This window comes from Mesorhizobium sp. B3-1-7 (assembly GCF_006439385.1).
Lineage (GTDB): Bacteria > Pseudomonadota > Alphaproteobacteria > Rhizobiales > Rhizobiaceae > Mesorhizobium.
The window spans coordinates 1-55,728 of the sequence record NZ_VFTL01000025.1; the positions used below are offsets into that span (position 1 = coordinate 1).

57 protein-coding genes and 1 tRNA gene (1 of these 58 only partly in view) are annotated in these 55,728 nt (G+C 63.7%); 44 read left to right on the forward strand and 14 right to left on the reverse strand.

Going from position 1 to position 55,728, the window contains the following annotated elements; all coding sequences use genetic code 11:
• On the reverse strand, window positions 1–925 hold a 925-nt coding region (locus FJ417_RS20435; RefSeq protein WP_140784708.1), incomplete at its 3' end, for a crosslink repair DNA glycosylase YcaQ family protein.
• Window positions 926–1,257: 332 nt separating this feature from the next.
• On the opposite strand from FJ417_RS20435, the gene FJ417_RS20440 reads away from it, so the two are divergent.
• The 25 genes from FJ417_RS20440 to FJ417_RS20560 all read left to right on the forward strand — a co-directional run bounded on the left by FJ417_RS20440 (window position 1,258) and on the right by FJ417_RS20560 (window position 26,939).
• Window positions 1,258–1,623, forward strand: a complete 366-nt coding sequence (locus tag FJ417_RS20440) for an NADH-quinone oxidoreductase subunit A (RefSeq protein WP_140644309.1) — start codon at window positions 1,258–1,260, stop codon at window positions 1,621–1,623.
• Window positions 1,614–2,195, forward strand: coding sequence for an NADH-quinone oxidoreductase subunit B (locus tag FJ417_RS20445; protein ID WP_015317338.1), 582 nt, complete (start codon window positions 1,614–1,616; stop codon window positions 2,193–2,195). Before FJ417_RS20440 ends, FJ417_RS20445 begins: the two co-directional genes overlap by 10 nt.
• A 4-nt stretch (window positions 2,196–2,199) precedes the next feature.
• A complete protein-coding gene (locus FJ417_RS20450; RefSeq protein ID WP_140644311.1) occupies window positions 2,200–2,802 on the forward strand; it encodes an NADH-quinone oxidoreductase subunit C in 603 nt (200 codons plus the stop codon).
• A 34-nt stretch (window positions 2,803–2,836) separates the two neighbouring features.
• Window positions 2,837–3,214: a four helix bundle protein gene (locus tag FJ417_RS20455; RefSeq protein ID WP_140653640.1), complete on the forward strand. Its 378-nt coding sequence runs from the start codon at window positions 2,837–2,839 to the stop codon at window positions 3,212–3,214.
• Between the two features lie 66 nt (window positions 3,215–3,280).
• Window positions 3,281–4,471, forward strand: a complete 1,191-nt coding sequence (locus FJ417_RS20460; protein ID WP_140644315.1) for an NADH-quinone oxidoreductase subunit D — start codon at window positions 3,281–3,283, stop codon at window positions 4,469–4,471.
• The gene (locus tag FJ417_RS20465) at window positions 4,472–5,815 is read left to right on the forward strand and encodes an NADH-quinone oxidoreductase subunit E (RefSeq protein WP_140784709.1); all 1,344 of its coding nucleotides are present in this window, start codon (window positions 4,472–4,474) and stop codon (window positions 5,813–5,815) included.
• Window positions 5,816–5,825: 10 nt separating this feature from the next.
• The gene (nuoF, locus tag FJ417_RS20470) at window positions 5,826–7,130 is read left to right on the forward strand and encodes an NADH-quinone oxidoreductase subunit NuoF (RefSeq protein WP_140784710.1); all 1,305 of its coding nucleotides are present in this window, start codon (window positions 5,826–5,828) and stop codon (window positions 7,128–7,130) included.
• Between the two features lie 75 nt (window positions 7,131–7,205).
• The gene (locus FJ417_RS20475; protein WP_140784711.1) at window positions 7,206–7,886 is read left to right on the forward strand and encodes an NADH-ubiquinone dehydrogenase; all 681 of its coding nucleotides are present in this window, start codon (window positions 7,206–7,208) and stop codon (window positions 7,884–7,886) included.
• 73 nt (window positions 7,887–7,959) lie between these two features.
• Window positions 7,960–10,041 carry an NADH-quinone oxidoreductase subunit NuoG gene (gene nuoG, locus FJ417_RS20480; RefSeq protein WP_140784712.1) on the forward strand — a complete coding sequence of 694 codons (2,082 nt, stop codon included), beginning with the start codon at window positions 7,960–7,962 and terminating at the stop codon, window positions 10,039–10,041.
• Between the two features lie 2 nt (window positions 10,042–10,043).
• Window positions 10,044–11,087, forward strand: coding sequence for an NADH-quinone oxidoreductase subunit NuoH (gene nuoH / locus FJ417_RS20485; protein ID WP_140784713.1), 1,044 nt, complete (start codon window positions 10,044–10,046; stop codon window positions 11,085–11,087).
• Window positions 11,087–11,344 (forward strand): hypothetical protein, encoded by a 258-nt coding sequence (locus FJ417_RS20490; RefSeq protein WP_140653627.1) that lies wholly within the window; start codon window positions 11,087–11,089, stop codon window positions 11,342–11,344. Before nuoH ends, FJ417_RS20490 begins: the two co-directional genes overlap by 1 nt.
• Window positions 11,341–11,832 (forward strand): NADH-quinone oxidoreductase subunit NuoI, encoded by a 492-nt coding sequence (gene nuoI / locus FJ417_RS20495; RefSeq protein ID WP_042643165.1) that lies wholly within the window; start codon window positions 11,341–11,343, stop codon window positions 11,830–11,832. Before FJ417_RS20490 ends, nuoI begins: the two co-directional genes overlap by 4 nt.
• A gap of 127 nt (window positions 11,833–11,959) precedes the next feature.
• On the forward strand, window positions 11,960–12,580 hold the full coding sequence (locus FJ417_RS20500; RefSeq protein ID WP_140683782.1) for an NADH-quinone oxidoreductase subunit J: 621 nt from the start codon (window positions 11,960–11,962) through the stop codon (window positions 12,578–12,580).
• A 1-nt stretch (window position 12,581) separates the two neighbouring features.
• Window positions 12,582–12,890, forward strand: coding sequence for an NADH-quinone oxidoreductase subunit NuoK (nuoK, locus tag FJ417_RS20505; RefSeq protein ID WP_027168992.1), 309 nt, complete (start codon window positions 12,582–12,584; stop codon window positions 12,888–12,890).
• 11 nt (window positions 12,891–12,901) lie between these two features.
• Window positions 12,902–14,875 carry an NADH-quinone oxidoreductase subunit L gene (nuoL, locus tag FJ417_RS20510; RefSeq protein ID WP_140784714.1) on the forward strand — a complete coding sequence of 658 codons (1,974 nt, stop codon included), beginning with the start codon at window positions 12,902–12,904 and terminating at the stop codon, window positions 14,873–14,875.
• Window positions 14,875–16,380, forward strand: coding sequence for an NADH-quinone oxidoreductase subunit M (locus tag FJ417_RS20515; RefSeq protein ID WP_140784715.1), 1,506 nt, complete (start codon window positions 14,875–14,877; stop codon window positions 16,378–16,380). Before nuoL ends, FJ417_RS20515 begins: the two co-directional genes overlap by 1 nt.
• Window positions 16,381–16,394: 14 nt before the next feature.
• Entirely contained in the window at window positions 16,395–17,831 is a 1,437-nt protein-coding gene (gene nuoN, locus FJ417_RS20520; protein WP_140784716.1) for an NADH-quinone oxidoreductase subunit NuoN, read from the forward strand.
• A 4-nt stretch (window positions 17,832–17,835) separates the two neighbouring features.
• Window positions 17,836–18,657: a biotin--[acetyl-CoA-carboxylase] ligase gene (locus FJ417_RS20525; protein WP_140784717.1), complete on the forward strand. Its 822-nt coding sequence runs from the start codon at window positions 17,836–17,838 to the stop codon at window positions 18,655–18,657.
• Between the two features lie 96 nt (window positions 18,658–18,753).
• Window positions 18,754–20,424: a ribonuclease J gene (locus tag FJ417_RS20530; RefSeq protein WP_140784718.1), complete on the forward strand. Its 1,671-nt coding sequence runs from the start codon at window positions 18,754–18,756 to the stop codon at window positions 20,422–20,424.
• 133 nt (window positions 20,425–20,557) lie between these two features.
• On the forward strand, window positions 20,558–20,962 hold the full coding sequence (gene mce / locus FJ417_RS20535) for a methylmalonyl-CoA epimerase (RefSeq protein WP_140784719.1): 405 nt from the start codon (window positions 20,558–20,560) through the stop codon (window positions 20,960–20,962).
• A complete protein-coding gene (locus tag FJ417_RS20540) occupies window positions 20,959–21,243 on the forward strand; it encodes a DUF1467 family protein (protein ID WP_140784720.1) in 285 nt (94 codons plus the stop codon). The genes mce and FJ417_RS20540 overlap by 4 nt, the downstream gene beginning before the upstream one ends.
• 573 nt (window positions 21,244–21,816) lie before the next feature.
• On the forward strand, window positions 21,817–23,145 hold the full coding sequence (proS, locus tag FJ417_RS20545; protein WP_140784721.1) for a proline--tRNA ligase: 1,329 nt from the start codon (window positions 21,817–21,819) through the stop codon (window positions 23,143–23,145).
• Entirely contained in the window at window positions 23,142–24,428 is a 1,287-nt protein-coding gene (locus FJ417_RS20550; protein WP_140653614.1) for a lipoprotein-releasing ABC transporter permease subunit, read from the forward strand. The genes proS and FJ417_RS20550 overlap by 4 nt, the downstream gene beginning before the upstream one ends.
• Entirely contained in the window at window positions 24,428–25,108 is a 681-nt protein-coding gene (locus tag FJ417_RS20555; protein WP_140646673.1) for an ABC transporter ATP-binding protein, read from the forward strand. The genes FJ417_RS20550 and FJ417_RS20555 overlap by 1 nt, the downstream gene beginning before the upstream one ends.
• 580 nt (window positions 25,109–25,688) lie before the next feature.
• Complete coding sequence (locus FJ417_RS20560; protein WP_140784722.1) at window positions 25,689–26,939, forward strand: SRPBCC family protein; 1,251 nt, start codon at window positions 25,689–25,691, stop codon at window positions 26,937–26,939.
• 155 nt (window positions 26,940–27,094) lie between these two features.
• Here FJ417_RS20560 and lipB read toward each other — a convergent pair whose 3' ends face one another.
• Window positions 27,095–27,838, reverse strand: coding sequence for a lipoyl(octanoyl) transferase LipB (gene lipB / locus FJ417_RS20565; RefSeq protein ID WP_140784723.1), 744 nt, complete (start codon window positions 27,836–27,838; stop codon window positions 27,095–27,097).
• 227 nt (window positions 27,839–28,065) lie between these two features.
• Between lipB and FJ417_RS20570 the strand changes: the two genes are divergently transcribed.
• A tRNA-Leu gene (locus tag FJ417_RS20570) sits at window positions 28,066–28,150 on the forward strand.
• 153 nt (window positions 28,151–28,303) lie between these two features.
• Here the strand turns inward: FJ417_RS20570 and sucD are convergent.
• From sucD to FJ417_RS20595, 5 genes are all read right to left on the reverse strand, one after another.
• A complete protein-coding gene (gene sucD / locus FJ417_RS20575; RefSeq protein ID WP_140784724.1) occupies window positions 28,304–29,203 on the reverse strand; it encodes a succinate--CoA ligase subunit alpha in 900 nt (299 codons plus the stop codon).
• Window positions 29,204–29,216: 13 nt separating this feature from the next.
• Complete coding sequence (locus FJ417_RS20580; protein ID WP_140784725.1) at window positions 29,217–30,404, reverse strand: malate--CoA ligase subunit beta; 1,188 nt, start codon at window positions 30,402–30,404, stop codon at window positions 29,217–29,219.
• A gap of 19 nt (window positions 30,405–30,423) precedes the next feature.
• Window positions 30,424–31,386: a CoA ester lyase gene (locus FJ417_RS20585; protein ID WP_140784726.1), complete on the reverse strand. Its 963-nt coding sequence runs from the start codon at window positions 31,384–31,386 to the stop codon at window positions 30,424–30,426.
• Window positions 31,387–31,396: 10 nt separating this feature from the next.
• On the reverse strand, window positions 31,397–32,587 hold the full coding sequence (locus tag FJ417_RS20590; protein WP_140784727.1) for an aminotransferase class V-fold PLP-dependent enzyme: 1,191 nt from the start codon (window positions 32,585–32,587) through the stop codon (window positions 31,397–31,399).
• Between the two features lie 135 nt (window positions 32,588–32,722).
• Window positions 32,723–33,394, reverse strand: a complete 672-nt coding sequence (locus FJ417_RS20595; RefSeq protein ID WP_140784728.1) for a response regulator transcription factor — start codon at window positions 33,392–33,394, stop codon at window positions 32,723–32,725.
• A 362-nt stretch (window positions 33,395–33,756) separates the two neighbouring features.
• On the opposite strand from FJ417_RS20595, the gene mgtE reads away from it, so the two are divergent.
• Entirely contained in the window at window positions 33,757–35,175 is a 1,419-nt protein-coding gene (gene mgtE, locus FJ417_RS20600) for a magnesium transporter (protein ID WP_140784729.1), read from the forward strand.
• A 144-nt stretch (window positions 35,176–35,319) separates the two neighbouring features.
• The gene (locus tag FJ417_RS20605; protein WP_027168973.1) at window positions 35,320–35,706 is read left to right on the forward strand and encodes a MerR family DNA-binding transcriptional regulator; all 387 of its coding nucleotides are present in this window, start codon (window positions 35,320–35,322) and stop codon (window positions 35,704–35,706) included.
• A 6-nt stretch (window positions 35,707–35,712) separates the two neighbouring features.
• Here the strand turns inward: FJ417_RS20605 and FJ417_RS20610 are convergent, their stop codons facing one another.
• Both FJ417_RS20610 and FJ417_RS20615 read right to left on the reverse strand, forming a co-directional pair.
• A complete protein-coding gene (locus FJ417_RS20610; RefSeq protein WP_140784730.1) occupies window positions 35,713–36,192 on the reverse strand; it encodes an isoprenylcysteine carboxylmethyltransferase family protein in 480 nt (159 codons plus the stop codon).
• Window positions 36,189–37,190, reverse strand: coding sequence for a DUF1624 domain-containing protein (locus FJ417_RS20615; protein ID WP_140784731.1), 1,002 nt, complete (start codon window positions 37,188–37,190; stop codon window positions 36,189–36,191). Before FJ417_RS20615 ends, FJ417_RS20610 begins: the two co-directional genes overlap by 4 nt.
• Between FJ417_RS20615 and FJ417_RS20620 the strand changes: the two genes are divergently transcribed.
• The gene (locus FJ417_RS20620) at window positions 37,190–37,393 is read left to right on the forward strand and encodes a hypothetical protein (protein WP_140784732.1); all 204 of its coding nucleotides are present in this window, start codon (window positions 37,190–37,192) and stop codon (window positions 37,391–37,393) included. The genes FJ417_RS20615 and FJ417_RS20620 overlap by 1 nt on opposite strands.
• 26 nt (window positions 37,394–37,419) lie before the next feature.
• Window positions 37,420–38,619 (forward strand): MFS transporter, encoded by a 1,200-nt coding sequence (locus FJ417_RS20625; RefSeq protein ID WP_140784733.1) that lies wholly within the window; start codon window positions 37,420–37,422, stop codon window positions 38,617–38,619.
• Here the strand turns inward: FJ417_RS20625 and FJ417_RS20630 are convergent.
• Complete coding sequence (locus FJ417_RS20630) at window positions 38,588–39,778, reverse strand: aromatic ring-hydroxylating dioxygenase subunit alpha (protein WP_140784734.1); 1,191 nt, start codon at window positions 39,776–39,778, stop codon at window positions 38,588–38,590. The genes FJ417_RS20625 and FJ417_RS20630 overlap by 32 nt on opposite strands.
• Window positions 39,779–39,975: 197 nt before the next feature.
• Here FJ417_RS20630 and FJ417_RS20635 point away from each other — a divergent pair, with 197 nt between their 5' ends.
• The 3 genes from FJ417_RS20635 (at window position 39,976) to cobO (ending at window position 41,964) form a co-directional block, all read left to right on the forward strand.
• Complete coding sequence (locus FJ417_RS20635; RefSeq protein WP_140653664.1) at window positions 39,976–40,662, forward strand: gamma-glutamylcyclotransferase; 687 nt, start codon at window positions 39,976–39,978, stop codon at window positions 40,660–40,662.
• A gap of 131 nt (window positions 40,663–40,793) precedes the next feature.
• On the forward strand, window positions 40,794–41,333 hold the full coding sequence (gene cobU / locus FJ417_RS20640) for a bifunctional adenosylcobinamide kinase/adenosylcobinamide-phosphate guanylyltransferase (protein WP_140784735.1): 540 nt from the start codon (window positions 40,794–40,796) through the stop codon (window positions 41,331–41,333).
• 1 nt (window position 41,334) lies between these two features.
• Complete coding sequence (cobO, locus tag FJ417_RS20645; protein WP_140653594.1) at window positions 41,335–41,964, forward strand: cob(I)yrinic acid a,c-diamide adenosyltransferase; 630 nt, start codon at window positions 41,335–41,337, stop codon at window positions 41,962–41,964.
• Here the strand turns inward: cobO and cbiB are convergent.
• Window positions 41,961–42,968, reverse strand: a complete 1,008-nt coding sequence (gene cbiB / locus FJ417_RS20650; RefSeq protein WP_140784736.1) for an adenosylcobinamide-phosphate synthase CbiB — start codon at window positions 42,966–42,968, stop codon at window positions 41,961–41,963. The two genes, cobO and cbiB, sit on opposite strands and share 4 nt — an antisense overlap.
• On the opposite strand from cbiB, the gene cobD reads away from it, so the two are divergent.
• Window positions 42,967–44,022, forward strand: coding sequence for a threonine-phosphate decarboxylase CobD (gene cobD / locus FJ417_RS20655; protein WP_140784737.1), 1,056 nt, complete (start codon window positions 42,967–42,969; stop codon window positions 44,020–44,022). The genes cbiB and cobD overlap by 2 nt on opposite strands.
• On the forward strand, window positions 44,019–44,528 hold the full coding sequence (locus FJ417_RS20660; protein WP_140784738.1) for a tyrosine phosphatase family protein: 510 nt from the start codon (window positions 44,019–44,021) through the stop codon (window positions 44,526–44,528). Before cobD ends, FJ417_RS20660 begins: the two co-directional genes overlap by 4 nt.
• A 13-nt stretch (window positions 44,529–44,541) precedes the next feature.
• Here FJ417_RS20660 and FJ417_RS20665 read toward each other — a convergent pair whose 3' ends face one another.
• The gene (locus FJ417_RS20665) at window positions 44,542–45,339 is read right to left on the reverse strand and encodes a creatininase family protein (protein ID WP_140784739.1); all 798 of its coding nucleotides are present in this window, start codon (window positions 45,337–45,339) and stop codon (window positions 44,542–44,544) included.
• Window positions 45,340–45,400: 61 nt separating this feature from the next.
• Window positions 45,401–45,784, reverse strand: a complete 384-nt coding sequence (locus FJ417_RS20670) for a RidA family protein (RefSeq protein WP_140784740.1) — start codon at window positions 45,782–45,784, stop codon at window positions 45,401–45,403.
• Window positions 45,785–46,037: 253 nt separating this feature from the next.
• Here FJ417_RS20670 and FJ417_RS20675 point away from each other — a divergent pair, with 253 nt between their 5' ends.
• The 9 genes from FJ417_RS20675 to FJ417_RS20715 all read left to right on the forward strand — a co-directional run bounded on the left by FJ417_RS20675 (window position 46,038) and on the right by FJ417_RS20715 (window position 53,463).
• On the forward strand, window positions 46,038–47,042 hold the full coding sequence (locus FJ417_RS20675; RefSeq protein ID WP_140646651.1) for an ABC transporter substrate-binding protein: 1,005 nt from the start codon (window positions 46,038–46,040) through the stop codon (window positions 47,040–47,042).
• A 15-nt stretch (window positions 47,043–47,057) separates the two neighbouring features.
• Complete coding sequence (locus FJ417_RS20680) at window positions 47,058–47,879, forward strand: ABC transporter ATP-binding protein (protein WP_140784741.1); 822 nt, start codon at window positions 47,058–47,060, stop codon at window positions 47,877–47,879.
• Window positions 47,866–48,717 (forward strand): ABC transporter permease, encoded by an 852-nt coding sequence (locus tag FJ417_RS20685; protein WP_140784742.1) that lies wholly within the window; start codon window positions 47,866–47,868, stop codon window positions 48,715–48,717. Before FJ417_RS20680 ends, FJ417_RS20685 begins: the two co-directional genes overlap by 14 nt.
• A gap of 33 nt (window positions 48,718–48,750) precedes the next feature.
• On the forward strand, window positions 48,751–50,052 hold the full coding sequence (locus FJ417_RS20690) for a cytosine deaminase (protein WP_140784743.1): 1,302 nt from the start codon (window positions 48,751–48,753) through the stop codon (window positions 50,050–50,052).
• On the forward strand, window positions 50,052–51,449 hold the full coding sequence (locus tag FJ417_RS20695) for an FAD-binding oxidoreductase (protein WP_140784776.1): 1,398 nt from the start codon (window positions 50,052–50,054) through the stop codon (window positions 51,447–51,449). Before FJ417_RS20690 ends, FJ417_RS20695 begins: the two co-directional genes overlap by 1 nt.
• A 205-nt stretch (window positions 51,450–51,654) precedes the next feature.
• Window positions 51,655–52,236 carry an NAD(P)H-dependent oxidoreductase gene (locus FJ417_RS20700; RefSeq protein WP_181183265.1) on the forward strand — a complete coding sequence of 194 codons (582 nt, stop codon included), beginning with the start codon at window positions 51,655–51,657 and terminating at the stop codon, window positions 52,234–52,236.
• Window positions 52,236–52,823 carry an NAD(P)H-dependent oxidoreductase gene (locus FJ417_RS20705; protein WP_140784745.1) on the forward strand — a complete coding sequence of 196 codons (588 nt, stop codon included), beginning with the start codon at window positions 52,236–52,238 and terminating at the stop codon, window positions 52,821–52,823. The genes FJ417_RS20700 and FJ417_RS20705 overlap by 1 nt, the downstream gene beginning before the upstream one ends.
• Window positions 52,824–52,900: 77 nt before the next feature.
• Window positions 52,901–53,134: a hypothetical protein gene (locus FJ417_RS20710; protein WP_140784746.1), complete on the forward strand. Its 234-nt coding sequence runs from the start codon at window positions 52,901–52,903 to the stop codon at window positions 53,132–53,134.
• On the forward strand, window positions 53,131–53,463 hold the full coding sequence (locus tag FJ417_RS20715; RefSeq protein WP_246687504.1) for a type II toxin-antitoxin system RelE/ParE family toxin: 333 nt from the start codon (window positions 53,131–53,133) through the stop codon (window positions 53,461–53,463). Before FJ417_RS20710 ends, FJ417_RS20715 begins: the two co-directional genes overlap by 4 nt.
• 12 nt (window positions 53,464–53,475) lie before the next feature.
• Here FJ417_RS20715 and FJ417_RS20720 read toward each other — a convergent pair whose 3' ends face one another.
• Window positions 53,476–55,728, reverse strand: partial view of an FAD-dependent oxidoreductase gene (locus FJ417_RS20720; protein WP_140784747.1) — the 3' portion only. It continues 195 nt past the right edge of the window; 2,253 of the gene's 2,448 nt are visible here — the last part of the coding sequence; its start codon lies beyond the right edge, outside the window; its stop codon occupies window positions 53,476–53,478.

The window sequence follows — 55,728 nt, forward strand, 5'->3', positions numbered from 1 at the left end:
TCTCGATGCGGTAGCGGAAGCCGAAGAGTTTTTCCGTCCGGGTGCGCTCGAAGACGACGGGATCGAAGGGGGCGAGCAGGGCGCGGGCCTCTATCCGGCGTGGAAAGCGGGCGTCCTTGTGGAGATAGGCGGTCTTGTCCCAGCTCTCGACCTTCACAGGCAGCAGTTCGCCCGCTTCGACCAGTTCCTCGATGCGGTCTTTCGTATCGCCCGGCGCGAGACGAAAATAGTCGCGAAGGTCGCCATAGGTGGCGATGCCATGGGCGCGGGCCGAGATGCGCAGCAATTCGCGATGCGCGTCCTCGACCGAGGGTACCGGCAGGTCGAGTACGGCCTGCGGCAAAACGCGCTCGGGCAGGTCGTAATAGCGTTCGAAGCCGCGCCGGTAGGCGGTGGTGATACGTCCGGCCCAGAACAGCCATTCGAAAGCGTGCTTGGCCTCGCTCCAGCCCCACCAGCCGCCGTTGCCCTTGTGGCCTTCGATGTCGGACGCGGCGATCGGGCCGCGTTCGGCGACCTGCGCATAGATCTCGTCGATCATCGCCTTGCGCTCCCGGCCCCATTTCGCCAGGCCGAGATACATCTCGTCGCCCTGCTCGGCGCGCAGCATGCGCCAGCGCATCAAAGGGTAGGTTTCGACAGGCAGGAACGACGCCTCATGCGCCCAATACTCAAAGACCGCGCGCTTGCGGGTGACCGCGGCGTTGTCGAGCAGCGCAAGCGGGTAGGGGCCGAGGCGAGAATAGAGCGGCATATAATGAGCGCGCACCACAGCGCTGACGGAATCGATCTGCAACAGGCCGGTTCGTGAAAGCACGCGCGCAAGGTGGCGGCGATCCGGAACGCCGCCGGGCCTAGGGTCGTTGAACCCCTGTGCTCCGAGCGCAATGCGCCTCGCCATGGCCAGCGAAATCTTGTCCTTCATCGAGGCGCCTTGCCCTGATCATTTGCCGGATTTTTAGCCGGTGATTCCGGCCATGCTAGCAGGCAAATGGCGGGAGATATGTCAGGAGAGAAAAGTGGAGTAAAAAGCGAAGGAAATCAAACAGGAGCGGATCGGACCAGTTTCTTCCGATAAGGCGTCCAGGGCCGCGAATTGAACAAGGTTTGACTTGCGTCACCGAAACCGCTGCGCTAACCCTCGCCGCGTTGCAGCATGGGCCTCTTAAAACGGTTCAGCGGTTAAACTGTCACGCTTCCGCATTAGAGTTCGTTGCTGTAATCAAAGTGAACTGCCCGCCTAAGGAAAGCCGCCGCATGAGCGCACTCCTGAGTTCATATCTGCCGATCGTCCTGTTCATCGCCGTGGCGCTGGTCGTCGGCCTTGCGCTGCTCATAGCGCCGTTCCTGGTGGCCTACCGCAATCCCGACCCGGAGAAGCTTTCCGCCTATGAATGCGGCTTCAACTCGTTTGACGACGCCCGTATGAAATTCGACATCCGCTTCTACCTGGTGTCGATTCTGTTCATCATCTTCGATCTCGAGGTCGCCTTCCTGTTCCCGTGGGCGGTCTCCTTCTCCAAGGTCGGCATGCTCGGCTTCTGGTCGATGATGGTGTTCCTGGCGGTGCTGACCATCGGCTTTGCCTATGAATGGAAAAAAGGAGCGCTGGAATGGGATTGAACGACAGTTCAGGCACCCTCGTCGCGCCGAAGCCCAAGGGCATCATCGACCCCAACACCGGCAGGCCGGTGGGGGAGGACGATCCCTTCTTCCTCGAAATCAACAATGAACTGGCCGACAAGGGTTTCCTTGTCACCTCGACCGAAGCGCTGATCACCTGGGCGCGCAGCGGCTCGCTGATGTTCATGACCTTCGGCCTCGCCTGCTGCGCGGTCGAGATGATACACACCTCGATGCCGCGCTATGACTCGGAGCGCTTCGGCGTCGCGCCGCGCGCGTCGCCGCGCCAGTCCGACATCATGATCGTCGCCGGCACGCTAACCAACAAGATGGCCCCGGCGCTGCGCAAGGTCTACGACCAGATGCCGGAGCCGCGCTACGTCATCTCGATGGGCTCCTGCGCCAATGGCGGCGGCTATTATCACTATTCCTATTCGGTGGTGCGCGGCTGCGACCGGGTCGTGCCGGTCGACATCTATGTGCCCGGCTGCCCGCCGAGCGCGGAAGCGCTGCTCTACGGCATTCTCCTTCTGCAGAAGAAGATCCGCCGCACCGGCACGATCGAACGGTGAGCCGATGACCCAGGCGTTGAACGAACTCTCCACCTATCTCGGCGAGAAGCTCTCCGGCCGCATCGGCGAAGCCGTGCTTGCCTATGGCGAACTGACCGTTTCGGTTGAACCGGGCAATCTGATCGAGGTCGCGACCTTCCTGCGCGACGATCCACGCTGCCAGTTCATCTCGATCATCGACGTCTGCGGAGCGGACTACCCGTCGCGCGCCAGGCGCTTCGACGTCGTCTATCACCTATTGTCGCCGAAGCAGAATGTGCGCATTCGGCTCAAGGTCCAGGCGGACGAGGAGACGCTGGTGCCGTCGCTGACCGGCGTCTATCCCGGTGCCGACTGGTTCGAGCGCGAGACCTACGACCTTTACGGCGTGCTGTTTTCGGGCCATCCGGACCTGCGCCGCATTCTCACCGACTATGGTTTCGAGGGCCATCCGCTGCGCAAGGATTTCCCGCTGACCGGCTTCGTCGAGGTTCGTTACGACGACGAGGCCAAGCGCGTCATCTACGAGCCGGTCGAGCTCAAGCAGGAATTCCGCAATTTTGATTTTCTTTCTCCTTGGGAAGGGACGGACTACGTCCTGCCCGGGGATGAGAAGGCGAAACAGTGAGTGGGGAAGTAGTGAGTAGTCAGTAGGGAAGGAATTGGGAAAAAAGATCGAATCTTATCGCGACTTGGTGGTGTGGCAATCGGCGATGGTCCTTGCCGAGGATTGTTACCGCGTCACCAAAGGTTTTCCGAGAGACGAGATCTATGGAATGACCTCCCAGATGCGCCGCTCGGCGGTATCTATCGCCGCGAATATCGCTGAAGGGTACGGTCGTGAGAATAGAGGTTCTTTCGTTCAATTTCTGCGCATGGCACAGGGTTCGTTGAAGGAACTGGAAACGCACATATTGCTGGCGTGCCGGATCGGTATGCTGGCAAGAGATAACGAGACTGAACTGCTACTGCGGTGCGAAGAGATTGGAAAAATGACGCGATCTCTGATCAGAACCGTGCAGGCCAAGCAGGCGGAATGAAGCAGGCATTGAGATTGATGGTCACTACTCACTACTCACTACTGACTCTTCGCCAGAGGCGCCACAATGGCTGAAACCTCCGTCCGCAATTTCAACATCAATTTCGGTCCGCAGCACCCTGCGGCGCATGGCGTTTTGCGGCTGGTGCTGGAACTGGACGGCGAGGTGGTCGACCGCGTCGATCCGCATATCGGGCTGCTTCACCGCGGCACCGAAAAGCTGATCGAGGCCAAGACCTATCTGCAGGCCGTGCCTTATCTGGACCGGCTCGACTATTGCGCGCCGATGAACCAGGAGCATGCCTTCGCTTTGGCCGCCGAGCGGCTGCTCGGCATCGAGGTGCCGAAGCGCGGTCAGTTGATCCGCGTGCTCTATTCCGAGATGGGCCGTATCATGTCGCACATCCTCAATGTGACGACGCAGGCGATGGACGTCGGCGCGCTGACCCCGCCGCTGTGGGGCTTTGTCGAGCGCGAAAAGCTGATGGTGTTCTACGAGCGCGCCTCCGGCTCGCGCATGCATGCGGCCTATTTCCGGCCGGGCGGCGTGCACCAGGACCTGCCGCAGAAGCTGGTTGAGGATATCGGCAAGTGGATCGATCCGTTCCTGAAGTCGATCGACGATCTCGATGCGCTTTTGACCGGCAACCGCATCTTCAAGCAGCGCAATGTCGATATCGGCATCGTGTCGCTGGCCGACGCCTGGGCCTGGGGCTTTTCGGGCGTGATGGTGCGCGGCTCAGGCGCCGCCTGGGACCTGCGCAAGTCGCAGCCCTATGAATGCTATTCCGAGATGGATTTCGACATCCCGATCGGCAAGAACGGCGATTGCTACGACCGTTACCTGGTGCGCATGGAAGAGATGCGCCAGTCGGCCAGGATCATGCGCCAGTGCGTCGATCTCCTGCTCGGCAAGGAAAGCGCCGGCCCGGTGTCTAACCTCGACGGCAAGGTGGTGCCGCCCAAGCGCCAGGCGATGAAGCGATCGATGGAAGCGCTCATCCATCACTTCAAGCTCTACACCGAGGGCTATCGCGTGCCGGCCGGCGAGGTGTATGCGGCCGTCGAGGCGCCGAAGGGCGAGTTCGGCGTCTACATGGTTTCCGACGGCACCAACAAGCCCTATCGCTGCAAGCTGCGCGCGCCCGGTTTCGCGCATCTGCAGGCCATGGACTTCCTGTGCCGCGGCCACATGCTGGCCGACGTCACCGCCGTGCTTGGCTCCCTCGACATCGTGTTTGGTGAGGTCGATCGCTAAATGTCAGTCCGCCGTCTCGCAGATGCCAGTGTCCAGCCAGCCTCCTTTGCCTTCAACAAGGCGAACGCGGCGGCGGCGCAGCAGTGGATCGCCAAATACCCGAAGGGGCGCGAACAGTCGGCTATCATCCCGTTGCTGATGATCGCGCAGGAGCAGGAAGGCTGGGTCACCAAGGCGGCGATCGAGACGATCTCCGACATGCTCGGCATGCCGCGCATCCGCGGCCTCGAAGTCGCGACCTTCTACACGCAGTACCAGCTCAATCCGGTCGGCACCCGCGCCCATATCCAGGTCTGCGGCACCACGCCCTGCATGCTGCGCGGCTCGGAAGCGCTGATGGATGTGTGCCGGTCAAAAATCCATCACGACCAGTTCCACACCAACGACAAGGGCACGCTGTCGTGGGAGGAGGTCGAATGCCTCGGCGCCTGCGTCAACGCGCCGATGGTCATGATCTTCAAGGACACGTTCGAGGACCTGACGCCCGAGCGGCTGGCCGAAATCATCGATCTCTACGATGCCGGCAAGGGCGCCGAGGTCAAGCCTGGCCCGCAGAACGGCCGCCACGGCTCCGAGCCGGCCGGTGGCTTGAAGACGCTGACCAGCGAAAAGGCAATCCTGAAATCGACGCGTGACAAGGAAGCCAGGGCGGCGGCGAAAGCCGCCAAGGATGCCGCCGCGGCAGCGCCGGCTGCCGCTCCTGCCGCCGTCGTCTCGCAGGCGGCACCTGCCGCAGCCCCGGCATCGGCTGCGCCAGCAGCTTCGGCGCCGGCCGCCTCAGGCCCGGTTGCGCCGTCAAAATCCAGCAAGCCGAAGACCCATGCGGCTGAAACCAGCCCGGCGCTCAACACGCCATCGCCGGTCAAGGTCGCCCCGGCCACCGAGAACGGCGCCAGCGTCAGGGCGCCGCGCCATTCGGCCGCCAACGCCAACCAGGCCGATCCGGAAGTCGAAGCGGTTTCCAAGCCACGCAGCGGGCCGAAAACAAAGGCCGAACCGGCCTCCGCTTTCAAGGCGCCGGAAACCAAGCAACCTGTCGCCAAAACGGCGAAACCTTCGCTCGACGACAAGAACCGGCCCGCCGGCATCGAGCGCCCGGCAACGGTCGACGATCTCAAGCTGATCTCCGGCGTCGGCCCGAAGATCGAAGGCACCCTGCATTCGTTGGGCATCTACACCTTCGTGCAGGTCGCCTCCTGGAAGAAGGCCGAGCGCGAATGGGTCGACGGCTATCTCAGCTTCCACGGCCGCATCGATCGCGACGACTGGGTGAAACAGGCCAAGGCGCTCGCCAAGGGCGGCGTCGCCGAATACATCCGCGTCTTCGGCAAGAAGCCGGTCTGAGGGACGAAAAATGCTTCAGGACAAAGACCGCATCTTCACCAACATCTACGGCCTCTTCGACACGTCGCTGGCTGGCGCGCAGTCGCGCGGCATCTGGGACGATACGCCCGGCCTCATCGCCAAGGGGCGCGACTGGATCGTCAACGAGATGAAGGCGTCCGGCCTGCGCGGCCGTGGCGGCGCCGGCTTCCCGACCGGATTGAAATGGTCGTTCATGCCGAAGCAGAGCGACGGCCGGCCAAGCTATCTCGTCATCAACGCCGATGAATCCGAGCCCGGCACCTGCAAGGACCGCGATATCCTGCGCAACGATCCGCACACGCTGGTCGAGGGCGCGCTGGTCGCCGGCTTCGCCATGGGCGCGATCGCCGCCTACATCTATGTGCGCGGCGAGTTCATCCGCGAGCGCGAGGCGCTGCAGCGCGCCATCGACGAGGCTTACGCGGCCAAGCTGATCGGCAAGAACAACACGTCCGGCTACGACTTCGAAGTCTACATGCATCACGGCGCCGGCGCCTATATCTGCGGCGAGGAGACCGCGCTGCTCGAAAGCCTGGAAGGCAAGAAGGGCCAGCCGAGGCTGAAGCCGCCATTCCCGGCCAATGTCGGCCTCTATGGCTGCCCGACCACCGTCAACAACGTCGAGTCGATCGCGGTGGCGCCGACCATCCTGCGCCGCGGCGCCGCCTGGTTCTCGTCCTTCGGCCGCCCGAACAATGCCGGCACCAAGCTGTTCTGCGTGTCGGGCCATGTCAACAATCCGTGCACTTTCGAAGAGACGATGTCGATCCCGTTCCGCGAGTTGATCGAGGAACATTGCGGTGGCATCCGCGGCGGCTGGGACAATCTGCTCGCGGTCATCCCGGGCGGCGCTTCGGTGCCGCTGGTGCCGGCCGAGCAGATCATGGACGCGCCGATGGATTTCGATGCGCTGCGCGACCTCAAATCCGGCCTCGGCACGGCGGCTGTCATCGTCATGGACAAGTCGACGGATATCGTGAAGGCGATCGCCAGGCTTTCCTACTTCTACAAGCATGAGAGCTGCGGCCAGTGCACGCCGTGCCGCGAAGGCACCGGCTGGATGTGGCGGGTGATGGAGCGTCTGGTGCGCGGCGAGGCTCAGAAGCGCGAGATTGACATGCTGCTCGACGTCACCAAGCAGGTCGAGGGTCACACGATCTGCGCGCTGGGCGACGCGGCCGCCTGGCCGATCCAGGGCCTGATGCGGCATTTCCGCGGCGAGGTGGAACGCCGCATCGACGAGTTTTCGCGCAACGCGCACCGGGCCGAACCGGTGATGGTCGCGGCGGAATAAGACTTCGAAATACGGGCTTGGCCCGAAGACTGAAAAACTGGGGCGGGCACACGAAGAAACGACCAGGAGATTTCTATGGCGCCGTATTCGATACCCTACCCGTTCATGCCTGATTTGGACCAACTCGAGAAGATGAACCAGGACCTGACCAAGATGATGCCGAAGGAGATGGCCAGTGCCGTCAACCTTCTGGCGCATCCGGTCGCGGGTGCCGCGGCGATGTCGGCTCTCAGCATCGGTCTCGCCAACCATGCCGTCGGCATGTGGATGGGCGCCTTCACCGGCGCGCTGGAAGCTTCGCAGCGCATGTTCCAGCCGTTCCTCGACGATCTCGAGGCGCAGAGCGAAGCGGCCGCCAACGCGTCCAAGGCGCGCAAGGCGACCGAGACGCTGATCGCCAAGGCGCAGACCTTCGCCAAGGATGTGACCGACATCGCGGCGAACGCGACCGAGAAGGCGCTCGACGCGACCGGGGCCGATATTGTCGCCCAACCGGCCGCGGCCGGGCTGATGCCCGAGGATTTCAGGCAGCCGAAGGCCGTCGACAAGCCGGCGAAGCCTTCGGACCTGAAGGCGATTTCGGGCATCGGACCGAAGCTGGAGAAGGTGCTCAACGGTCTCGGCATCTGGACCTATGGCCAGATCGCCGCCTGGACGTCGGAAGAGATCGCCTGGGTGGAAGATTATCTGTCGCTCGCCGGCCGCATCGGCCGCGACGACTGGACTGCGCAAGCGGCGGCGCTCGCGGCCAAGTGAATTGAAATACCCGGCGCGGCTCAAGCCGCGCCCGGAAAGATAGATTGCGGACATCCGCAGGGATTTGAGGCGAATGGCAAAGCTAAAGGTCGACGGGAAAGAGATCACGGTACCCGACCATTACACGCTGCTGCAGGCGGCCGAGGACGCCGGCGCGGAAGTGCCGCGCTTCTGCTTCCACGAGCGGCTGTCGATCGCCGGCAATTGCCGCATGTGCCTGATCGAGGTGAAGGGCGGTCCGCCCAAGCCGCAGGCGTCCTGCGCCATGGGCGTGCGCGACCTGCGTCCCGGCCCGAATGGCGAGCCGCCGGAAATCTTCACCAACACGCCGATGGTCAAGAAGGCCCGCGAAGGCGTGATGGAATTCCTGCTGATCAACCATCCGCTCGATTGCCCGATCTGCGACCAGGGCGGCGAGTGCGACCTGCAGGACCAGGCGATGGCGTTCGGCGTCGATTCCTCGCGCTACCACGAGAACAAGCGGGCGGTCGAAGACAAGTATATCGGCCCGCTGGTCAAGACGGTGATGAACCGCTGCATCCATTGCACGCGCTGCGTCCGCTTCACCACCGAGGTCGCAGGCATTTCCGAGCTCGGGCTGATCGGCCGCGGCGAGGATGCCGAGATCACCACCTATCTCGAACAGGCGATGACCTCCGAGCTGCAGGGCAATGTCATCGACCTTTGCCCGGTCGGCGCGCTGACCTCAAAGCCGTTCGCGTTCCAGGCGCGGCCGTGGGAACTGACCAAGACGGAATCGATCGACGTCATGGATGCAGTCGGCTCGGCGATCCGCGTCGACTCCAGAGGTCGCGAGGTGATGCGCATCCTGCCGCGCGTCAACGAGGCGGTGAACGAGGAGTGGATTTCCGACAAGACCCGCTTCATCTGGGACGGCCTGCGCACGCAGCGCCTCGACCGCCCCTATGTGCGCAAGAACGGCAAGCTGGCGCCGGCAAGCTGGGCGGAAGCCTTCGCCGCCATCAAGGACGAGGTGGGCAAGGCGACGCCCGAGCGGATCGGCGCGATCGCCGGCGACCTCGCGGCGGTCGAGGAAATCTACGCGCTCAAGCTTTTGATGGCGGCGCTCGGCTCGAAGAACATCGACTGCCGCCAGGATGGCGCCGCGCTCGATCCGTCGCTCGGCCGCGCCAGCTACATCTTCAACCCGACCATAGAAGGCATCGAGCAGGCCGACGCGGTGCTGATCATCGGCGCCAATCCGCGCTTCGAGGCCTCGGTGCTCAACGCCCGCATCCGCAAGCGCTGGCGCGTCGGCAATCTGCCGGTCGGCGTGATCGGCGAGATCGGCGACACCCGCTACGACTACGACCTCATCGGCGCCGGCCCCGAATCCCTGAAGGGCCTGGCCGACGGCAACGGCAAATTCTTCGAGGTGCTGAGCAAGGCCACGCATCCGCTGATCATCGTCGGCCAGGGCGCGCTGGCGCGCACGGACGGCGCGGCGGTGCTCGGCCAGGCGGCAAAGCTCGCGGCCGCCGTCAACGCGGTCACCGCCGACTGGAACGGTTTTGCGGTGCTGCACAACGCCGCGGCAAGAGTCGGCGGCCTCGATGTCGGCTTCGTGCCGGGCGAGGGCGGCAAGGATGTCGCCGGCATGCTGGGCGATACCGATGTGCTGTTCCTGCTCGGCGCCGACGAGATCGACATGGCCAGGACCGGCGGCGCCTTCGTCGTCTATATCGGCACGCATGGCGATGCCGGCGCGCATCGCGCCAATGTCATCCTGCCGGCCGCCGCCTATACCGAGAAGTCCGGCACCTATGTCAACACGGAAGGCCGCGTGCAGCAGACCAACCGCGCCGGCTTCGCCCCTGGCGAGGCGCGCGAGGACTGGGCGATCCTGCGGGCGCTCTCCGACGTGCTCGGCAAGAAGCTGCCCTTCGATTCGCTGGCGCAATTGCGCGCCAAGCTCTATGGCGAGTTCCCGCATCTCGCCCGCATCGATCAGGTGCAGGCCGGCAGTGCCAATGACGTCGCCAAGGCGGCGAAGCTCGGCGGCCGGCTGAACAAGGGAACCTTCACCTCGCCGGTGAAGGACTTTTATCTGACCAACCCGATCGCGCGGGCGTCGGCCGTGATGGCCGAATGCTCGGCGCTGGCCAAGAGCGGCTTCAAGCAGGCGGCGGAATAAGCATGGACACCTTCCTCTCAATCTATGTGCTGCCGGCGCTGCTGATCCTTCTGAAGTCGGTCGTGCTGATCGTCGTGCTTCTGATCGGCGTCGCCTACCTGCTCTATGCCGACCGCAAGATCTGGGCGGCGGTGCAATTGCGTCGTGGGCCGAACGTCGTCGGTCCGTGGGGAACGCTGCAGGCCTTTGCCGATCTTCTGAAATTCGTCTTCAAGGAGCCGGTGATCCCGTCGGGCGCCAACAAGGGCGTGTTCCTCCTGGCGCCGCTGGTGTCGGCGGTGCTGGCGATCTCGGCCTGGGCGGTCATTCCGGTCAACGAGGGATGGGCGATCGCCAACATCAATGTCGGCATCCTCTATGTCTTCGCCATCTCCTCGCTCGAGGTCTACGGCGTGATCATGGGCGGCTGGGCCTCGAACTCCAAATACCCGTTCCTCGGCGCGCTGCGCTCGGCCGCGCAGATGGTGTCCTACGAAGTCTCGATCGGCTTCGTCATCGTCACCGTGCTGCTCTGTGTCGGCTCGCTCAACCTCTCCGACATCGTCATGTCGCAGCAGGACGGTCTCGGCACGCGGCTCGGCCTGCCCAACACCTTCCTCGACTGGCATTGGCTGTCGCTGCTGCCGATGTTCGTGGTGTTCTTCATCTCGGCGCTGGCCGAGACCAACCGCCCGCCTTTCGATCTGGTGGAGGCGGAATCGGAACTCGTCGCCGGCCATATGGTTGAATATTCGTCGACGCCGTTCCTGCTCTTCTTCCTCGGCGAGTATGTCGCCGTCGTCCTGATGTGCGCGCTGGCGACCATCCTGTTCCTCGGCGGCTGGCTGCCACCGTTCAACTTCGCGCCCTTCACCCTGGTGCCGCACGTGATCTGGTTCGTGCTGAAGATCTGCCTGATGTTCTTCATGTTCTCGATGGTGAAGGCTTTCGTGCCGCGCTACCGCTACGACCAGCTGATGCGGCTGGGCTGGAAAGTATTCCTGCCGATCTCGCTGTTCATGGTCGTGGCCACCGCGGCCTTCCTCAAGATCACAGGGTTTGCGTGATGGGCGATATCTCCGCAGGTTTTGTGGGAGCTGTTGCTGGCTTACTTGTTGCCTTTCTCGGCAATGTTGTTGTGCTGCCTTACGTGTTGCGACAGCAGGGACAGAGGATCTCCGCAAATTATCAAGTTCCCGTATTTGGTTGGGACATGCGGAAAGTGGCGTCGCTCACGCGAGTTGCGTATCGCTTTATGATGCCGATCCTGTTCGGGTTTGTTGGCGCTGTCGCCGCAATTCAATTATTTGGGGGTGCTGAATGAGTGCTCTGGCCCAGGCCGCAAAGTCGCTGCTGCTGAAGGATTTCGTCAGCGCCTTCTTCCTTTCGATGCGCCAGTTCTTCGCGCCGAAGGAAACGATCAACTATCCGCATGAGAAGGGGCCGACCAGCCCGCGCTTCCGTGGCGAGCATGCGCTGCGCCGTTATCCGAACGGCGAGGAACGCTGCATCGCCTGCAAGCTCTGCGAAGCGATCTGCCCGGCGCAGGCCATCACCATCGAAGCCGGGCCGCGCCGCAATGACGGCACGCGCCGCACCGTGCGCTACGACATCGACATGGTGAAATGCATCTATTGCGGCTTCTGCCAGGAAGCCTGCCCGGTCGATGCCATCGTCGAAGGGCCGAATTTCGAATTCGCGACCGAGACGCGCGAGGAGCTTTACTACAACAAGGAAAAGCTGCTCGCGAACGGCGATCGCTGGGAGCGGGAGCTAGCGCGCAACATCGCGCTCGACTCGCCTTATCGCTGACATTTGACGCATGGACGGGGCGAGGGGCCTCGTCTAAGGAACACGCGGCTTCGGTACCGGATGCGGAACCAAGCCAGAGACAACGGAGAGGGCGAATGCCCGATCCGACAGGAACCCGGGGGAACCCATGCTGAGTGGACTAGAGGCGGCCTTTTTCTACCTCTTCGCCTTTATCGCCGTGGCGTCGGCCTTCATGGTCATTTCGTCGCGCAACCCCGTGCATTCCGTGCTGTTCCTGATCCTCACCTTTTTCAACGCCGCCGGCCTGTTCATGCTGACCGGCGCCGAGTTCCTGGCGATGATCCTGCTCGTCGTCTATGTCGGCGCGGTGATGGTGCTGTTCCTGTTCGTCGTCATGATGCTCGACGTCGACTTCGCCGAGATGAAGCAGGGCGCGCTGCAATACGCGCCGATCGGCGCGCTGGTCGGGCTGATCCTGGCGGCGGAGCTGATCGTCGTGCTCGGCGGCTACACATTCGCGCCGCAGCTTGCCTCGACGGTCGCCAAGGCAACGCCGGATCTCGCCACGCGCTCCAACACTGCGGCGCTCGGCGATATCCTCTATACGGACTACCTCTATTATTTCCAGATTTCCGGCCTGGTGCTGCTGGTCGCCATGATCGGTGCCATCGTCTTGACGCTGCGCCACAAGGAAGGCGTCAAGCGGCAGTCGATCGCTGCGCAGGTCGGCCGCACGCCGGCGACGGGCATGGAAATCCGCAAGGTCAAATCGGGCGAGGGCATCTGAGATGGTCGTCGGCATTGCACATTATCTGACCGTATCGGCGATCCTGTTCACGCTCGGCGTGTTCGGCATCTTCCTGAACCGCCGCAACATCATCGTCATCCTGATGTCGATCGAGCTCATCCTGCTTGCGGTCAACATCAACTTCGTCGCTTTCTCGGCGGCGCTGCACGACCTCGTCGGACAGGTCTTTGCCCTGTTCGTGCTGACGGTCGCGGCGGCCGAGGCCGCGATCGGTCTTGCCATTCTTGTCGTCTTCTTCCGCAACCGCGGCTCGATCGCGGTCGAAGACGTGAGCGCGATGAAGGGTTGACGGGAACCACCATGTATCAGGCTATCGTCTTCCTTCCGCTGCTTGGCTTCCTGATTGTCGGCCTGTTCGGCAATTCGCTCGGCGCCAAGGCTTCCGAATACATCACCTCCGGCTTCCTGGTGATCGCGGCTGTGCTGTCGTGGATCGCCTTCTTCAGCGTCGGCTTCGGCCATGGCGAGGTGTTCACCGTGCCGGTGCTGCGCTGGATCCAGTCGGGCGGCATCGACGCTTCCTGGGCGCTCAGGATCGATACGCTGACGGTGGTGATGCTGGTCGTCGTCAACACGGTGTCGGCGCTGGTTCACATCTATTCGATCGGCTACATGCACCACGATCCGAACCGTCCGCGCTTCTTTGCCTATCTGTCGCTGTTCACCTTCGCCATGCTGATGCTGGTGACGGCCGACAACCTCATCCAGATGTTCTTCGGCTGGGAGGGCGTCGGTCTCGCCTCCTATCTCTTGATCGGCTTCTGGTACAAGAAGCCGTCGGCCAATGCGGCGGCGATCAAGGCTTTCGTCGTCAACCGCGTCGGCGACTTCGGCTTCGCGCTCGGCATCTTCGGCGTCTTCGTGCTGTTCGGCTCGGTCAATCTCGGCACCATCTTCGCCAACGCGGCCTCCTTCCTGCCGGCCGAAGGCGCGCCGGCGGGCGCTGCCGTGCTCACTTTCCTCGGCCACGCGCTCGACAAGCAGACGGCGCTGACCGTGGTCTGCCTGTTGCTCTTCATGGGCGCCATGGGCAAGTCGGCGCAGGTGCCGCTGCACACCTGGCTGCCGGACGCCATGGAAGGCCCGACGCCGGTCTCCGCGCTCATCCACGCGGCGACCATGGTGACCGCCGGCGTGTTCATGCTGGCAAGGCTCTCGCCGCTGTTCGAGCTGTCGCATACGGCGCTGACCGTCGTCACCTTCATCGGTGCCTTCACCGCCTTCTTCGCGGCGACGGTCGGCCTGGTCCAGAACGACATCAAGCGCGTCATAGCCTATTCGACCTGCTCGCAGCTCGGCTATATGTTCGTGGCGCTCGGCGTCGGCGCTTATGGCGCGGCGATCTTCCACCTGTTCACGCACGCGTTCTTCAAGGCGCTGCTGTTCCTCGGCTCCGGCTCGGTCATCCACGCTGTCTCCGATGAGCAGGACATGCGCAAGATGGGCGGCCTTCGCAATCTGATCCCGAAGACTTACTGGATGATGGTCATCGGCACGCTGGCGCTGACCGGCGTCGGCATTCCGGCGACGGTGATCGGCACCGCCGGCTTCTTCTCCAAGGACGCCATCATCGAAACCTCCTTCGCCAGCCACAATGCGGTCGCCGGCTTCGCCTTTATCCTGCTGGTGGTCGCCGCCTGCTTCACCAGCTTCTACTCCTGGCGCTTGATCTTCATGACCTTCCACGGCGAGCCGCGCGCCAGCCACGAGGTCATGCACCATGTCCATGAATCGCCGCCTGTGATGCTGGTGCCGCTCTATGTGCTGGCCGCCGGCGCGCTGTTCGCGGGTATCATCTTCCACGGCGCTTTCATCGGCGAAGGCTATGGCGAGTTCTGGAAGGCGTCGTTGTTCACGCTGCCGGACAACCACATCCTGCACGAGATCCACGAATTGCCGTTGTGGGTGGAATTGGCGCCGTTCGTCGCCATGGTGATCGGCCTGCTGGTCGCCTGGCAGTTCTATATCCGCAAGCCGGAGGCGCCGAAGGAACTGGCGGCTAACCATCGCGGCCTTTACGCCTTCCTGCTCAACAAGTGGTATTTCGACGAGCTCTACGACTTCCTGTTCGTGCAGCCGGCCAAGCGCCTCGGCCGCTTCCTGTGGAAGACCGGTGACGGCACGATCATCGACGGTCTCGGCCCGGACGGCATCTCGGCGCGCGTCGTCGACGTCACAAACCGGGTCGTCAAGCTGCAGACCGGCTACCTCTATCACTACGCCTTCGCCATGCTGATCGGCGTGGCCGCTCTCGTCACCTGGATGATGCTCTGATGACCGACTGGCCAATCCTCTCGCTGGTCACCTTCCTGCCGCTGGTTGGTGTTCTGCTCATCCTGTTCATCGACGATGACAATGAGAACGCGCGCCGCAACATCCGCGCCATCGCCTTCATCACGACGGCGTTCACCTTCGTCATCTCGCTGTTCATCTGGACGGGCTTCGACAATTCGCAGGCCGGCTTCCAGTTCGTCGAGAAGCACGCCTGGCTGGATTCGGGCATCTCCTACCACATGGGCGTCGACGGCATTTCGATGCTGTTCGTCATCCTGACCACCTTCCTGATGCCGTTCTGCATCCTGGCCTCCTGGGAAGCGATCGAGAAGCGGGTCAAGGCCTATATGATCGCCTTCCTGATCCTCGAGACGCTGATGATCGGCGTGTTCTGCGCGCTCGACATCGTCTTGTTCTACGTCTTCTTCGAGGCCGGCCTGATCCCGATGTTCATCATCATCGGCGTCTGGGGCGGCAAGCGCCGTGTCTATGCCTCGTTCAAGTTCTTCCTCTATACGCTCGCCGGCTCGGTGCTGATGCTGCTCGCCATCATGGCGATGTTCTTCCAGTCGGGCACCACCGATATCCCGACGCTTTTGACGCATAATTTCCCGGCCGGCATGCAGACCTGGCTGTGGCTCGCCTTCTTCGCCTCCTTCGCGGTGAAGATGCCGATGTGGCCGGTGCACACCTGGCTGCCCGACGCCCACGTCGAGGCGCCGACCGCCGGTTCGGTCATCCTGGCCGGCATCCTCCTGAAGATGGGAGGATACGGCTTCCTGCGCTTCTCGCTGCCGATGTTCCCGGAGGCATCGGCGATGTTCGCGCCGCTGGTGTTCACGCTCTCGGTCGTTGCCATCATCTACACCTCGCTGGTGGCGCTGATGCAGGAGGACATGAAGAAGCTGATCGCCTATTCGTCGGTAGCCCACATGGGCTTCGTCACCATGGGCATCTTCGCGATGAACCAGGAAGGCGTGCAGGGCGCGATCTTCCAGATGCTCAGCCACGGCCTCGTCTCAGGCGCGCTGTTCCTGTGCGTCGGCGTCATCTACGACCGCATGCATACGCGCGAGATCGACGCCTATGGCGGCCTCGTCAACAACATGCCGAAATACGCGACCGTGTTCATGATCTTCACCATGGCCAATGTCGGCCTGCCGGGCACCAGCGGCTTCATCGGCGAATTCCTGACCATGCTCGGCGTGTTCAAGGTCAACACCTGGGTGGCGTTCTTCGCCGCCACCGGCGTCATCCTGTCGGCGGCCTATGCGCTGTGGCTCTATCGCCGGGTGATCTTCGGCGCGCTGACCAAGGACAGCCTGAAGAACCTGCTCGATCTGTCGCCGCGCGAGAAGGCGATCGTCTATCCGCTGGTGGTGCTGGTGATCTTCTTCGGCGTCTACCCGGCGCCGGTGTTCGACGCGACGGCCGCTTCGGTCAAGACGCTCGTCACCAACGTCACCGCATCCATCAATTCCGCGCAGACTGCGGCGGCGAACTGACTGGGGAATAGACCATGACGCCGGACCTTCTCTCCAGCCTTTCGCTCTCGACGCCGGAACTGATCCTGGCCGTCGGCGCGCTGGTGCTCCTGATGATCGGAGCCTATTCGCGCTCCAACAACACCATGACCGTGACCGGGCTGGCCGTCATCGTGCTGGCGGTGGCCGGCCTGTGGCTCGCCTTCTCCGGCGGACGGGGCGCCGCCTATGGCGGCGCCTTCGTGCAGGATTCCTTCAGCGCCTTCATGAAGATGCTGGCGCTGATCGGCTCGGCGGTGACGCTGGTCATGTCGATGCGCTTCGCGCGCCAGGAGCATTTCGACAAGTTCGAATTCCCGGTTCTTATCCTGCTCTGCACGCTCGGCATGATGCTGATGATCTCGGCCAACGGCATGATTGGGCTCTATCTCGGGCTCGAGCTGCAGTCGCTGGCGATCTATGTGCTCGCGGCGATCAACCGCGACAATCTGCGTTCGACCGAGGCGGGCCTGAAGTATTTCGTGCTCGGTGCGCTGTCGTCGGGCATGCTGCTCTACGGCATCAGCCTCGTCTACGGCTACACCGGCAACACCGGCTTCCAGGAGATCGCGACGGCGCTCTCCAGCGGCGAGCGCCAGCTTGGCCTCGTCTTCGGCCTGGTGTTCGTGCTCGCCGGCCTTGCCTTCAAGATCTCGGCCGTGCCGTTCCATATGTGGACGCCTGACGTCTACGAAGGCGCGCCGACGCCGATCACCGCCTTCCTGGCCGCCGCGCCGAAAATGGCGGCGATGGCGCTGATCGTGCGCGTCACCATGGGCGCCTTCAAGCCGATCGCTTCGGACTGGCAGCAGATCGTCGTCTTCATCTCGATCGCCTCGATGGCGCTCGGCGCCTTCGCGGCCATCGGCCAGACCAACATCAAGCGCCTGATGGCCTATTCCTCGATCGGCCATATGGGCTATGCGCTGGTCGGCCTTGCCGCCAACAGCCAGGCCGGCGTGCGCGGCGTCGCCATCTACATGCTGATCTATTTGGTGATGACGCTCGGCACCTTCGCCTTCATCCTCGCCATGCGGCGCAAGGAGGGCAATGTCGAGCAGATCAGCGATCTCGCCGGCCTGTCCTCGACCAACCCGATCATGGCCACCATCCTCACCATCCTGATGTTCTCGCTGGCCGGCATTCCGCCGCTCGCGGGTTTCTGGGGGAAGTGGTACGTGTTCCTGGCCGCCATCAACGCGCATCTCTACGCGCTGGCGATCATCGGCGTGCTGGCCTCGGTGGTGGGCGCCTACTACTATCTGCGCATCATCAAGATCATGTGGTTCGACGAGCCGGTCGGCGGCTTTGTGCCGATGGCCAGCGAGCTGCGCCTGGTGCTCGGCGTCAGCGGCGCCTTCGTGCTGTTCTATGTGCTGATCGGCGGGCCGATCGGCAATTATGCCGAAGCCGCCGCCAAGACCTTCTTCTGACGGTATGGCATTTCGACTGGCTCCAACCGCGGCGTCGGAGGGGTTCCGGCTCGAGGCGCATGACAGCGTCGGCTCGACCAACGCGCTGGCGCTGGAACACGCGCGCGCCGGCGATCCCGGCAAGCTCTGGGTCGTTTCGAAGAAGCAGGAAAGCGGCCGCGGACGCCGTGGCCGTGTCTGGGCCACGCCCGAAGGCAATCTTGCGGCGACGCTGCTCCTGGTTCCGGGCGGCGAGCTGCGGCTTGCTGCGACGCTCGGCTTCGTCGCGGGGCTGGCGCTGGCCGACGCGCTCGACGCCGTCGTGCCGAAAGGCCGGATCGCCGTCGCCGTCGACGGCGCGAGCCAGGGCCGCAACCGCTTCGAGCTGAAATGGCCGAACGACGTGCTGGCCTCGGGTGCCAAGCTTGCCGGCATATTGCTGGAATCGACGATGCTGGAAGGCGGCCGCTTCGCGGTTGCGGTCGGCATCGGCGTCAATGTCGTGGCCTACCCGGAAGATTTGCCTTATCCGGCGACATCGCTGCAGGCATTGGGTGCGCAGTGCGACGCCGAAACCCTGTTCCTGGCGCTTTCGGATGCCTGGAGCGAGAATGCCCGGCTGTGGAATGACGGGCGCGGGCTCGATGCCATCAGAAAGCGCTGGCTTGGCCGCGCAGCGGGCCTCGGCGGCGAGGTTGCTGTCAGAATTGACGGCAATGTGGTGCGCGGGGTCTTCGAGACCATTGACGAGGACTGCCGTTTCGTGATCCGCGACGATGAGGGATCGGTTTTGACGATCGCGGCCGGCGACGTGCATTTCGGCGCCGTCGCCTCGGCCCGGGTATAATTTTGTTTTTGCGCAATTCCGGACGGAAAACCGTGACACGCTTTTCCCGGAATTGCGCCAACGGCTTGGCCAAGGCGGCCAGGAAGGAAAGAATTCATGGCGAATAGAGAAAACGCCGAGCTCGTCTTCGCGCCGCTCGGCGGCGTTGGCGAGATCGGCATGAACTTCGCCCTTTACGGCTATGGGCCTGCCGACGCGCGCGAATGGATCATCGTCGATGTCGGCGTCACCTTTCCGGACTCGGCACATCCCGGCGTCGATCTCATCCTGCCCGATACGCGCTTCATCGAGGAGAATCTCGACGGCCTGCGCGGCATCGTCATCACGCATGCGCATGAGGACCATTACGGCGCGCTGCTCGATATCTGGCCGAAGCTTAAAGTCCCGGTCTGGATGACGCCGTTCACGGCCGGCCTGCTCGAGGCCAAGCGGCAGGGCGAGCAGAATGCCCCGAAGATTCCGGCGTCGATCTACCGGGCCGGCGAGACATTCACCATCGGGCCGTTCGAGATCGAGGCCATTCCGGTGGCGCATTCGATCCCCGAACCGATGTCGCTGGCGATCACCACGCCCGCCGGCACCGTCATCCACACCGGCGACTGGAAGATAGACCCGGCGCCGACGATCGGCCCGAAGACCGACGAGGCGCGTTTCCGCGCCTATGGCGACAGGGGCGTGCTGGCGCTGATCTGCGATTCCACCAACGCGTTGAGGGAAGGGGAGTCGCCCTCGGAAGTCGCGGTCGGCGAAGGCCTCAAGGGCGTCATCGAGAAAGCCAAGGGGCGCGTTGCCGTCACCACTTTCTCCTCCAATGTCGGGCGCATCGTCTCGATCGCCAGGGCGGCACGCGATGCCGGCCGGCAGTGCCTGGTGCTTGGCCGCTCGCTGAAGCGCGTCATCGATGTGGCAGGCGAGCTCGGCTACATGGATGGCCTGCCGGAGTTCATCGCCGAGGAAGACTACGGCTATATCCCGCGCGAGAACCTGGTGATCATCTGCACGGGCAGCCAGGGCGAGCCGCTGGCCGCGCTTGCCAAGCTTTCACGCGACGAGATGAAGTCGGTGGCGCTGACGGCCGGCGATACCGTTGTGTTTTCCTCGCGCACCATTCCCGGCAACGAGAAGGCGATCCTCGAAATCAAGAACCGGCTGATCGATCTCGGCATGAAGATCATCGAGGACGGCGATGCGCTGGTGCATGTCTCCGGCCATCCGCGCCGCAGCGAGTTGCGCAAGATGTATGAATGGGTCCGGCCGCAGATCGGCGTTCCCGTGCATGGCGAGGCGGCGCATCTGGTGGCGCAGGGCTCGCTGATGTCGATGTCGGGCATCGGCCAGGTGGCGCAAGTGCGCGACGGCGACATGCTCAGACTCTGGCCCGGCCCGGCGACGATCATCGACCAGGTGCCGTTCGGGCGGCTCTACAAGGATGGCTCGCTGATCGGCACCGACCAGGCGATGGGCATACGCGACCGCCGTAAGCTTTCCTTCGCCGGCCATGTCGCCGTCAATGTCGTGCTCGACGACAAATATGAGCTTGCCGGCGACCCCGACCTGGTGGCGATCGGGGTCGCCGAGGCCGATGCCAGCGGCGAGACGCTGGAGGACCTGATGCTCGATGCGGCAATCGGCGCGGTGGACTCCATTCCACGCCAGCGCCGAAAAGACCTCGACCTAGTGCAGGAAGCGGTGCGCCGTGCCGTGCGCGGCGCCGCCAACGAAGCCTGGGGCAAGAAGCCGCTGGTGACTGTGTTTGTGACGAGATGAAGGAGTAGGCAGTAGGCAATAGGAAAGCGATTGCTTTTTAGCTCGCCAAATTTGCTTCTTCTCTACTGCCTACTGCCTACTGCCTACTGCCTACTGCCTACTGCCTACTGCCTACTGCCTAGGGAAACCGCCAATGCTTGGACGCCTGAACCATGTCGCGCTTGCCGTGCCGGATCTGGCCGCGGCAATGGCCGCCTATCGCGATACGCTGGGCGCGCGGTTGAGCGAGCCGCAGGCGTTGCCGGAGCATGGCGTGAGCGTCGTGTTCGTCGATGTCGGCAACACCAAGATCGAGTTGCTGGAGCCGCTGGGCGAGACTTCACCCATCGCCGCGTTCCTCGAGAAGAATCCATCCGGCGGCATGCATCACGTCTGCTACGAGGTCGACGACATCCTGGCCGCTCGCGATCATTTGAAGCAAAGCGGCGCGCGCGTGCTGGGTGACGGCAATCCGAAGATCGGCGCGCATGGCAAGCCGGTGCTGTTCCTGCATCCGAAGGATTTCTTCGGCACGCTCGTCGAACTGGAGCAGATATGAACTGGATACTGTTCGCCGCGCTGTTCTTCGTCATCTGGTGGATGGTGCTGTTCGTTGTTCTTCCGTTCAGCTTGCGCACCCAGGACGACGACCAGGATGTCACGCTTGGCACCGTTTCCAGCGCGCCGCGGGGCCCGCATATGCTGCGCGCCTTCGTCCGCGCGACGATCGTGACGGTGGTCGTGATGGGTATTCTCTACGGCTTGACGATGGACCTGGGGTATAGCTTCGACGACGTCATGCGGATCATGCCGGACTTCACGCCGGACGTCAGTCACTGAAGGCGACAACGCAGTTTCCGCAAGTATTGAGCAGCACACGCGCGCCAAGGTTGAGATCGGAAGCCGGCTTCCGATTCAACGGCTAATCACGCCTGATGCTGTTTGGCAGATGGTTGTGTTAAGCAGATGATTGCACAAAAAAAATGCAAGGCACAAGGCCTTGCAATTTAAACGCGTCCGATCTGTTTCCGGTGTCCGGCGGCAGCGAGTTACCGCGCCTAGATCGCATCCTCCCAAGACTTTGACCGCGTAGGAGAGCAGATTTTTCTCCGCCCTCTCGGTTATCGGCGCACACTAGACCAAGGCAGGTGAAAATGTCACGAAGAATTTTGCCTCGAAACAGGCAATATCGTGCTGCACTGCACAATAGTGCGGCAGGGCTTGCTTGTGAATCGATCAAAAAGCCATTTGCGGCACTTTGCAGCCAAAATCGCCTTTTTGGTAAGGTGCAGAAGGCCCCGATACTTTGGGGCACTCGGGTTTCCATTCGGCCATGAAATGGCTATGAAGCCCGGGCAAGCAGCCTCGGTTGCGCCGATTCCCGCGCCGCCATTTTCACTCACGGACCAGTCCATGCGTTTGTCGCGCTATTTCCTGCCCATTCTCAAAGAAAATCCCCGCGAGGCCGAAATCGTCTCGCACCGGCTGATGCTGCGCGCCGGCATGATCCGGCAGCAGGGGCAGGGCAGCTTTTCGTGGCTGCCGCTGGGCAAGCGTGTGCTGGACAAGGTCTGCCGGATCATCCGCGAGGAACAGAACCGCGCCGGCGCGCTGGAAATCCTGATGCCGACCATCCAGTCGGCGGATCTGTGGCGAGAAAGCGGACGTTACAACGACTATGGCAAGGAGATGCTGCGCATCAAGGACCGCCAGGACCGCGACATGCTCTACGGGCCGACCAATGAAGAGATGGTCACCGAGATTTTCCGCGCCTATGTGAAGTCCTACAAGGATCTGCCGCTCAACCTCTACCACATCCAGTGGAAGTTCCGCGATGAGGTGCGCCCGCGCTTCGGCGTCATGCGCAGCAGGGAATTCCTGATGAAGGATGCTTACTCCTTCGACCTCGATTTCGAGGGCGCCAGGGCCGCCTACAACCGCATGTTCGTCTCCTATCTCAGGACGTTCACACGCATGGGCCTGCAGGCCATTCCGATGCGCGCCGACACCGGCCCGATCGGCGGCGATCTCAGCCATGAGTTCATCATCCTGGCCGACACCGGCGAGAGCCAGGTGTTCTGCGACCGCGCCTATCTGTCGCTCGACGTGCCGGGCGCCGGCACCAACTTCTCCAACAATGCCGAGATCGGCGACATCGTGAAGAAGTGGACGACGCCTTATGCCGCCACCGACGAGATGCATGACGAGGCGGCCTGGGCGAACGTTCCGCCAAGCGAGCAGGTCTCGGCGCGCGGCATCGAGGTCGGCCACATCTTCCACTTCGGCGAGAAATACTCCAAGCCCATGGGCGCCAAGGTGACCGGACCCGACGGCAAGGACCATTACGCCTCGGGCGGCTCCTACGGCATCGGTCCGTCGCGGCTGGTCGCGGCGATCATCGAGGCCAGTCATGACGAGAACGGCATCATCTGGCCGGAAGCGGTGGCGCCCTTCGATATCGGCCTGATCAACATGAAGGTCGGCGACGGCGAATGCGACCGCGTCTGCGACGAGCTCTATGCGGCGCTCACTTCGGCCGGCAAGGACGTGCTCTATGACGACACCGACCAGCGGCCCGGCGGCAAGTTCGCCACCGCGGATCTGATCGGCCTGCCGTGGCAGGTGATCGTCGGACCGCGCGGCGTGGCCGCCGGCGAGGTCGAGATCAAGAACCGCAAGTCGGGCGAGCGCGAGACACTGCCGATCGCGGAAGCCAAGAAACGCCTGGGTGTCGCCGCATGAGCGAGCCGGCGGCAGCGGCCAGGTCAGCGGCGGGCGCTTTCTCCGGCTTCGAGCGCATGGTGGCCTGGCGCTATCTGCGCTCGCGCCGCAAGGAGACGGTGATCTCGGTCATCGCTTCGATCTCCTTCCTCGGCATCATGCTCGGCGTCGCGACGCTGATCGTCGTCATGGCCGTAATGAACGGTTTTCGCGCCGAGCTGCTCACCCGCATCCTCGGCGTCAACGGCCACCTCATCGTGCAGCCGCTCGATTCGCCGCTGGAGGACTACGCCCAGGTGGCGAGCCGCATCAACGGTGTCGCGGGCGTCAAATACGCTATTCCGCTGATCGACGGCCAGGTGCTGGCGCAAGGCAATGTCGGCGGCGGCACAGGCGCGCTGGTGCGCGGCATCCGCGGCGAGGATCTCGGCAAGATTTCGATCGTCGCCAGCAACATCAAGCAGGGCACGCTCGACGGCTTCGACACCGGCGACGGCGTGGCGATCGGCAAGCGTATGGCGGAAAGCCTCGGACTGGTGCTCGGCGACACCATCACGCTGATCTCGCCGGACGGCGACGTGACGCCGCTCGGCACCACGCCGCGCATGAAAGGCTACAAGGTGGCGGCGATCTTCGAGGTCGGCATGTCGGAATATGACAGCTCGATCGTCTATATGCCGTTCTCCGAAGCGCAGCTCTATTTCAACATGGACGGCCGCGCGCAGACCATCGAGATCTATGTCGACAATCCCGACAATGTCGACGCGCTGAAGCCGCTGGTCGAGCAGGCGGCGCAGCGGCCGGTCGATCTCGTCGACTGGCGCCAGCGCAACGAGACCTTCTTCTCCGCGCTGCAGGTCGAGCGCAACGTCATGTTCATGATTCTGACGCTGATCGTGCTGGTGGCGGCGCTCAACATCATTTCCGGCCTCATCATGCTGGTGAAGGACAAAGGCCACGACATCGCCATCCTGCGCACGATGGGCGCCTCGCGCGGCGCGATCTTGCGCATCTTCCTGATGACCGGGGCGGCGATCGGCGTCACCGGGACCATCGCCGGCGTGCTGCTCGGCGTCGTCATCTGCCTCAACATCGAATCGATCCGCCAGTTCTTCTCCTGGATGACCGGCAGGATCCTGTTCAACCCCGAGCTGTATTTCCTCAGCCAGCTGCCGGCGAAGATGGATCCGCGCGAGACGACCTACGTCGTCATCATGGCGCTGGCCCTGTCGTTCCTCGCGACGGTGTTTCCGGCCTGGCGGGCCGCCCGGCTCGATCCGGTCGAAGCCTTGAGGTACGAATGATGGCCGAGGCCATTATCGAGTTGAAGGGCGTCGAGCGGCACTACGTCCAGGGACCGCGCAAGCTCACCATCCTGAACGGCGCCGACTTTTCGCTGCGGCGCGGCGAGATGGTGGCGCTGGTGGCGCCGTCGGGCACTGGCAAGTCCACACTGCTGCATACGGCGGGGCTGCTGGAGCGGCCCGATGCGGGCGACGTGATCCTCGCCGGCCGTGCCTGCGGCCGGCTGTCGGACGAGGAGCGCACCGCGATCCGCCGCAACGATGTCGGCTTCGTCTACCAGTTCCATCATTTGCTGCCGGAGTTCTCGGCGCTCGAGAACATCATGATGCCGCAGCTGATCAAGGGGCTTTCCTCCAAGGACGCTTCGGAGCGGGCAGCCCAGCTTCTCGACTACATGCAGATCGGCAAGCGTGCGCAGCACCGGCCGGCCGAGCTTTCAGGCGGCGAGCAGCAACGCGTCGCCATTGCCCGCGCGGTCGCCAATGCGCCGCTGGTGCTGCTGGCCGACGAGCCGACCGGCAATCTCGATCCGGTCACCGCCTCCTATGTGTTCGATGCGCTGGAAGCGCTGGTCAGGCAGTCGGGCCTCGCGGCGCTGATCGCCACCCACAACCACGAGCTGGCCTCGCGCATGGATCGGCGCGTGACGCTGGCCGAGGGTAAGGTCGTGCCGCTTTAGGCCAAACCGATATTCGGATGAGGCTGGCCTGCGGATGGCAGCTTCCGGCCTTCGCCGTCCGAAGCCCTCATAAGTGTCTCCGCTCTATGAAGGCTACCGCCGGCGTGGGCCGGTTCTCGGAACCCGCCATCCTCGACTCAGTCCGATCCGAATCTCGGCTCGGCCTGGCTCTGCGCAAATACCCCCAATCGTGCGCTAACCTTTCCTTAACCCTGCAGAAATGGACGGCCCGGATTCGTTCGGCGCGGTGTGTGGCGGCCGTTGACATTCGAACAAAATCAGAACAAACTACGAACATACTAACAACGGAGAGAGTTATGTCTGATCTGGTTCAGGATGTCGTCTCGCTGGTTTGCATGAGCACCTTCCTCGTTTCCATGGCGATCTGGATCGGCGCCATGTGATCGGGCGGCCTAGCCGCTGCCGGGACGGGCAAATGCCCGACCGTTGTTCGGGCGGGCAAGAGCCCGCCCTGGGATAGGCAAGGGCCCGCCCGGTGATGGGCAAGAGCCCACTCCTTGTTAAGTCTTTCTTGGCCGCGCCGACGCTAGGTTGCTCCCTCAGGATAGGAGCGAATTTGGTGTCGGTCATCGTCACGGTCACCCTCGTGGCCGGCAATCTCGGATTGATCTTTCTTTTGATGACCGTGCCGCTCGGACTGTGCACGGTGACGGTCAGCCGCGTGATCAAGGCCGACCGCGATCGCCTCTGGCAGGCGCTGTGGCCGTTCGGCGGCGACGCCGGATGGTCCGGCGAGATCCTTTCCGCCGAGCCGCTGGACGGCGAGGGGACGGCGCTGATCAAGCTGTCCTGGGAAGGGCGCGACGGCCGGCCGATCGAACGCAAGGCGCGGTTCGAGGATGTGAGGGAAGGCAGCCGCTTTTCGATGCGGGTTATCGAGGACACTGCGCTCGATCCGTCGTTCTGGGCAAACTATCGCGAGACCGCCGAACTCGTACCCGAGGGTGATGCGACGCGGGTCACGCTTACTCAAACCGATCGCTACCGCGGCGTCGCGTTCCTGGTCTTCCGTTTCTTCGCCATGCGCCGCGAGCTCAGCAAGCTGGACGTCTGGGCGGCTACCGGCACGTATCGCAAGGGCGGCTGGTTCGAGCATCCGCTGAGCCAGATCGGCTTTGCCGTGCTTTCGGCCCTGATCCTGTGGCCGTTCTTCGGCCTCAATATCGGCGGCCTGGCCCTTGCCGCGATCCTGACCTCGGTGGTCGCCCTGCACGAGCTCGGCCATATGGCGGCCTTCCGGCTGACGGGGCATCGCCGGGCACGGATGATCTTCATTCCGCTGCTTGGCGGCATTGCCATCGGTGGAAGGCCCTATGACAGCCGCTTCGAGGTCGCTTTCGTGGCGCTTATGGGCGCAGGCTTCTCCGCTTTCCTGGTGCCGGTGCTGATCGCCGCGAGCGGCTTCGCCAACGGCGAGGGACATCGGCTTGTCGCCATGCTCCTGGCAACGCTCGCCGGCTGCGCATCCCTGTTCAACATCGCCAATCTGGTGCCGGTGTGGAAATTCGACGGCGGCCAGGTGCTGCGTCAGATCTGCCCGGGTCCGGCAGCACTCGCGCTGGCGTCCTTCCTGCTGCTCTCGGCGCTTCTGGCGCTCGGCTGGCGGGCCGGTTTTTCGCCGAGCTTCCTGCTGATCGCCGGCGCGGTGTTCGCGATCCTCAGCCTGATCACCATGGGCAGCGGCGTGAAGCCGCGACACGAGCTGAAGCCGATCAAGACCTTCGACCGGCTGGCCATGGCCGGCGCGCTGCTCGCCGTCTTTGCCATCCACGGCTACGGGATGCTGTGGGCATCCGCGCAGCTGATGTAGAGTATGTTGATATTCAGATGAGTCCGGCCTGCAAACGGCAGCTTCCTGCGCTTCCGGTGCTCACGTACTTAAGTACGCTCCGCTCCGGTTCTCGGAACCCACCGTTTTCGGCTCGGCCTGACCTGAATCTCAACACACTCCAGGCGGAGCGACGTTCAGCCAGCCTTGCGAGCAGGCTCGGCGACCGAAACTGCGGCAGGCCCGAACACATCCTCAAACGCCGATTTCAGCGCCAGATCAAGATCTGCCATGGTGACGGGCAGGCCGAGATCAACAAGGCTGGTCACGCCGTGGTCCGAAACGCCGCAGGGCACGATGCCGCTGAAATGGCCGAGATCCGGCTCGACATTGATGGCGATGCCGTGGAAGCTCACCCAGCGCCGCAGCCGGATGCCTATTGCCGCGATCTTGTCCTCGACCGACGTGCCGTCCGGCAGGGCAGGACGATCCGGCCGAACCACCCAGACGCCGACGCGGTCCTCGCGTCGCTCGCCGCGCACATTGAAGGCGGCAAGCGTGGAGATAATCCATTGCTCGAGCGCCGCGACGAAGGCGCGCACATCCTCGCGCCGGCGCTTCAGATCGAGCATGACATAGGCCACGCGCTGGCCGGGGCCGTGATAGGTGTATTCGCCGCCACGGCCCGCGGCAAAGACCGGGAAGCGGTCGGGGTCGATCAGGTCCTCGATGCGGGCGCTGGTGCCGGCGGTGTAGAGCGGCGGATGCTCGACCAGCCAGACCATTTCGCCTGCCGCGCCGCTGCGGATCGCTTCGGCGCGAGCCTCCATGAAGGCAAGGGCATCCGGATAGGCGGTAAGGCCTGGCTCGATCACCCATTCGACCGGTGCCGAGCCGGGCAGGGGCAGGAACGACGTGGCGATCTGGCTGCGTTCTGTCATGGAACTTTCTCGATGCTCCTCCCATATGGCGGCAATCGGCCAAAACGTCCAGTTCCGGCAACGTGAAGGCGGGCTGCGGAGGCTTGTGGAGGCAACACCTCGTCCGCCCAAAACCTCTGCGCACCTGTCGGTGATACGCATTCGCGAATATTCCGCCCAGCGCACTTGTTTCGCCGGAAACGATTTGCTACAGGCCCCGAGCCGGACGGTTCCGGCTCCTACCACGTGCGGTCGTGGCGGAATTGGTAGACGCGCAGCGTTGAGGTCGCTGTGGGGCAACCCGTGGAAGTTCGAGTCTTCTCGACCGCACCAAAATCTCCCCAAAAGCCAATGGAATCCGGCGCCGGCAGGCGACTGTCGCCACGGCTGCGTGCGTCTTGCTCGCCAAACGAAAGCGGCGGCGGGTCATGAAGACCGCCACCGCCTGGAATTCCCAACCAATCCAAAGCCATCAGGCTGGACCGATCAAGCCGCCTTCTTCGTCCGCGCCAGCGTATCGGCCACCACTTCGCCGAAGGAGGCGGGGGTCGGCACGATGACGACGCCGGCTTCCTTGAGGATCTCGACCTTTTCCTGCGCCGACTCGCCGAAGGCGGAGATGATCGCGCCGGCATGGCCCATGCGCCTTCCCTTCGGTGCGGAAAGCCCGGCGATGTAGGCGATCAGGGGCTTGCGCATATTGTCGCGCGCCCAGATCGCGGCTTCGGCTTCCTGCGGGCCGCCGATCTCGCCGATCATCACCACGGCGTCGGTGTCGTCGTCCCGCTCGAAGAGCTGCAGGATGTCCTTGAAGGACGAGCCGTTGATGGGATCGCCGCCGATGCCGACGCTGGTCGACACGCCGATGCCGAGCGCCTTCATCTGCGAGGCCGCCTCGTAACCCAGCGTGCCGGAGCGGCCGACGATGCCGACGCGTCCGGGCAGATAGATGCTGCCCGGCATGATGCCCATCAGCGCCTGTCCGGGGGTGATGACGCCGGCGCAGTTGGGGCCGACCAGCCGCATGCGGTCCTCGAAGCGGTAGCGGCGCATGTAGCGCTTGACCCGCATCATGTCCTGCGAGGGGATGCCGTCGGTGATGCAGACGCAGAGTTTTATCTCGGCGTCCGCCGCCTCCATGATCGAATCGGCGGCGAAGGGCGGCGGCACGAAGACGATGCTCGCCTCGGCGCGGGTCTCGCGCACCGCGCCTTTGACGGTGTTGAAGACAGGCAGGCCGAGATGCGTCTGGCCGCCCTTGCCGGGGGTGACGCCGCCGACCAGCTTGGTGCCGTAGCGCTTCATGTCATCGGCATGGAAGCTGCCGATCTTGCCGGTGAACCCTTGCACGATGACGCGCGTGCTGCGGTTGAGCAGGATTGCCATTTCTCGACCTCCCTCAGGCTGCTTTTTTGTTCTTGGTGGCTTCGCGCCAGGCCGCGACGGCCTTTTCGGCGGCTTCGGCCAGTGTGTCGGCGACGATCACCGCCTCGCCGGAATCGGCTAGGATCTTGCGCCCCTCCTCGACCTTGGTCCCGGAAAGGCGCACCACCAGCGGCACATCGACGCCGACCTCGCGGATCGCCTTGATGACGCCTTCGGCCACCCAGTCGCAGCGGTTGATGCCGGCGAAGATGTTGACCAGGATGGCCTCCACATTCTTGTCGCCGAGCACCGCGCGGAAGGATTTCGCCACCCGTTCGGGCGAGGCGCCGCCGCCGATGTCGAGGAAATTGGCCGGCTCGCCACCGGCGATCTTGATCATGTCCATCGTCGCCATGGCGAGGCCGGCGCCGTTGATGATGCAGCCGATATTGCCGTCCAAGCCCACATAGGAGAGGCCGCGGTCGCTGGCGAAGGTCTCGCGCGGGTCTTCCTGGCTCTTGTCGCGCAGCTCGGAGATTTCCGGGCGGCGAAACAGCGCGTTCTCGTCGAAGGACATCTTGGCGTCGAGCGCGACGAGGCTGCCGTCGCGCGTCACCACCAGCGGATTGATCTCCAGCATCGTGGCATCGTAGTCGCGGAACACCCGGTAGCAGCCGAGGATGGTTTCGGTCGCCTTGCCGATCAGATTGTCCTCGAGCCCGAGGCCGAAGGCGATCTCGCGCGCCTGGAAGCGCTGCATGCCGACGCCCGGATCGACGGTGGCGCGGATGATCGAATCCGGCGCCGTCTCGGCGATCTCCTCGATCTCCATGCCGCCGGCCGCCGACGCCACGATCATGACGCGCTCTTCCTTGCGGTCGAGCACGAAGCCGAGATAGAGCTCCTGCGCGATATCGACGGCTTCCTCGAGATAGAGGCGCGAGATCAGCTTGCCGCGCGGGCCGGTCTGCTGGGTCACCAGTTTGCGCCCGAGCATGGCTTCGGCCGCATTGGAGATTTCCTCGTCGTTCGAGCAGAGCTTGATGCCGCCGGCCTTGCCGCGCGCGCCGGAATGGACCTGCGCCTTCAGCACCCATTTCGCGCCGCCGATCTCCCTGGCACGGTAGGTCGCCTGTTCGGGGCTATAAGCGAGGCCGCCGCGCGGCACATGCACGCCGTGGCGGGCAAGCAGTTCCTTGGCCTGGTATTCGTGGATGTCCATCTTGTCCTCCCGGTATTTTCTATTGCGCGGCAGCGTGCTGCTGACCGGCGCGCTCGATCGCCTCGTTGACCACCAGCACGTTGCGCGCCATACGCTCCGACGCCGCGTCGATCATCTTGCCGTCGAGGGCGGCGGCACCCTTGCCGAGCGCTTCCGCTTCTTTCAGCACTTCGAGGATGCGGCGGGCACGCGTGACTTCCTTTTCCGGCGGCGAGAACACGTCGTTGGCCAAGGCGATCTGCGAGGGATGGATCGCCCATTTTCCCTCGATGCCGAGTGCCGCGGCGCGCCGGGCGGCGGCCTTGTAGCCTTCCGGGTCGGAGAAATCGCCGAACGGCCCGTCGATGGCGCGCAGGCCATAGGCGCGGCAGGCGACCGTCATGCGCGACAGCGCGAAATGCCACTGGTCGCCGGGATAGTCGGGGTTGAGCCCGCCGATGTTGACGGTGCGCGCCTTGTTCGAGGCGGCATAGTCGGCGACGCCGAAATGCATCGCTTCCAGCCGGCCGGCCGTGGCGGCGATCGCCTCGACATTGGCCATGCCGAGCGCCGTCTCGATCAGCGCTTCGAGGCCGACGCGGGTCTTGAAACCCTTGGCCATCTCGATCTGGTTGACCATGGCCTCGACCATATAGAGGTCGGCCGGCACGCCGACCTTAGGCACCAGGATCGTGTCCAGCCGGTCGCCGGCCTGCTCCATGACGTCGACGACGTCGCGGTACATGTAATGCGTGTCGAGGCCGTTGATGCGAACCGAGACGGTCTTGCCCTTGGCGCGCCAGTCGATGTCGTTGAGCGCCTGGATGATGTTCTTGCGGGCGCGCTCCTTGTCGGGCGGCGCGACCGCATCCTCGATATCGAGGAAGACGAAGTCGGCAGCGCTGTTCGCCGCCTTGTCGATCATCTCCGGACTCGAACCCGGGACGGCGAGCTCGCTGCGCTGGAGTCTCAGCTTCTTCAGATGGTTGATGGTGTGGCTCATGGTGCGCTCCTCACGCCGCCTTGGCGACAGGGACGCCGGCCGTGCGGCGGAAGTGCTCGATCGCCGCGGCCACGCCCGAGCCAGGCGCGAGGCGCACGCCGCAATCGAGCAGCGCCATTTCGGCCGCCGACAGCGAGGCGCAGACCATCACCTCGTTCAGCCAGCCGAGATGGCCGATGCGGAAGACTTTTCCGAACACCTTGTTCAAGCCGCCGCCCAGCGACGTCTGATAGGCCTGGTAGGCGCGCTTGACGACATCGCCGCTGTCGATGCCTTCCGGAACCATAATGGCGCTGACCGTGTCGGAATGCCATTTCGGCGCCTTAGCGCAGAGCTTCAGGCCCCAGGCGTCGACCGCCTTGCGCACGCCTTCGGCAAGGCGATGGTGCCGGGCGAAGATGTTGTCGAGCCCCTCCTCCTCGATCAGGTCGAGCGAGGCGCGCAGGCCGCGCAGCAACTGAGTCGCCGGTGTGTAGGGGAAATAACCGGCATCGTTGGCGCGGATCATGTCCTCGAAGGAGAAGAAGCAGCGCCGGTGCGTCGAAAGGCGCGAGGTGGCCAGCGCCTTCTTGCTGACCGACAGGAAACCGAGGCCGGCCGGCAGCATGAAACCTTTCTGCGAGCCGCTGACGGCGCAGTCGACGCCCCATTCCTGCTGGCGGAAGTCGATCGAGCCGATCGAGGAAACACCGTCGACGAAAAGAAGAGCAGGGTGGTTCGCGGCTTCGAGCGCGGCGCGGCAGCCGGCGACGTCGCTGGTGACGCCCGTCGCCGTCTCGTTCTGCGTGCAGAAGACCGCCTTGATAAGGTGCGCCTTGTCGGCCTTCAGCCGCTCCGCATAGATTTCGAGCGGAACACCGGTGCCCCATTCGCAGTCGATGATTTCGACCTCGAAGCCGAGGCGCTCGGCCATGTCGACCCACAGATGCGAGAACTGGCCGAAGCGCGACATCAGCACTTTGTCGCCGGGGCTGAGCACGTTGGTCATCGCCGCTTCCCAGGCGCCGGTGCCGGAGGAGGGGTAGATGAAAACGCGGCCGGTCTCGTTCTTGAAGACCTTCTTGATGTCCTCGAACAGCGGCAAGGTCAGGTCGGGGAAGGAGGCGGCGCGCATATCCTCCATCGGCAGGTTCATGGCCTGCCGGACTTGCTCGGGAATGTTGGTGGGCCCCGGGATGAAAAGATGCGTGAACCCAGCCATGCGCGAAACTCCTCCGATCGTTTGGGATTGTGGAGGCAGTTTCGTTTCGATGAGGCCTTGCAACAACACCTTGCCGGGTAAGTTGTTGGCCCTTGCGGGTGGGTTGGTCCTACCCGATTGGCCTACCCGGGCGGCCTAACCGAAAGGCGGTTTGGACGTGCGGCGTTTCTCGCTGGAATAGAGCGCGACGGCCATGGCGCGGTTGCGCACGTCCAGCTTGTCGTAGAGATTCTTCAGGTGATACTTCACCGTGTTCTCGGAAATCCCGGTCCGCGTCGCGATCTGCAGGTTGGTCCAGCCGTCGGAAAGCACCGCCAGCAATTCCCGCTCGCGCACGGTGAGCCGCGACAATGGCGTGTCGTTGACCTTGTTGATGTCGATATAGGGGATGCAGATGCGGCCATGCGCGACCGCAAGGATGGTCTCGAAGATCACCGGCGGATCGTCGAACTGGAAGCAGTAGCCCTGCGCGCCAAGGCGTACGCATTGCTTCAGGATGCCGATATCGTGGTCGTTGGAGAAGATCGTGATACGCACACCGAGCTCGCGGCTCTGGACTTCCGTGAGGACGTCGGCTCCATCCATATCGGCGAGCTTCCAGCCGACGACGGCGACATCGAATTTCGTGGCGGCGGCCAGTTCCAGGAATTGCGCGCCGCTGTACACGGCATCGAGCAAATCGAAACGCCCGTCGCATTCCAGCATTTCGCGCAGCGCCGAAACAACGAACGGATTGCGCTCAGCAACGACCACGCGAACGCCCCGCTCGGCATTTCCTTGGTTCGTCTTTGCGGACTTGATGTTCAAGGGCAGCGTTTGTCCTCGGACTGTTTAGCGATGCGCTGATCCTGCTGGATCATGCATCATGACAATTCTGCCTCAATGGGGCAGAGGTGCTCTTTCCCCAGCGACATGCGCTGTCGCGTCGGCTGAAGCGATTGTCGCGCCTGCGGCGCGGGCGCCGTATGCTGCTCCTGTGGGATGCGAGTCGAAGACAACCGCCACATTTCCTTGGCTATTCCGTGCGCTAGAGCGACATCTTTCCAAGACGAATCCTATTGCCGCGCTATCTGCCCCACAGGGTTTGGATTTCCCGAGAAAACCGGTTTCCACTTTTCGGGATCATGCACTAGACCTCACTTCGGGATTCCTCGTTGCGGGAGGCGCTGGTGGAAGGGCAGGACAGACAGACGACCGGCGCCGCGCCCGCCGAGGAGCATCATGCCGACATCTATGGCGAGGACGGCGCCGTGCGCGCCTCCTTCCTTGTCAAGATCGGCGCGGCGATCGCCGACCGCGACACGATCACCCTCAAGCGCGAAGTCGACGATCTGCACCAGTCGGAGCTCGGCGATGTGCTGGAGGCGCTTCACCCCGAACAGCGCCGAGCGCTGGTCGAGCTGCTCGGCTCCGATTTCGATTTCTCCGCGCTGACCGAGGTCGATGAGGCGATCCGCCTCGACATCGTCGACAACCTGCCCAACGCGCAGATCGCGCAAGCGGTGCAGGAGCTCGATTCCGACGACGCCGTCTACATCCTCGAGGACCTCGAGAAGGAAGACCAGGACGAGATCCTGTCGCAGCTGCCTTTCACCGAACGCATCAGGCTGCGGCGCGCGCTCGACTATCCGGAAGAGACCGCCGGCCGGCGCATGCAGACCGAGTTTGTCGCCGTGCCGCCGTTCTGGACGATCGGCCAGACCATCGACTACATGCGCGAGGACAAGAACCTGCCCGAGCGCTTCAGCCAGATCTTCGTCATCGACCCGAGCTTCAAGCTGCTCGGCGCCATCGACCTCGACCAGATCCTGCGCACCAGGCGCGCGGTCAAGGTCGAGGAGGTCATGCATGAGACCCTGCATGCGATCCCGGCCACGATGGACCAGGAAGAGGCGGCACGGGAGTTCGAACAATACAACCTGCTTTCCGCCGCCGTGGTCGACGAGAACGGGCGGCTGGTCGGCGTGCTGACCATCGACGACGTGGTCGACGTCATCCAGGAGGAGGCGGAAGAGGACCTTCTGCGCATGGGCGGCGTCGGCGACGAGGAACTGTCCGACACGGTGCTCGCCACGTCGCGCTCGCGCGTGCCCTGGCTGCTGGTCAACCTTGTGACCGCCTTCCTCGCCGCTTCGGTGATCGGCCTGTTCGATCGCACGATCGAGCATATCGTGGCGTTGGCGGTGCTGATGCCGATCGTCGCCGGCATGGGCGGCAATGCCGGTTCGCAGACCATGACGGTGACCGTGCGCGCGCTGGCGACCAGGGACCTCGATATCTACAACGCGGCGCGCATCATCCGGCGCGAGGTCGGCGTCGGCTTCATCAACGGCATGGTGTTCGCGGTGCTTATCGGCATGGTCGCCGGTTTCTGGTTCCGCGACCCCAATCTGGGCGGCATCATCGCGGCGGCGATGATCATCAACATGTTTGCCGCCGCACTGGCCGGGATCCTCATCCCGCTGGTGCTCGACCGCTTCAAGATCGATCCGGCGGTGGCCTCCGCGGTCTTCGTCACCACGGTCACCGACTGTGTCGGTTTTTTCGCGTTCCTGGGGCTGGCGACGTGGTGGTTTAGGGTGCCCTAAATCAACATGCCCGGCGTTAATTGACTTTTACGTAAATGCCGTGCGAGGTTGCCCTTGGGTCACGCGCCGATTCCGGCGCGGGATGGGTCTGATCGGAGGGAAGGGCGACGCTCCAAGCGGCGATGCCCGGGCTTGGGAGCAGGAATGCGGGAATATTATACGATCACCGAGCTGACACGCGAGTTCGACGTGTCGACGCGGACGTTGCGTTTTTACGAGGACGAAGGGCTGGTGCAGCCTGTAAGGCGCGGCCGCACGCGGCTGTTCCGGCCGTCCGACCGGCACCTGATTCGCCAGATCATGCGCGGAAAAAGGCTCGGCTTCTCGATCAACGAGATCCGCGAGATCATCCAGATGTACAAGGAGCCGCCCGGTGAGGTCGGCCAGCTCAAGCTGATGATCAAGCGCATCGAAGAGAAACGCGAGGACCTGCGCCAGAAGCGGCGCGACCTGGAGGAGACGCTGGCCGAGCTGGACCAGGCTGAAGAGTCCTGCGTGGAGCGGCTGGCTGAGCTGGGTGTGAATACCTAAACCCGCTCAGATCCAGCGGCGTACCCTTTTTGCGTAGTCGCGGTATTTCTTGCCGAACTTCGCCGCCAGGATCTTTTCTTCCTTCTCGATCGCCAGCTTCTGCGTCGCGAAGGCGGCGAGAAAGGCAAAGATCAGGAACCAGGCGATGCCGGTGATGAAGGCGACGCCGATCAGCAGCAGCGTGTTGGCGAGATACATCGGGTTGCGGGTGATGCCGAAGGGGCCGGACGTCACCAGGTGGTCCGGCTCGGCATTGGGGTCGAGCGTCGTCTTGGCCTTGAACATGGCGCGGATGGCCGTGATCCACAGCATGGCGACGCCGAACAGCGCCACCCAGCCGACGCCGAACAGGAGATCGCCGAAGATGTCGCCGATCCAAGGCAGCGGGTAGAGCATGCCGAGTGCGACGCTGAGCGCGATCGCCACGACATAGATCACCGGCGGCCAGGGAATGATCCCGTGTCTGGATTTTACGATGCCCGTCATTGCTGCCCTCCCTCCATCTGGTCCTCCGTCGCGGCGGTGCAGGTTTCCGCCAGGTCGGCCAGGTGCGATTTCCAGACGCTGGACTGGTCGTTGGCGTAGAGCTTGTCGAGAGACCCTTCGCCCTTCAGCGTGTCCAGCATGCAGCCACAATAGCTCGTACAGAACTTGCTGTCCCGCTGCTGTTCGCATTGTGCCTGGCAAGCCGGCAGGAAGCCCGCTTCCTTATCCTGAGGGGCGGCGGGCATGACTTGCGAGAACAGCCATACCGAGCCGAACAGAAGCGGCTGGTGGATCAGGTAGAAGGCAAGGCTGTGCCTGCCGATGAAGGTCAGCGGGTTCGACCAGCGGCCGGGCGCCCATGTTCCCAAGCGGGCGAGCAAGCCCGACGCCGAAGCGAGCTTCACCGTGGCCACGCCCGCAAGCACCGCGCCAAACCATGGGAAAAGCGGCACATAGTCGTTGGAACGCGGGTTGCTGGCGGAAAGGCCCACCCACCACAGCGCCGGATGGTCGAACAGCTCCGAGCGCAGATAGTAGGGGGCTGCAATGACAGCGGCGGCGATGATGGCCGTCAGCAGCCAGGGCAGCCTGAGAAAGGCAAGGCCGAGCAGGCTCGCCAGCGCGATCTCGTGCAAGATGCCGAAGAAGATGAATCCGTCCGGGGTGACGAAATAAGTGACCGTCGAAATGGCGATCGCCGCCGCGGCAACCATGGCAAAACGCTTCCAGAAGCCTGGCCAGCGGATCTGACGGCCATGGGCGAGGAAGAGGCTGACCCCGACCAGGAACAGGAAGGTCGAGGCAATGCAGCGCGCGTAGAATTTCCACCAGCCGAAGGCGGTGAGGGCTGGCGTGGTGTAGCCGAAATTTTCGAGGTCCCAGGTGAAGTGGTAGCTCGCCATCGCGATCAACGCGATGCCGCGCAGGATGTCGATCGCCTGGATGCGGCCGTGCTTGGGGGGATCCTGAACGGGTTCGCCGGTCGTTTGAACGCTCATTGATCTCGCAATCCGATTCAGTCCTGCCGAACGACTATCACGGTTCAAGCCGACGACAGAAGCAGGTGGCCATCAATGCGTTTCATGGCAGCCATGAAATTTCGCTTTATGCCAGCGCCGGAAAGCCTTTGGCAGGCTTCGCTTTTCGGCCTCTGGGGGTCGGTTTCCTGCTACAGGCCGGCAACTGGCCCGGCCAGATTTGAGGGGTGATTCACGTCCCGGAGGGCCGATGTCCACCCATGTGCGCCATCCGATCTGGCTTCCGGCCTTGCGGCCGGCGGATGCGCGTACCTTCGCTTCGCTCTATGCGATGGAATCCTTCGCTCGCGCCACCGTCTCCAGCGTGATCCCGATCCAAGCCTACGAGATCCTGCACAATGAGCGGACCGTCTCGATGCTCTACACCATCGTGTCGTTGATGGGCCTTTCGGTCACGCTGTTCATGCCGATGCTGATCCGCCGCTTCGCGCGGCGCTGGGTCTACACGGCCGGCTGCGTGCTGCTGGCGATCGGCTCCGCCTTCTTCGTCACCCACACGTTGCCCGGACAGATCGTCGGCATGCTCTGCCGCGTCATGGGGGCGAGCGCGCTGTCGATCACGCTCAACCTCTACATCATGGACCACATCCGCAAGACCGACTTCATGCAGGCGGAATCGCTGCGCATGGCCTGGTCGATGTTTGCCTGGACGGGCGGGCCGACGCTGGGGATATTCCTCTACACCCATTTCGGCATCTATGCCGCGCATGGCGCGGTCGTGATTTTTGCGTTCGCGCTGCTTTGCCTGTTCTGGTTCTACCGGTTGACCGACAACCAATCGATCCGGCCCGGCAAGTCGCGCCCTGCCAATCCGCTTGCCAATATCGGCCGCTTCGTGAAGCAGCCGAGGCTCAGGCTCGCCTGGCTGATCGCCTTCGGCCGCTCCTGCTTCTGGACGACGTTCTTCGTCTACGGTCCGCTGTTCATGGTGATCACCGGCCAGGGCGAACTCGCCGGCGGCCTGCTGGTTTCGGCCGGCAACGCGCTTCTGTTCGTGGCGATCTTCTGGGGCAGGGCCGGCAAGCGCTTCGGCGGAAGGCGGGTCATGACCTTCGCCTATTTCGCCATGGCCGCCATGCTGTTTGCGGCAGGCGGCGTCGGCGAGGCCGCACCGCTGCTCACGGCCGCGCTGCTGCTGGGTGGCGCGCTCTTCACCATCGCGCTCGACGCGCTGGGCTCGACCGCCTTCATGCGCTCGGTGCGCACCTATGAAAGAGCGCAGATGGCGGCGGTCTACCGCACCTATCTCGACTTCTCCGAACTGACGCCGCCGCTGGTCTATTCGGTGGTGCTCGCCTTCTTCGGCCTCGGCTCGGTGTTCGTCACGCTCGGCATCCTGGCCGCCTTCTGCGGCTTCGTCACCTGGCGCTATCTGCCGAAGGCGTTTTGAACGCCGCGTGACGGCCGCGCACCCAGCCGTGGAAGCGGTGCAGGTCGTATTCTTCCGGCATCAGCACGCCGGCCTCGTGGCGCATCGAGCGCAGGCCTTTCTGGTTGATCTCGCAGATCGCGGCGTCTTCCTCCAGCACCTGGGTGCCGAAGGCGACGATGTTGTCGATATCGGACTTTCCCAGCGCATCCGGCGCGAACAGCCATTCGGCGGCGAGCTCGGTCTGCTCGGGACCGAGCGGGGAGAGCCGCACGGTGCGCATGTAGTCGACATGGCCGACGATGAACATCGAGGGCAGCGAGGTGGCGTAGGTCTGGCCGGCGGCGCGCTCGGCCGGGGTCAGGCCGGAAAAGATCGGGCCATGTGCATGGCCGTCCTTAGACCAGGTTTCGGCGCCGGCGCGCAGCCGGCCGGAGAATTCCGGATCGTCATTGTCGGCGTTGCGCGCCCATTCGGGATCGTCATGCCTCGCCATCAGGCCGCGGCCGTAGATCGGCACCAGCCGCGACAGGTCCTTATGGACGCCCGGGCAGTGCAGGCATTCGTTGAAATTCTCCCAGAAGATCTTCCAGTTGCAGTTCATCACCTTGGTCAGCCGGTGGCCGGTGACGAGCGTTTCCAGCGGCCAGTTGGAAAGGTCGCCGGAGGCACGATCGAAGGAGGTTTCCGCCGAGCCCTCGGGCTCCTCGGCGAGGTTGATGAAGACGAAGCCGCGCCAGAGCGAGAGCGCCACGCGGTAGAGTGGATAATCGGCCTTGTCGAAGCCGTCGGGCAAAGATTTCGATGGCACGCGCACGAGATCGCCGCGCGGCGAATAGGACCAGGCGTGGTAAGGGCAGGTCAGCAGCCTGGCCTTCAGCCGCCCGGCGCTTTCCTGGCAAAGCTGCGAGCCGCGATGCCGGCAGGTGTTGTGGAAGGCGCGCAAGGCACCGGTCTCGTCGCGCAGGACGACGATCTCCTGGCTGCCGATACCGAAGGTTCGGAAGGCGAGGGGCTCCGCCAGATCGGCCTCGCGGCAGACCATCAGCCAGCTCCGGTACCAGATGCCGCCCAGATCGCGCCGGTAGGCGTCGGCGTCCCAATAGGCCGCCGACGGCAAGGTCGGCTGCAGGCTGGTCAGGCCGTTGTAAGGGTCGCGCTCGCTCGGATTGGGCTGCATCGGCTTCTCCCCGCCAGAGCAGTCCAGCGCTCAATGCGATCGTTGACCTGCTCTAACTCTTTGTTTTTACGCAATTCCGGACGGTTATGCACTTTTCCTGGAATTGCTCTGATGCCAGCCGACACCCGGGCAAAGCTGTTGTCAATTGCCGGCTCCGCGCATTGTGGCGGCCACGGGAGGACCTTAAGGTCGAAGGCATGCTGCCAAGAACCATGTCGCTTACCGAGGAACTGGTCGCCCGTTGCTTTCGCACGGTCGAGGATGCGGGACCGGATCCCGATGCCGCGCATCTGGATGACGCCGACTATGACGCAATGGCGCGCATGCTGGAGGCTCAGCTTCCAGCCACCGAACCGCTCTGGCTGTTTGGCTATGGCTCGCTGATCTGGAAGCCCGAGATCGAGCATGTCGAGGAGCGGGTGGCCCTGCTGCGCGGCTGGCATAGATCCTTTTGCATGAACATGACGCGCTGGCGGGGGACCAAGGCAAGTCCGGGCCTGATGATGGCGCTGGACCGCGGCGGGCAGTGCAAGGGCGTCGCCTTTCGGCTCGGCGACGGCGACAGGCGAGAGCAACTCGACAAGATCCTGCGGCGCGAGGTGACGCTGAAGCCGACCAGCTACCATCCGCGCCTGCTCAATATGACGAGCGATGGCGGCGCGCTGCGGGCGCTGGCCTTCGTCATCAACCGCCAGGGCACCACCTATGCCGGCCCGTTAAGCGAGGAGGCGGTTGTCGAAAGGCTGGCGACCTCCTGCGGCCATTGGGGCTCGGGCGCCGACTATCTCTACAACACGGTGAAGAATCTCGAGCAGCGCGGCATCCACGATGCGCATCTGTGGCGATTGCAGCAGCTCGTCGCGGCGCGGATCGCCGCCGCGTAGCACCCGTGACCTGTGCCGCAATCGCGCCGGGCGGTGGCGGAATTTGGTTTGCCGGCCGGAGGGCTTGTGCCTAAAGTCGCGCCGTCGGCCTGATGGCCGCGACAATATTCATCCAACCGTGAAGGCAGGGAATGACCGGCGCGACAGCCGCGAGCGCAGCTTCCAATCGGAAACTGACTTTCGTCCTCGGCGGCGCGCGCTCGGGGAAGAGTTCGCATGCCGAAAGTCTGACGACGGCCTTTTCGTCACCCTGGGCTTACATAGCCACGGCACAGGCTTATGACGACGAGATGCGCGAGCGCATCGCGCTGCATCGGTCGCGGCGCGGCGAAGGCTGGGTCACCGTCGACGCGCCGCTCGAACTGGTCGCCGCAATTGAAGCCTTGCCGGACCACCAGCCGGTGCTGATCGATTGCCTGACGCTGTGGCTCACCAATCACATGCTGGCCGAACATGATGTCGAGGCCGAATGCCAGCGGCTGGCGGATATGCTGTCGCGGCCGCGCGGGCCGTGGTTCGTGGTCTCGAACGAAGTCGGACTGGGCATCGTGCCCGACAATGCGCTGGCGCGCCGGTTCCGCGATGCCGCCGGCCGGCTCAACCAGCAGGTCGCGGCGGTAGCCGACAGCGTTCTCATGATGGTGGCGGGGCTGCCGCTCAAGGTGAAATGACATGGCCGAAATCGAAGACAAGACCATTGACGACAGGGACGCCGAGCGCCACCGCGCCAAGATGGCGAAGCGCAAGGCGGTGCAGGATGCCGAAGTGGCCGGCAAGACGATCGAGAAAGGGCTGCTGATCGTCAATACAGGCCCGGGCAAGGGCAAGACCACGGCCGCCTTCGGTCTGGCGCTGAGGATGCTTGGGTATGGCAAGCGCGTCGGCGTTGTCCAATTCATCAAGGGAAAATGGCACACCGGCGAGAAGGACGCTTTCGCCGCGTTCGGAAACCGCGTCGTCTGGCACGCGATGGGCGAGGGCTTCACCTGGGAGACCCAGGACCTCAAGCGCGACATCGCCGCCGCCGAAGCCGCCTGGGCCAAGGCGCTGGAACTGATGGCCGATCCGTCGATCAGCCTCGTGGTGCTCGACGAGCTCAACATCGCGCTGCGCTACGACTATCTCGACCTGGAAAAAGTGGTCGCGGCGCTGAAGGCGCGCCGGGACGATCTGCATGTCATCGTTACCGGCCGCAACGCCAAGCCGCTGCTTGTCGAGGCGGCCGATCTCGTCACTGAAATGGGGCTGACGAAGCATCATTTCTCGGCGGGCGTGAAAGCCCAGCAGGGAATTGAGTTCTAAAGTGCGCTGGCGCCCTGACCGCTGATCTGGATGGTCAGATAGATCACAACCGCCGACAGGGTCGCGAACAGCCCGAGCAGCAGCCAGTCGGCCACGCGATAGAGCTTCAGCGCCTGGCGGATGTCGGTGCTTTCGGCCTCGCGGCGGCCGCCTTCGCCCATGAAGGCATCCTCCACGACCTCGCCGTCATAGCTGCGCGGTCCGGCGAGGGACAGCCCGAGCGCGCCGGCCATCGCCGCCTCCGGCCAGCCGGCATTGGGCGAGCGGTGTTTCCTGGCGTCGCGTCGCATGACCTGCCAGGCGCCGCGCGGATCGGCGCCTGGGACAAGAAAGGCCGCCAAGACGATGAGCAGGCCGGTGAGCCGCGATGCGGGCAGGTTGACCAGATCGTCGAAGCGGGCGGCGGCCCGGCCGAAGGCCTCATATTGCGGCGTGCGGTGGCCGATCATCGAATCGGCGGTGTTGGCGGCCTTGTAGGCCGCGCCGCCGCCAAGGCCGCCGATGCCGGTCCAGAAGGCAGGTGCGACGATGCCATCGGAGAAATTCTCGGCCAGGCTTTCGATCGCGGCGCGCGCGACGCCCGCTTTGTCGAGCTTTTCGGGATCGCGGCCGACGATGCGTGAGACGGCGATGCGGCCGAGCGTCAGGCCGCCGGTCTCCAGCGCGTCGGCGACCTCCTCGACATGCTCGGCGAGGCTTTTCTGCGACAGCAGCGAGGAGCCGAGGATCGCGGCAATGACGAGGCCCGTGGGGAACATCATCCAGAGCAGGACATGCAACGTCAGGCCGATCAGGCCGGGCACCAGCAAAATGACGAGCAAGGCCTGGACGCCGCGGCGGCGACGCAATTCGTCGGAATCCGTCGCGCGGTTGAGCCGGCGATCGAGAAAGGATATCAGCCTGCCGATCCAGGTTACCGGGTGGCCGATGGCGTTGAACAGCCAGTCCGGGTAGCCGAGGGCACGTTCGACGGCGAGTGACAGGAAAGCGATCAGGATTGACATGAAGCTTCTAAGCGGAGCGATTGCAGCGGTTGATCATGGCGGCAGCCTTGGCCGCGCAAGCGCGCTTTTTCCTCATGCGCCAAAACCTTTCGTGGACCTCTCGACAGGTATCAATCCGCACTCCTATCCGCTTTTCGATCTGCCCGCCACCGCCCTGTCCCGATTGCCGGAGGCAGGACAACTGCGTGAATTGGCCGAAATTGCGGCTTCGGCCTATGGCGCGCCGTCAGCGGCACATGTGGCGGCGGCGCCCGGCACGCAGATTTTGCTGCCGCACGTCACTTCGCTGGTGCGACCCGGCAAGGCGCTGGTGCTCGGCCCGACCTATGCCGAACACGCGCGGGCCGCGGCCATCGCCGGCCATTCGGTTACGGAGGTCAGCGATTTCGACGCGCTGGGCGAGGCGGACCTTGCGGTGCTGGTCAATCCCAACAATCCTGACGGGCGGGTGATCGAAAAGGCCCGCCTGCTCGACCTCGCCGCGCGGCTTCGCGCCAAGAGCGGGCTGCTCGTCGTCGACGAAGCTTTCATGGATGTCGGCCCGATCGAGCAAAGCCTGGCCGGCGATGTCGGGGTGGGCGGTATCGTCGTGCTGCGCTCGTTCGGCAAGTTCTTTGGCCTCGCCGGCGTGAGGCTCGGCTTCGCGCTGACGGATCAGCTGACGGCCGAGCGGCTGGATGCGCAGTTGGGGCCCTGGGCGGTGGCCGGTCCGGCGCTCGAATATGGCATCCGCGCGCTGTCGGATGCGGGATGGCAGGAGGACATGCGGGTACGTCTCGCCTCCGATGCCAAACGACTCGACGCGCTGCTTGGAAAGTCCGGTGTGCCAATCTCCGGCGGCACCTCACTGTTCCGCTATGTGTCTTTCAACGATGCTTCTAGCTTGTTTTCGGCGCTCGGCAAGCGTGGCGTGCTGGTCCGTCACTTCGCTGAGCGGCTTCACGTTCTGCGCATCGGACTGCCGGGCAGCGAGGCGGAATGGCGGCGCCTCGAAGGTGCCCTTGCCACGTGGGCCGCGCGGCGCAAGGATGCACCGAAGGAGTTCGGGCAATGATCCACGTCTGTTCGCTGTCGAAGGTCGACGAGACCGTGGCAAGGACCGGTGCGCAGCGGTTGTTGTCGCTGCTCGCCGCCGGCACCGAAATGCTCCGCCCGGCCTCGATCCCGGCGGAAAACCACCTGCATCTCGTCATGCACGATATCGCCGTCGCGCAGGAAGGCATGACCATGCCAGGCGAGGAGCATGTGCGGGCCTTGCTCGATTTCGCCTATCGCTGGGACCGGGCAAAGCCGCTGGTGGTACATTGCTATGCCGGCGTCAGCCGCTCGACCGCGTCGGCCTATATCATAGCGGCGGCGCTTTCGCCCAAGCGCGACGAGATGGAACTCGCCCGGACGCTGCGTTTCCTCTCGCCGACGGCGACGCCCAATCCACGGCTGATTGCCGTTGCCGACATGCTGCTTCAGCGCGACGGCCGCATGATCGCGGCGATCGAGGCGATCGGGCGCGGCGCCGACGCGTTCGAGGGAATACCCTTCGAATTGGGGATCGAAGCTTAGATCAGAGCGGACGCTACGACAGCCACTCCGCAAGCTTTGCCTTACGAACATCCCTGACCAGATTGATAAAGCCGTCGGCCTGCATTTCCGCCGTCAGGCGGCCCTTCTCGGCCGTGGCGATAGAGGCATCGCCGACCACGCCGTTCGGGTTGAGGTCGCTGGCGATCCAGGCGAAGGCGTGCGTTCCGGTGTGGCGCAGCAGGGCGAATTCCTTTTCGGCGCGGGCGACATTGGAGACGAAGTCATCCGCCTTGGTCATGTCGACGAGATCAGGGCGGAAGTGCAGCATCAGCGAGGTCTCGACATCGCCGCCATGGATACCGTGACGGTCCTCGAGCTCGGTGTACATGCCGGCCGGGCGGCCGAAACGCTGCCAGCTCGTCTTCACCGACAGCATTTTGGCGCGCACGCGCAATTCGCGCGAAACGATGCCCATGATCTCTTCATTGCCGCCATGCGAATTGACGATGATCAGTTTCCGGACCCCAGCGCGGGCGACCGAGAGGCCAAGCTCGGTCCAGGCATCGACCAAGGTGGTGGCCGGCAAGGTGAGCGTTCCCGGCGCGTGCAAGTGCTCGTTCGACTTGCCGACCGCCTGCACCGGCAGGATGCGGATGTCGAGATCGTCGGGCAGGCGCGCGACCACCGTCTCCAGCATGCCGACCATGATCGAGGTGTCGGTCGAGACCGGCAGATGCGGGCCGTGCTGCTCGATCGCCGCCACCGGCAGCACGGCGATAGTCGCCTCGGCGTCGATCGAGGCATATTCGGTCGTCCGGTAGTCGCCCCACCACACACGTCTTGTCGTCACTTTTCGTCTCCCGATTGGTCTGCTGTCCGGCCTGAGGTCTAAAGACTATCCCCGGCAACAGCTAGCCTGCTGCCAGAACTTCGACCTCGACCTTGAATTCCGGACGCGCAAAGCCGGAAACGATCATCAGCGTCGAGGCCGGCGCCGGGTCCGAAAACAAGCGGTTGCGGACATCCATATAGGCCTGCAGATATGCGCGGTCGGTGACGAAGGCGTTAATGCGAACGGTGTCGTTCAAGGTCAGCCCGGCTTCGCTCAAAATCGCGGCGATGTTCTTGAAGCAGAACTCGGCCTGGGCGCCGGCGTCCTCGGGAACATGGTCGTCAGCCCCGATGCCCAGTTGTCCGGAGCACAGCACCAGCCGTTTTCCGGCGGGTATCTCAACGCCGTGGCTGTAGCGGGCGAAGGGCGGCTTGATCGTCTTGGGGGCGAGGTATTTCAGCATGGCATTCTCCTGTGCGCCCGCAGACTAAGGCTCGATTCGTGAAACCTTCAAGATGCGGTGCATGCCGCCAGAGCGATTATGGACAGGCGTCCAAAAAATAGGCACGATGCCTCGCGTACAGCATGACCCTTCCGGTCTCGGCAATGACTGCCGCGCAAGCGGGCGGCCCGGGCGGTGGCATGTGTCTTGCTTCTTGAACCAATGGTGTCGAGCCCAGCGCGTTGCGCGCCGGAGCCAAGAGAGGGTGAGTTTTATGATCGGAAATGGGAAGGTCCTGGCGGGCTCGATCGCCTTGCTGGTGGCGGGCACACTGAGCGCGGCCGCGAACGAGAAGGTGACGTTCGGCACCAACTGGCTGGCCGAGCCGGAGCATGGCGGCTACTACCAGGCCGTTGCCGACGGCACCTATGCCGCCTGCGGCCTCGACGTCACCATCATGCAGGGCGGCCCGCAGGTCAGCGGCCGGCCGATGCTACTTGCCGGCAAGATCGATTTCTATATGGGTGGCAATCTGCTCTCGGCCTTCGACGCGGTGCAGCAGGGCATTCCGATGCGTGTCGTCGCGTCCGACTTCCAGAAGGATCCGCAGGTCATCATGTCCCAGCCGGGGCAGGGGCTCGACAAGTGGGAGGACCTGAAGAGCGCCGACCAGTACATCATGGGCGACGAGGGTGCGCAGACCTTCTTCCAGTGGATGGTCACAGATCTCGGCTTCGATGCCGCCAAGCGCGTGCCCTATACGTTCAATCCGGCGCCCTTCATCGCCAACAAGAAGTCGATCCAGCAGGGCTATGTGACGTCCGAGCCGTTCGCGGTGCAGAAGGCGGGCGGCTTCGTGCCGAACCAGTTCCTGCTCGCCGACTATGGCTGGGATACCTATTCGACCACCATCGAGGTGATGCAGGATACGATCGACAAGCGGCCGGAGGTTGTGCAGTGCTTCGTCGATGGCTCGGCCAAGGGGTGGTACAAGTACCTCTACGGTGACAACAAGGCCGCCAACGATATGATCAAGAAGGACAATCCGGACATGACGGATGAGCAGATCGCCTTCTCGATCGAGCAGATGAAGAAATTCGGCGTCGTCGATTCGGGCGATTCGGAAAAGCTCGGCATCGGCACCATGAACGAAGCCCGCATCCAGAGCTTCTACGACAAGATGGTCAAGGCCAAAGTCGCGCAGCCGGGCATCGACATCAAGAAGGCCTATACGCTGGCCTTCATCAACAAGGGTGTCGGGCTGGAGCTGAAGAAGTAAGGCGGCCTGCCTGAGATGATCCAGGAGAAAGTGGCTGAGACGCCGGCGGCATCGGGAGAGACCCCGATGCTGCTTGCCCTGCGCAATGTCGGCAAGGTCTTTTCCAACGGCGTGACGGCGCTGAGCAAGGTCGACCTTACGATCCGCGAGGGGGATTTCCTGAGCCTGCTCGGCCCTTCGGGCTGCGGCAAGTCGACGGCGCTCAGGCTGATCGCCGGCCTGTCGACGCCGACCTCCGGCCAGCTCGACTGGCGCGGCTCGATCGACCGCTCGAACACCGGCTTCGTCTTCCAGGAGCCGACGCTGCTGCCCTGGGCCAGCGTCTTCGACAATGTCTGGCTGCCGCTCAGGCTGAAGGGCGTGTCGCGCGCCAAGGCGGAGCCGACGGTGATGGAGATGCTGTCGCGCGTCCATCTCACCGGCTTCGAGAACGCCGTGCCGCGCGAGCTTTCGGGCGGCATGAAGATGCGCGTCTCGATCGCGCGGGCCATGGTGACCAAGCCGCGCATCCTTCTGATGGACGAGCCCTTCGCCGCGCTCGACGAGATCACCCGCTTCAAGCTCAACAACGACCTTCTGGAGCTTTGGCAGGACGAGCGCTTCACCGTCGTCTTCGTCACGCACAGCGTGTTCGAAAGCGTGTTCCTGTCCAGCCGCGTCGTCGTCATGGCCGCGCGTCCCGGCCGCGTCTTCAGCGAACTCGCCGTCGATGCGCCTTATCCGCGTGACGAAGCGTTCCGCACCTCGCCGGACTATGCCGCGCTTTGTCGGCAGGCCTCGGACGTGCTGGTGAGCGCCATCAACTCAACCGCCGGATTCCACCATGACGGCCATTGAAGACGCTAGGCTGAAGCTCGATCCGGAAGAGGCGCGCCGCGCCCGCCAGGAGCGCCTGGAGCGCACCGGCAGATGGATGCTGCCGCTGGCGATCATGGTGTTGGCGATCGTGCTGTGGGATCGCATCTGCGTCTGGAACGAGATCCCGCAATATATCCTGCCGCGGCCGGGAGTGGTGCTGCAGACGCTGCACAACGACGCGGGGCTGTTGTTCTCGTCGCTCTTGGTGACGCTCAGGATCACCTTCCTCAGCTTGGCTCTCGCCGTGATCGGCGGCGTCGGGCTGGCGGTGCTGTTCGCGCAATCGAAATGGGTGGAGATGTCGTTCTTCCCCTTCGCAATCGTGCTGCAGGTGACGCCGATCGTCGCCATCTTCCCGCTGATCAACATCTATGTGAACAACCAGACCGTCAAACTGCTGCTCTGCGCCTGGATCGTCGCTTTCTTCCCGATCCTGTCGAACACCACGCTCGGCCTGAATTCGGTCGACCGGAACCTGCGCGACCTGTTCAAGCTCAACGGCGCGACGCGCTGGCAGCAATTGCGCTATCTGCGCCTGCCGGCGGCGATGCCCTATTTCCTCGGCGGGCTGAAAATCGCCGGGGGCCTGTCGCTGATCGGCGCGGTGGTGGCCGAATTCGTCGCCGGCGCGCAGGGGCAGTCGTCCGGGCTTGCATCGCGCATCATCGAGGCCGGCTACCGGCTCAACGCGCCGCGCCTGTTCGCGGCGCTGATCCTGATCTCGCTGACCGGCATATTGATCTTCCTGGTGCTGTCGCTGGTGTCGCATCTTATCCTGCGCCGCTGGCACGAGAGCGCGCTGAAGCAGGAGCGCTAGGGTGTTTCGTCTCGTCACCCAAGGGAGTTGCAGTTGATTCCGGACAAAGCGTCATACCGGCTTGCCAATGTCCGGCTGCATGCATCGCTGACGCCCGGCCTCGCCGCGGCCTTCGACAGCGACGGCTTCGCGCTTGCCGACATATCTGTCGCCGACGGCAAGATCTCCAGCATTGCCTCGCATGGCAAATCGAAGCTCCCGGCCGACGCGATCGACCTCGCGGGCCGAATCGTGCTGCCCTGCTTCGTCGACTGCCACACCCATATCGACAAGGGCCATATCTGGCCGCGAAAGCCCAATCCGGACGGCACCTTCATGGGCGCGCTCAATGCCACCGGCGCCGATCGCGCCGCGCGCTGGAGCGCCGAGGACGTCGCGCGCCGCATGGATTTCTCGCTGCGCTCAGCCTATGCGCATGGCACCAAGGCCGTGCGCACGCATCTCGACAGCGTGCCGCCGCAGGAGGAGATCTCCTGGCCGGTGTTCGAAACGATGCGGGAGAGATGGCGCGGCAGGATCGACCTGCAGGCGGCCTGCCTGCTCGGCATCGAAGGCGTGCGCGACAAGAAATGGTTCGAGCGACTGGCGAAACGCGTCGCCGCGGCCAAGGGGGTGCTTGGTGTCGTGACCTATATGGTGCCCGATCTCGAGGAACTGCTCGACCAGGTTTTCGCCCAGGCGATCAAGCATGGGCTCGATCTCGATTTCCATGCCGACGAAACCGACGATGTCACGGCCATCTCTTTGAGGAAGATCGCCGAGGCTTCGCTGTGGAACGGTTTTGAGGGCAACATCCTGGTCGGCCATTGCTGTTCGCTGGCACGCCAGCCTGACCTCGAGGTGCTCGACACGCTGGATAAGGTTGCCAAGGCAGGGCTCGCCGTTGTGTCGCTGCCGATGTGCAACCTCTATCTGCAGGATCGCCGCAACAACGAAACGACGCCGCGCTGGCGCGGCGTGACGCTGCTGCACGAGATGAAGGCGCGCGGCATCAAGGCGGCGGTCGCATCCGATAACACACGCGACCCGTTCTACGCTTACGGCGATCTCGACATGCTGGAAGTCTACCGCATGGCGACTCGCATCCTGCATTTCGATCATCCGGTCGGCGACTGGCCTAGGGCGGTGGCGGCGACACCGGCCGAGGTGATGCGGCTCGACGGCGCCGGCGTGCTCGCTGCCGGAGGCAGCGCCGACTTCATCGTCTTCAAGGGCCGCAGCTGGACCGAATTGCTGTCGCGGCCCGAATCGGATCGCATCGTGGTGCGCGAGGGCAGGGCGATCGAACGCCAACTGCCCGACTATGCCGAACTCGACGAACTGATGGTGGGATGATGGATATCGCAGTGCTGAAGCGCGATCTCGACGGGATCAAGGTCGACGACCATCCGGCCATCGTCCAGCAGAAGAGCCGCGACTTCTATTGGTACAGCCCGGTTCTGAAGGCGCAGCTCGACCATGTCACCGGCGACCTGATCGTCACGCCGAAGAACGAGGACGAGGTCATTCGCGTTCTGGCTGCCTGTCATCGGCACGGCGTGCCGGTGACGCCGCGCGGCAGCGGCACCGGCAATTACGGCCAGGCGATGCCGCTGTCGGGCGGCGTGGTGCTCAACCTTGCCGAGATGAACACGGTCAAGTCGATCGCACCGGGACGCGTGGTGACCGGGCCGGGCGCGGTGCTGGCCGACATCGACAAGGCGACGCGGGCGCATTCCGGGCAGGAGCTGCGCATGTCGCCTTCCACCTACAACACGGCTTCGATCGGTGGCTTCGTCGCCGGCGGTTCGGGCGGCGTCGGCTCGATCCGCTGGGGCGGCTTGCGCGACCTCGGCAACGTCATTCGCCTGCGGACCGTGACGATGGAGGCCGAGCCGCGCGTCATGGAACTGACCGGCGACGACGTGCTCAAGGTCATGCACGCCTATGGCACCAACGGCATCATCACCGAGGTCGAGATGCCGCTGACGGCCTCCTACGATTGGATCGACGTCATCGTCGGCTTCGACGATTTCATGGATGCGGCCGGTTTCGGCAACGATCTCGCCGTTCAGGACGGCATTTTGGCCAAGCTGATCACACCGATCGCCGCGCCCATCCCTTACGACTATTTCAAACGGCACCAGAAATTCTTCCGGCGCGAGCAGAGCATCGTGGTGTGCATGATCGCGCCGCACGCGATGGACGCCTTTATCGCATTCGTGCGCAGCGGCAAGGGCGAGATCGTGTTCCGGGCCGACCAAGGGGCCGATATCAAGGGGCTGCCGCCGGCCTATGAGCTGACCTGGAACCACACGACGCTGCGGGCGATCCGGGTCGATCCGACGATCACCTATCTGCAGACGCGCTATCCGTCGCCGGACCATCTCGCCCATGTCAAGGCGATGGTCGACCGTTTCGGCGACGAGGTGCCGGCGCATTTGGAATTCATCCGCTTCGACGGCGCCATCGGCGTCGCAGGCCTGCCGCTGGTGCGCTACACCACAGAAGAAAGGCTCGACGAGATCATTCGCATCCATGAGGACAATGGCTGCTGGATTTTTAACCCGCACCGCTACACGCTGGAGGAAGGCGGCATGAAGCGGACCGATGACGTGCAGCTTGCCTTCAAGCGCGATACCGATCCGCAAGGCCTCCTCAACCCGGGCAAGATGATCGCCTGGGAGAATCCCGGCTACGACTACCGCTCCGGTAAGCCGTTCCTGTTCAAGGGACTGCAGGGAGCTGGGTGAGGAGAGGTTTGCGCTTGAACACTCCCCTCTGTCCTGCCGGACATCTCCCCCGCAAGGGGGGAGATTGGCAGCTTGGGCGCTGCAGCCAGCCTGCCGCGCTGATAATTGTCGAAAGCGATGCGGCAGTCCGATCTCCCCCCTTGCGGGGGAGATGCCCGGCAGGGCAGAGGGGGGTGCCTCGCGCTGGCGTTCGGGATCTTGTCACGTGAAAATCCTCGTGCTCTTCGCGCATCCGGTGGAGACCAGCTTCAACGCCGGCCTGCACCGGACGATCGTCGAGCGGCTCGCCGCGGCGGGTCATGCTGTCGACGATTGCGACCTCTATGCCGAGGATTTCGATCCGCGGCTGACGCGCGCCGAGCGGCTCGGCTACCACGACCCGCGCGGGCCGGACGACCCGGTCGCCCCCTATGTCGAAAGGCTGCGGAATGCAGAAGCGCTGGTGCTGTCTTTCCCGGTCTGGAATTACGGTTATCCGGCGATCCTGAAAGGGTTTTTCGACCGCGTCTTCCTGCCTGGCGTGTCGTTCAAGCTGGTCGACGGCAAGGTGCGGCCGACGCTGCACAATATCCGTAAAATGGCGGCCATCACCACCTATGGCGGCAGCCGTTTGCGCGCCATGCTGATGGGCGACCCGCCGCGCAAGATCGTGAAGCGCATGCTGCGGGCCACGATCAAACCCGGCGCTTCCGTCTCCTATCTCGCGCATTATTCAATGAACCTCTCCACCGACGAGACGCGCGACGCCTTCATGGCGAAGGTCGCCGCCACGATGGACGCCTTCTGATGCGCGTGCTGGTGGTCTATTGCCATCCGGTGCCGGAGAGCTATTGCGCGGCGATCCGCGATACTGCCGTCGAGGTGCTGAACGCAAAGGGTTGCGATGTAAGATTGCTCGATCTCTATGCCGAGAATTTCGACCCGGTGATGAGCTGCGAGGAGCGGCGCTTCTACAACGACCGGGCGCCGGAAGACCCGGCGCTCAAGCCGCATTTCGAGCATCTGAAATGGGCGCAGGCGATCCTCTTCATCTATCCGACCTGGTGGTACGGCCTGCCGGCGATGCTGAAGGGCTGGTTCGACCGGGTCTGGGCGACCGACATCGCCTTCCAGCTGCCGGCCGGAAAGGGCCGCATCAAGTCGCTGATGACGCATGTCACCAAGGTCGGCGTCATCACCACTTGCGGCGCGCCGACCTGGTGGAGCGTGGTCGTTGGCCAGCCCGGCCGCAAGACCATCCTGCGCGGCATGCGGGCGCTCTGCGCCACGCGCTGCAGGACGTTTTTTCTCGCCCACTATCTGATGGATTCCTCGACGCCCAGGAGCCGGACGGCCTTTCTGGTCAAAGTTCAAAGGACGCTGGAGCGGTTTTAGGGGCTTCGACTTTCCTGCGGGATCGCGCCGAACGAGTTTGCCTTTTTTTATGCGGAAATGAAGTGCATATTAGAAGCATGACCAAGCTCTTCGAACATGCTGTCCAACGTGTCCGCACCTTGCCTCCTGAATTGCAGGACGAGTATGCGCGTGTCTTCTTGCGGCTCGCGGGTGATGAGGGGGACGAACCTGTTCATCAACTGGGCCGAGAGGAAAAAGCCTCGCTCGCAATGTCCCGGGCGCAGGCTGCGCGCGGTGAATTTGCAACCGACGAGGAAGTCCGTGCTATTTGGGCGAAGCACGGCCTGTGAAGCTTCGTTATACGCTGGCGGCGCTAGCCGAGTTAGATGAAGTTCTCGGCAATATCGCATTGCAGTCACCCAAAGGAGCGAAGCGGATCCAAGCTAGGCTCCATGCGGTCATCGATTTATTGCTTGAACATCCGCTAAGCGGCGTCGTTACAGACGAAAGGCCGATGCGCCGGATCGTCGTGAGACCTTATCCTTCTCTGATCTTACGAGCCTTCCGCCGACGAAATCGTGATTATCGGTATTCGTCATGGTGCTCGCGATCCCTCAACCATGCCGGACAAGTAACAACGGTCGCCTGGTCACGCCTGCGGCAATCCTGTCCGAAGTGAACAGAAGAAAGGCTACATCCTTACCCGTTCCGCCTTAGGATCATACATCGGCTTCAGCGATGCCTCCGCCGCAAAGCGCTCACCGGCGATCTCGACCTCGTAGGATGAGGCAAGCACATCCGCCTCGCTTTCGCCCTCGCACGGCACGTAACCCAGGCCGATCGCGCCGCCGAGATGGTGGCCGTAATTGCCGGAGGTGATCGGGCCGACGATCTTGCCGTCGCGCAGGATCGCCTCGTTGTGGAAGAGCAGGGGCTCGGGGTCTTTCAGGCGGAACTGCACCAGCCGGCGTGACAGGCCGGCTTCCTTCTTCCTGAGCACCGCGTCGCGGCCGATAAAGCCGGCTTTGCTCGTCTTGACGGCAAAGCCCAGGCCGGCCTCCAGCACATTGTCCTCGTCGGTGATGTCGTGGCCGAAATGGCGGAAGGCCTTTTCGATGCGACAGGAATCGAGCGTATGCAGGCCGCAAAGCTTCAGGCCGACATCGGTGCCGGCTTCAGTGATCGCCTCGAAGACATGGGCGGCCTGCTCCGTCGAGACATAGAGTTCCCAGCCGAGCTCGCCGACATAGGTGACGCGATGCGCCCGGGCGAGGCCCATGCCGATCTCGATCTCCTGGAAAGTGCCAAACGGATTGGCTTCGTTGGAAAAATCGTTCGGGCTGACCTTCCGGATCAGGTTTCGCGCGTCCGGTCCCATCAGGCAGATGACGGCTTCGGCGGCGGTCACGTCGGTGATGACGACGAATTCGTCAGCGATATGCTTGCGCAGCCAGGCAAGGTCGCGCTGCAAGGTGGCGCCCGGCACGACGAGGAAATAAGCTGTTTCGGAAAGTCGCGTCACGGTGAGGTCGCTCTCGATGCCGCCCTTGGCATTGAGCATCTGCGTGTAGACGATCTTGCCCGGCGCGACGTCCAAGTCGTTGGCGCAGAGACGCTGCAGGAACGCGCAGGCATCGCGGCCTTCGACGCGGATCTTGCCGAAGGAGGTCATGTCGAACAGGCCTACGCCGTTGCGCACGGCCAGATGCTCCTCGCGCTGGTTGTCGAACCAGTTCTGCCGCTTCCAGGAATAGCGGTATTCGCGCTCCTGGCCGTCACGCGCGAACCAGTTGGCGCGCTCCCAGCCCGCCACCTCGCCGAAGACGGCGCCGCGCGCCTTCAAATGTTCATGCAGAGGCGAGCGGCGCACACCGCGCGAGGTCGCCATCTGGCGATAGGGGAAATGGTCGGCGTAGAGCAGGCCGAGCGTTTCCGAGACGCGCTCCTTGAGATAGCGGCGGTTCTTCTGGAAGGGCTGGGCGCGGCGGATGTCGACTTCCCAAAGGTCGAAGGGCGCCTCGCCGTCGTTGATCCATTGCGCCAGCGCCATGCCGGCGCCGCCCGAGGAGACGATGCCGATCGAATTGTAGCCGGTCGCCATCCAGTAGCCGGCAAGTTCCGGCGCCTCGCCGAGATAGTAGCGATCGTCGGGGGTAAAACTCTCCGGACCGTTGAAGAAGGTGTGGATGCCGGCGGTGCCCAGCATCGGCATGCGGTTGACGCCCATTTCGAGGATCGGCTCGAAATGATCCATGTCCTCGGGCAACTGATCGAAGCAGAAATCCTCGCGGATGCCGTCCATGCCCCAGGGCTTCGCCACCGGCTCGAAGGCGCCGAGCATCATCTTGCCGGCGTCCTCCTTGTAGTAGGCGCACTCGTCCGGGACACGCAGCACCGGCAGGCGGGACAGGCCGGGGATCGGCTCGGTGACGAGATAGAAATGTTCGCAGGCATGCAGCGGGATGGTGACGCCGTTCTGCCGGCCAAGCTCGCGCGCCCACATGCCGGCGCAGTTGACGACGATGTCGGTTTCGATCGTGCCTTGTTCTTCGCCCTGCGCCCAGGAGATGCCGGAGACGCGGCCGTTCCTGGTGTGGACCTTGGTGACCTTGACGTTCTCGATGATTGTCGCGCCGCGCTGGCGCGCGCCCTTGGCCAGCGCCATGGCGATGTTGGCCGGATCGCACTGGCCGTCGAGCGGCAAATGCACCGCGCCGACCACGTCCGAGACATTGAGATGCGGGTACATCTCCTTGACTTCGCTCGGCGAAATCTCGCGCACGTCGACATCGAAGGCGCGGGCGAGCGATGCCTGCCGATATATCTCGTGCTTGCGCTCTTCGGTCAGCGCGACGGTGATCGAGCCGACCTGGCGCATGCCGGTGCCGACCTCGGTCTCGGCTTCGAGCTTGACGTAGAGGTCGGCCGAGTATTTCGCCAGCCG

What these genes read in the sequence shown, in the direction of transcription:
- nuoH (WP_140784713.1), top strand. Translation starts at nt 10,044, where the DNA reads ATGGACACCTTCCTCTCAATCTATGTGCTGCCGGCGCTGCTGATCCTT.
- FJ417_RS20695 (WP_140784776.1), top strand. Translation starts at nt 50,052, where the DNA reads ATGGATATCGCAGTGCTGAAGCGCGATCTCGACGGGATCAAGGTCGAC.
- FJ417_RS20515 (WP_140784715.1), top strand. Translation starts at nt 14,875, where the DNA reads ATGACCGACTGGCCAATCCTCTCGCTGGTCACCTTCCTGCCGCTGGTT.
- FJ417_RS20475 (WP_140784711.1), top strand. Translation starts at nt 7,206, where the DNA reads ATGGCGCCGTATTCGATACCCTACCCGTTCATGCCTGATTTGGACCAA.
- FJ417_RS20670 (WP_140784740.1), bottom strand. Translation starts at nt 45,784, where the DNA reads ATGCTGAAATACCTCGCCCCCAAGACGATCAAGCCGCCCTTCGCCCGC.
- FJ417_RS20490 (WP_140653627.1), top strand. Translation starts at nt 11,087, where the DNA reads ATGGGCGATATCTCCGCAGGTTTTGTGGGAGCTGTTGCTGGCTTACTT.
- FJ417_RS20630 (WP_140784734.1), bottom strand. Translation starts at nt 39,778, where the DNA reads ATGCAGCCCAATCCGAGCGAGCGCGACCCTTACAACGGCCTGACCAGC.
- FJ417_RS20465 (WP_140784709.1), top strand. Translation starts at nt 4,472, where the DNA reads ATGTCAGTCCGCCGTCTCGCAGATGCCAGTGTCCAGCCAGCCTCCTTT.
- FJ417_RS20660 (WP_140784738.1), top strand. Translation starts at nt 44,019, where the DNA reads ATGATCCACGTCTGTTCGCTGTCGAAGGTCGACGAGACCGTGGCAAGG.
- FJ417_RS20635 (WP_140653664.1), top strand. Translation starts at nt 39,976, where the DNA reads ATGCTGCCAAGAACCATGTCGCTTACCGAGGAACTGGTCGCCCGTTGC.
- cobD (WP_140784737.1), top strand. Translation starts at nt 42,967, where the DNA reads ATGAAGCTTCTAAGCGGAGCGATTGCAGCGGTTGATCATGGCGGCAGC.
- FJ417_RS20605 (WP_027168973.1), top strand. Translation starts at nt 35,320, where the DNA reads ATGCGGGAATATTATACGATCACCGAGCTGACACGCGAGTTCGACGTG.
- nuoL (WP_140784714.1), top strand. Translation starts at nt 12,902, where the DNA reads ATGTATCAGGCTATCGTCTTCCTTCCGCTGCTTGGCTTCCTGATTGTC.
- FJ417_RS20705 (WP_140784745.1), top strand. Translation starts at nt 52,236, where the DNA reads ATGCGCGTGCTGGTGGTCTATTGCCATCCGGTGCCGGAGAGCTATTGC.
- nuoK (WP_027168992.1), top strand. Translation starts at nt 12,582, where the DNA reads ATGGTCGTCGGCATTGCACATTATCTGACCGTATCGGCGATCCTGTTC.
- cobO (WP_140653594.1), top strand. Translation starts at nt 41,335, where the DNA reads ATGGCCGAAATCGAAGACAAGACCATTGACGACAGGGACGCCGAGCGC.
- FJ417_RS20610 (WP_140784730.1), bottom strand. Translation starts at nt 36,192, where the DNA reads ATGACGGGCATCGTAAAATCCAGACACGGGATCATTCCCTGGCCGCCG.
- FJ417_RS20445 (WP_015317338.1), top strand. Translation starts at nt 1,614, where the DNA reads ATGGGATTGAACGACAGTTCAGGCACCCTCGTCGCGCCGAAGCCCAAG.
- sucD (WP_140784724.1), bottom strand. Translation starts at nt 29,203, where the DNA reads ATGGCAATCCTGCTCAACCGCAGCACGCGCGTCATCGTGCAAGGGTTC.
- mce (WP_140784719.1), top strand. Translation starts at nt 20,558, where the DNA reads ATGCTTGGACGCCTGAACCATGTCGCGCTTGCCGTGCCGGATCTGGCC.
- proS (WP_140784721.1), top strand. Translation starts at nt 21,817, where the DNA reads ATGCGTTTGTCGCGCTATTTCCTGCCCATTCTCAAAGAAAATCCCCGC.
- FJ417_RS20590 (WP_140784727.1), bottom strand. Translation starts at nt 32,587, where the DNA reads ATGGCTGGGTTCACGCATCTTTTCATCCCGGGGCCCACCAACATTCCC.
- cobU (WP_140784735.1), top strand. Translation starts at nt 40,794, where the DNA reads ATGACCGGCGCGACAGCCGCGAGCGCAGCTTCCAATCGGAAACTGACT.
- cbiB (WP_140784736.1), bottom strand. Translation starts at nt 42,968, where the DNA reads ATGTCAATCCTGATCGCTTTCCTGTCACTCGCCGTCGAACGTGCCCTC.
- FJ417_RS20615 (WP_140784731.1), bottom strand. Translation starts at nt 37,190, where the DNA reads ATGAGCGTTCAAACGACCGGCGAACCCGTTCAGGATCCCCCCAAGCAC.
- FJ417_RS20530 (WP_140784718.1), top strand. Translation starts at nt 18,754, where the DNA reads ATGGCGAATAGAGAAAACGCCGAGCTCGTCTTCGCGCCGCTCGGCGGC.
- nuoN (WP_140784716.1), top strand. Translation starts at nt 16,395, where the DNA reads ATGACGCCGGACCTTCTCTCCAGCCTTTCGCTCTCGACGCCGGAACTG.
- FJ417_RS20500 (WP_140683782.1), top strand. Translation starts at nt 11,960, where the DNA reads ATGCTGAGTGGACTAGAGGCGGCCTTTTTCTACCTCTTCGCCTTTATC.
- FJ417_RS20680 (WP_140784741.1), top strand. Translation starts at nt 47,058, where the DNA reads ATGATCCAGGAGAAAGTGGCTGAGACGCCGGCGGCATCGGGAGAGACC.
- FJ417_RS20550 (WP_140653614.1), top strand. Translation starts at nt 23,142, where the DNA reads ATGAGCGAGCCGGCGGCAGCGGCCAGGTCAGCGGCGGGCGCTTTCTCC.
- FJ417_RS20525 (WP_140784717.1), top strand. Translation starts at nt 17,836, where the DNA reads ATGGCATTTCGACTGGCTCCAACCGCGGCGTCGGAGGGGTTCCGGCTC.
- FJ417_RS20585 (WP_140784726.1), bottom strand. Translation starts at nt 31,386, where the DNA reads ATGAGCCACACCATCAACCATCTGAAGAAGCTGAGACTCCAGCGCAGC.
- FJ417_RS20580 (WP_140784725.1), bottom strand. Translation starts at nt 30,404, where the DNA reads ATGGACATCCACGAATACCAGGCCAAGGAACTGCTTGCCCGCCACGGC.
- FJ417_RS20685 (WP_140784742.1), top strand. Translation starts at nt 47,866, where the DNA reads ATGACGGCCATTGAAGACGCTAGGCTGAAGCTCGATCCGGAAGAGGCG.
- FJ417_RS20675 (WP_140646651.1), top strand. Translation starts at nt 46,038, where the DNA reads ATGATCGGAAATGGGAAGGTCCTGGCGGGCTCGATCGCCTTGCTGGTG.
- FJ417_RS20625 (WP_140784733.1), top strand. Translation starts at nt 37,420, where the DNA reads ATGTCCACCCATGTGCGCCATCCGATCTGGCTTCCGGCCTTGCGGCCG.
- FJ417_RS20540 (WP_140784720.1), top strand. Translation starts at nt 20,959, where the DNA reads ATGAACTGGATACTGTTCGCCGCGCTGTTCTTCGTCATCTGGTGGATG.
- lipB (WP_140784723.1), bottom strand. Translation starts at nt 27,838, where the DNA reads ATGACAGAACGCAGCCAGATCGCCACGTCGTTCCTGCCCCTGCCCGGC.
- FJ417_RS20460 (WP_140644315.1), top strand. Translation starts at nt 3,281, where the DNA reads ATGGCTGAAACCTCCGTCCGCAATTTCAACATCAATTTCGGTCCGCAG.
- FJ417_RS20555 (WP_140646673.1), top strand. Translation starts at nt 24,428, where the DNA reads ATGGCCGAGGCCATTATCGAGTTGAAGGGCGTCGAGCGGCACTACGTC.
- FJ417_RS20710 (WP_140784746.1), top strand. Translation starts at nt 52,901, where the DNA reads ATGACCAAGCTCTTCGAACATGCTGTCCAACGTGTCCGCACCTTGCCT.
- nuoG (WP_140784712.1), top strand. Translation starts at nt 7,960, where the DNA reads ATGGCAAAGCTAAAGGTCGACGGGAAAGAGATCACGGTACCCGACCAT.
- FJ417_RS20440 (WP_140644309.1), top strand. Translation starts at nt 1,258, where the DNA reads ATGAGCGCACTCCTGAGTTCATATCTGCCGATCGTCCTGTTCATCGCC.
- nuoF (WP_140784710.1), top strand. Translation starts at nt 5,826, where the DNA reads ATGCTTCAGGACAAAGACCGCATCTTCACCAACATCTACGGCCTCTTC.
- nuoI (WP_042643165.1), top strand. Translation starts at nt 11,341, where the DNA reads ATGAGTGCTCTGGCCCAGGCCGCAAAGTCGCTGCTGCTGAAGGATTTC.
- FJ417_RS20450 (WP_140644311.1), top strand. Translation starts at nt 2,200, where the DNA reads ATGACCCAGGCGTTGAACGAACTCTCCACCTATCTCGGCGAGAAGCTC.